44 protein-coding genes and 2 pseudogenes are annotated in these 43,733 nt (G+C 70.1%); 24 read left to right on the top strand and 22 right to left on the bottom strand.

Going from position 1 to position 43,733, the window contains the following annotated elements; genetic code table 11:
* Together Ato02nite_RS30750 and Ato02nite_RS30745 are read right to left on the bottom strand one after the other, a co-directional pair.
* Positions 1–429 (bottom strand): hypothetical protein (locus Ato02nite_RS30750; RefSeq protein WP_213010158.1); only part of this gene is annotated, 429 nt, incomplete at its 3' end.
* A gap of 440 nt (positions 430–869) precedes the next feature.
* Positions 870–1,358: a VOC family protein gene (locus Ato02nite_RS30745; RefSeq protein WP_213010157.1), complete on the bottom strand. Its 489-nt coding sequence runs from the start codon at positions 1,356–1,358 to the stop codon at positions 870–872.
* A gap of 131 nt (positions 1,359–1,489) precedes the next feature.
* On the opposite strand from Ato02nite_RS30745, the gene Ato02nite_RS30740 reads away from it, so the two are divergent.
* Positions 1,490–1,843 (top strand): YciI family protein, encoded by a 354-nt coding sequence (locus Ato02nite_RS30740; RefSeq protein WP_246607596.1) that lies wholly within the window; start codon positions 1,490–1,492, stop codon positions 1,841–1,843.
* A gap of 47 nt (positions 1,844–1,890) precedes the next feature.
* Positions 1,891–3,114, top strand: coding sequence for an RNA polymerase sigma factor (locus tag Ato02nite_RS30735; protein WP_213010155.1), 1,224 nt, complete (start codon positions 1,891–1,893; stop codon positions 3,112–3,114).
* Between the two features lie 57 nt (positions 3,115–3,171).
* On the opposite strand, the gene Ato02nite_RS30730 is transcribed toward Ato02nite_RS30735, so the two are convergent.
* From Ato02nite_RS30730 to Ato02nite_RS30715, 4 genes are read right to left on the bottom strand one after another with little or no spacing between them, the layout of a single operon-like run.
* Positions 3,172–4,365, bottom strand: a complete 1,194-nt coding sequence (locus Ato02nite_RS30730) for an ABC transporter ATP-binding protein (RefSeq protein WP_213010154.1) — start codon at positions 4,363–4,365, stop codon at positions 3,172–3,174.
* A gap of 6 nt (positions 4,366–4,371) precedes the next feature.
* Positions 4,372–5,208 (bottom strand): carbohydrate ABC transporter permease, encoded by an 837-nt coding sequence (locus Ato02nite_RS30725; RefSeq protein WP_281419834.1) that lies wholly within the window; start codon positions 5,206–5,208, stop codon positions 4,372–4,374.
* Positions 5,205–6,149 (bottom strand): carbohydrate ABC transporter permease, encoded by a 945-nt coding sequence (locus Ato02nite_RS30720; RefSeq protein WP_281419832.1) that lies wholly within the window; start codon positions 6,147–6,149, stop codon positions 5,205–5,207. The genes Ato02nite_RS30725 and Ato02nite_RS30720 overlap by 4 nt, the downstream gene beginning before the upstream one ends.
* On the bottom strand, positions 6,146–7,399 hold the full coding sequence (locus tag Ato02nite_RS30715) for an ABC transporter substrate-binding protein (protein WP_213010152.1): 1,254 nt from the start codon (positions 7,397–7,399) through the stop codon (positions 6,146–6,148). Before Ato02nite_RS30715 ends, Ato02nite_RS30720 begins: the two co-directional genes overlap by 4 nt.
* Before the next feature lie 211 nt (positions 7,400–7,610).
* On the opposite strand from Ato02nite_RS30715, the gene Ato02nite_RS30710 reads away from it, so the two are divergent.
* The 7 genes from Ato02nite_RS30710 to Ato02nite_RS30685 all read left to right on the top strand — a co-directional run bounded on the left by Ato02nite_RS30710 (position 7,611) and on the right by Ato02nite_RS30685 (position 13,386).
* Positions 7,611–7,907 (top strand): hypothetical protein, encoded by a 297-nt coding sequence (locus Ato02nite_RS30710; protein WP_213010151.1) that lies wholly within the window; start codon positions 7,611–7,613, stop codon positions 7,905–7,907.
* Between the two features lie 68 nt (positions 7,908–7,975).
* The gene (locus Ato02nite_RS51925) at positions 7,976–8,506 is read left to right on the top strand and encodes a serine hydrolase domain-containing protein (RefSeq protein WP_246607595.1); all 531 of its coding nucleotides are present in this window, start codon (positions 7,976–7,978) and stop codon (positions 8,504–8,506) included.
* Entirely contained in the window at positions 8,440–8,829 is a 390-nt protein-coding gene (locus Ato02nite_RS51920) for a serine hydrolase (RefSeq protein WP_246607601.1), read from the top strand. Before Ato02nite_RS51925 ends, Ato02nite_RS51920 begins: the two co-directional genes overlap by 67 nt.
* A 74-nt stretch (positions 8,830–8,903) precedes the next feature.
* Positions 8,904–9,557 carry a VanZ family protein gene (locus Ato02nite_RS30700; RefSeq protein WP_213010150.1) on the top strand — a complete coding sequence of 218 codons (654 nt, stop codon included), beginning with the start codon at positions 8,904–8,906 and terminating at the stop codon, positions 9,555–9,557.
* Entirely contained in the window at positions 9,545–10,213 is a 669-nt protein-coding gene (locus Ato02nite_RS30695; RefSeq protein ID WP_213010149.1) for a response regulator transcription factor, read from the top strand. Before Ato02nite_RS30700 ends, Ato02nite_RS30695 begins: the two co-directional genes overlap by 13 nt.
* 10 nt (positions 10,214–10,223) lie before the next feature.
* The gene (locus Ato02nite_RS30690) at positions 10,224–11,300 is read left to right on the top strand and encodes a sensor histidine kinase (protein WP_281419830.1); all 1,077 of its coding nucleotides are present in this window, start codon (positions 10,224–10,226) and stop codon (positions 11,298–11,300) included.
* A 307-nt stretch (positions 11,301–11,607) separates the two neighbouring features.
* On the top strand, positions 11,608–13,386 hold the full coding sequence (locus tag Ato02nite_RS30685) for a serine/threonine-protein kinase (RefSeq protein WP_213010147.1): 1,779 nt from the start codon (positions 11,608–11,610) through the stop codon (positions 13,384–13,386).
* Positions 13,387–14,198: 812 nt separating this feature from the next.
* On the opposite strand, the gene Ato02nite_RS30680 is transcribed toward Ato02nite_RS30685, so the two are convergent.
* Both Ato02nite_RS30680 and Ato02nite_RS30675 read right to left on the bottom strand, forming a co-directional pair.
* Positions 14,199–14,798: a hypothetical protein gene (locus Ato02nite_RS30680; protein WP_213010146.1), complete on the bottom strand. Its 600-nt coding sequence runs from the start codon at positions 14,796–14,798 to the stop codon at positions 14,199–14,201.
* An 86-nt stretch (positions 14,799–14,884) separates the two neighbouring features.
* Positions 14,885–15,631, bottom strand: coding sequence for a hypothetical protein (locus Ato02nite_RS30675; RefSeq protein ID WP_246607592.1), 747 nt, complete (start codon positions 15,629–15,631; stop codon positions 14,885–14,887).
* A gap of 83 nt (positions 15,632–15,714) precedes the next feature.
* Here Ato02nite_RS30675 and Ato02nite_RS30670 point away from each other — a divergent pair, with 83 nt between their 5' ends.
* The 5 genes from Ato02nite_RS30670 to Ato02nite_RS30650 all read left to right on the top strand — a co-directional run bounded on the left by Ato02nite_RS30670 (position 15,715) and on the right by Ato02nite_RS30650 (position 20,347).
* Positions 15,715–16,797, top strand: a complete 1,083-nt coding sequence (locus tag Ato02nite_RS30670; protein WP_213010145.1) for a sensor histidine kinase — start codon at positions 15,715–15,717, stop codon at positions 16,795–16,797.
* The gene (locus Ato02nite_RS30665; RefSeq protein ID WP_213010144.1) at positions 16,794–17,459 is read left to right on the top strand and encodes a response regulator; all 666 of its coding nucleotides are present in this window, start codon (positions 16,794–16,796) and stop codon (positions 17,457–17,459) included. The genes Ato02nite_RS30670 and Ato02nite_RS30665 overlap by 4 nt, the downstream gene beginning before the upstream one ends.
* Before the next feature lie 66 nt (positions 17,460–17,525).
* On the top strand, positions 17,526–18,989 hold the full coding sequence (locus Ato02nite_RS30660; protein WP_213010143.1) for an AF_0692 family protein: 1,464 nt from the start codon (positions 17,526–17,528) through the stop codon (positions 18,987–18,989).
* Positions 18,990–19,277: 288 nt separating this feature from the next.
* The gene (locus tag Ato02nite_RS30655; protein WP_213010142.1) at positions 19,278–19,499 is read left to right on the top strand and encodes a hypothetical protein; all 222 of its coding nucleotides are present in this window, start codon (positions 19,278–19,280) and stop codon (positions 19,497–19,499) included.
* Between the two features lie 236 nt (positions 19,500–19,735).
* Complete coding sequence (locus Ato02nite_RS30650) at positions 19,736–20,347, top strand: DUF1963 domain-containing protein (protein WP_246607598.1); 612 nt, start codon at positions 19,736–19,738, stop codon at positions 20,345–20,347.
* Positions 20,348–20,424: 77 nt separating this feature from the next.
* On the opposite strand, the gene Ato02nite_RS30645 is transcribed toward Ato02nite_RS30650, so the two are convergent.
* The 4 genes and pseudogenes from Ato02nite_RS30645 to Ato02nite_RS30630 all read right to left on the bottom strand — a co-directional run bounded on the left by Ato02nite_RS30645 (position 20,425) and on the right by Ato02nite_RS30630 (position 24,167).
* The gene (locus Ato02nite_RS30645; protein ID WP_213010160.1) at positions 20,425–20,886 is read right to left on the bottom strand and encodes an SRPBCC family protein; all 462 of its coding nucleotides are present in this window, start codon (positions 20,884–20,886) and stop codon (positions 20,425–20,427) included.
* 101 nt (positions 20,887–20,987) lie between these two features.
* Positions 20,988–21,413, bottom strand: coding sequence for a hypothetical protein (locus tag Ato02nite_RS30640; protein WP_213010140.1), 426 nt, complete (start codon positions 21,411–21,413; stop codon positions 20,988–20,990).
* Positions 21,414–22,283: 870 nt separating this feature from the next.
* Positions 22,284–22,785, bottom strand: a pseudogene (locus Ato02nite_RS30635) (AAA family ATPase); the annotation flags it as partial.
* Positions 22,786–22,952: 167 nt separating this feature from the next.
* Positions 22,953–24,167: pseudogene (locus tag Ato02nite_RS30630) on the bottom strand (IS3 family transposase).
* 322 nt (positions 24,168–24,489) lie between these two features.
* On the opposite strand from Ato02nite_RS30630, the gene Ato02nite_RS30625 reads away from it, so the two are divergent.
* Positions 24,490–24,951, top strand: a complete 462-nt coding sequence (locus Ato02nite_RS30625; protein ID WP_213010139.1) for a hypothetical protein — start codon at positions 24,490–24,492, stop codon at positions 24,949–24,951.
* Positions 24,952–25,129: 178 nt separating this feature from the next.
* Here Ato02nite_RS30625 and Ato02nite_RS30620 read toward each other — a convergent pair whose 3' ends face one another.
* The 4 genes from Ato02nite_RS30620 to Ato02nite_RS30605 all read right to left on the bottom strand — a co-directional run bounded on the left by Ato02nite_RS30620 (position 25,130) and on the right by Ato02nite_RS30605 (position 28,990).
* Positions 25,130–26,218 (bottom strand): tetratricopeptide repeat protein, encoded by a 1,089-nt coding sequence (locus tag Ato02nite_RS30620; RefSeq protein WP_213010138.1) that lies wholly within the window; start codon positions 26,216–26,218, stop codon positions 25,130–25,132.
* A gap of 484 nt (positions 26,219–26,702) precedes the next feature.
* Positions 26,703–26,864 carry a hypothetical protein gene (locus Ato02nite_RS30615; protein ID WP_213010137.1) on the bottom strand — a complete coding sequence of 54 codons (162 nt, stop codon included), beginning with the start codon at positions 26,862–26,864 and terminating at the stop codon, positions 26,703–26,705.
* Between the two features lie 134 nt (positions 26,865–26,998).
* Positions 26,999–27,901 carry an arginase family protein gene (locus Ato02nite_RS30610; RefSeq protein ID WP_213010136.1) on the bottom strand — a complete coding sequence of 301 codons (903 nt, stop codon included), beginning with the start codon at positions 27,899–27,901 and terminating at the stop codon, positions 26,999–27,001.
* Between the two features lie 48 nt (positions 27,902–27,949).
* Positions 27,950–28,990, bottom strand: a complete 1,041-nt coding sequence (locus Ato02nite_RS30605) for a hypothetical protein (RefSeq protein ID WP_246607587.1) — start codon at positions 28,988–28,990, stop codon at positions 27,950–27,952.
* A gap of 59 nt (positions 28,991–29,049) precedes the next feature.
* Between Ato02nite_RS30605 and Ato02nite_RS30600 the strand changes: the two genes are divergently transcribed.
* Both Ato02nite_RS30600 and Ato02nite_RS30595 read left to right on the top strand, forming a co-directional pair.
* A complete protein-coding gene (locus tag Ato02nite_RS30600; protein WP_213010134.1) occupies positions 29,050–29,463 on the top strand; it encodes a hypothetical protein in 414 nt (137 codons plus the stop codon).
* Entirely contained in the window at positions 29,444–29,743 is a 300-nt protein-coding gene (locus Ato02nite_RS30595) for an NIPSNAP family protein (RefSeq protein ID WP_246607586.1), read from the top strand. The genes Ato02nite_RS30600 and Ato02nite_RS30595 overlap by 20 nt, the downstream gene beginning before the upstream one ends.
* Here the strand turns inward: Ato02nite_RS30595 and Ato02nite_RS30590 are convergent.
* Both Ato02nite_RS30590 and Ato02nite_RS30585 read right to left on the bottom strand, forming a co-directional pair.
* Entirely contained in the window at positions 29,726–30,292 is a 567-nt protein-coding gene (locus tag Ato02nite_RS30590) for an RNA polymerase sigma factor (RefSeq protein WP_213010132.1), read from the bottom strand. The genes Ato02nite_RS30595 and Ato02nite_RS30590 overlap by 18 nt on opposite strands.
* Before the next feature lies 1 nt (position 30,293).
* On the bottom strand, positions 30,294–31,328 hold the full coding sequence (locus Ato02nite_RS30585; protein WP_213010131.1) for a maleylpyruvate isomerase family mycothiol-dependent enzyme: 1,035 nt from the start codon (positions 31,326–31,328) through the stop codon (positions 30,294–30,296).
* Positions 31,329–31,473: 145 nt separating this feature from the next.
* On the opposite strand from Ato02nite_RS30585, the gene Ato02nite_RS30580 reads away from it, so the two are divergent.
* Positions 31,474–31,842, top strand: coding sequence for a nuclear transport factor 2 family protein (locus Ato02nite_RS30580; RefSeq protein ID WP_213010130.1), 369 nt, complete (start codon positions 31,474–31,476; stop codon positions 31,840–31,842).
* Here Ato02nite_RS30580 and Ato02nite_RS30575 read toward each other — a convergent pair.
* Positions 31,802–32,416 (bottom strand): TetR/AcrR family transcriptional regulator C-terminal domain-containing protein, encoded by a 615-nt coding sequence (locus tag Ato02nite_RS30575; RefSeq protein WP_213010129.1) that lies wholly within the window; start codon positions 32,414–32,416, stop codon positions 31,802–31,804. The two genes, Ato02nite_RS30580 and Ato02nite_RS30575, sit on opposite strands and share 41 nt — an antisense overlap.
* A gap of 102 nt (positions 32,417–32,518) precedes the next feature.
* Positions 32,519–33,265, bottom strand: a complete 747-nt coding sequence (locus Ato02nite_RS30570; RefSeq protein ID WP_213010128.1) for a hypothetical protein — start codon at positions 33,263–33,265, stop codon at positions 32,519–32,521.
* Between the two features lie 49 nt (positions 33,266–33,314).
* On the opposite strand from Ato02nite_RS30570, the gene Ato02nite_RS30565 reads away from it, so the two are divergent.
* A complete protein-coding gene (locus Ato02nite_RS30565; RefSeq protein ID WP_213010127.1) occupies positions 33,315–33,686 on the top strand; it encodes a hypothetical protein in 372 nt (123 codons plus the stop codon).
* A gap of 18 nt (positions 33,687–33,704) precedes the next feature.
* A complete protein-coding gene (locus tag Ato02nite_RS30560) occupies positions 33,705–35,066 on the top strand; it encodes a serine/threonine-protein kinase (RefSeq protein WP_213010126.1) in 1,362 nt (453 codons plus the stop codon).
* Here Ato02nite_RS30560 and Ato02nite_RS52620 read toward each other — a convergent pair.
* Entirely contained in the window at positions 35,063–35,575 is a 513-nt protein-coding gene (locus Ato02nite_RS52620; protein ID WP_213010125.1) for a pyridoxamine 5'-phosphate oxidase family protein, read from the bottom strand. The genes Ato02nite_RS30560 and Ato02nite_RS52620 overlap by 4 nt on opposite strands.
* Before the next feature lie 30 nt (positions 35,576–35,605).
* Positions 35,606–37,267 (bottom strand): hypothetical protein, encoded by a 1,662-nt coding sequence (locus Ato02nite_RS30550; RefSeq protein ID WP_213010124.1) that lies wholly within the window; start codon positions 37,265–37,267, stop codon positions 35,606–35,608.
* A gap of 114 nt (positions 37,268–37,381) precedes the next feature.
* Between Ato02nite_RS30550 and Ato02nite_RS30545 the strand changes: the two genes are divergently transcribed.
* The 4 genes from Ato02nite_RS30545 to Ato02nite_RS30530 form a co-directional block, all read left to right on the top strand.
* The gene (locus Ato02nite_RS30545) at positions 37,382–38,212 is read left to right on the top strand and encodes an LLM class F420-dependent oxidoreductase (protein ID WP_213010123.1); all 831 of its coding nucleotides are present in this window, start codon (positions 37,382–37,384) and stop codon (positions 38,210–38,212) included.
* Positions 38,209–38,610 (top strand): TIGR03668 family PPOX class F420-dependent oxidoreductase, encoded by a 402-nt coding sequence (locus tag Ato02nite_RS30540; RefSeq protein ID WP_213010122.1) that lies wholly within the window; start codon positions 38,209–38,211, stop codon positions 38,608–38,610. The genes Ato02nite_RS30545 and Ato02nite_RS30540 overlap by 4 nt, the downstream gene beginning before the upstream one ends.
* A gap of 48 nt (positions 38,611–38,658) precedes the next feature.
* On the top strand, positions 38,659–41,199 hold the full coding sequence (locus Ato02nite_RS30535; protein ID WP_213010121.1) for an SCO7613 C-terminal domain-containing membrane protein: 2,541 nt from the start codon (positions 38,659–38,661) through the stop codon (positions 41,197–41,199).
* 130 nt (positions 41,200–41,329) lie between these two features.
* A partial coding sequence (locus tag Ato02nite_RS30530; protein WP_213010120.1) for a putative bifunctional diguanylate cyclase/phosphodiesterase occupies positions 41,330–43,733 on the top strand: 2,404 nt, incomplete at its 3' end.

Raw genomic sequence — 43,733 nt, 5'->3', positions numbered from 1 at the left:
CCGCGAGAGAATGTGTTCATGCGGCAGCTGGAGTTCTTTAGCAGGTCTGAGGTTGCCGCTATGCGTGACCCGACGAAAGCGCGTAATTATTCGCCGTCGAAAGCAGAATTTCGTCGTGACCATGAGCGGCGCCGGCGTTGGGGGCTCAAACGGCGGTACGGGTGGAAGGGGTGCCGGTCGCACGGCTGTTCCCGCGCCTGCGGGGAACTGGGCCTGCATGACGCCACCGACAGCGTTCCGCCGCTGATCTGGCCGGAGGGAGCCACGAGCGTGCGGCCCGAACCCGCAGCCCCACCAGCGCCCGAGGTCCTGGTCGAGATCTGCGCGCAGGCCGGCCCCGCAGATCACGCCGCCGACACCGCCGTCGCGGCCGACACCGCCGTCCAAGCCGACATCGGGCAGGCGGAATCGGGCGAACGACGAAGCCATCCACCGATCCAGCTCGGGCGCCCACCCGCAGTTGCCCGCGTCCGGCAACCGTCACCGACCACACCCGGCCCAATGTCCCCGCACTACCGGCGCGGTCCGGTAACCCGCCGACTGGGCGCGGCCGGCGTCGGTTCGCCGCATGTTCGATATACGCACCGTTTCACCAGGAATCACCTCGGATCGCCGACCGTGACGCACGTGGATTCGACCAGTAGAACCACCACGAGAATTCATGGGCCACCGACCTCGAACGGAGTTCGGGTCGCGCCTCGGGCGTCGCAACCGCGGCGAACTCGAAGCCGCGCCGGGCCTCGCCGGCCCAACATCCGCAGGGCTTCTCCGCCGCCTGCGTCACCGGGGCTCTCATCCACCAAATGGCAGGCAGGGGCGCGCCCGACCTCCTACCGGCCGGCGAAGTGATAGGTACCGTGAGCAGCTGATCAGCCGGTGAGGGGGTGATCGGTCAGTTCTCGGTCCAGGGTCTCCTGGGCGTCGCGCATCGCCTCGGCGTAGTGGGGCTCGGCCAGCCGGCGCATTCCCTCCTCGGGTGGCACGTCCTCGACGATCGCGCTGATCCACCAGATGTTGCCGAACGGGTCGCGCACGCGGCCGCCTCGCTGGCCGAAGGCGTGGGTGGCCGGGGTGGTCACCACGCGGGCGCCGGCGGCGACCGCGCGTTCGATGGTGGCGTCGGCGTCGCTCACGAAGATTCGCAGCAGCGACGGCATGGCCGGCCAATCTGGGCGGCGGTCGAAGGCGAGCAGGACGGTGTCGCCCACCTGGATCTCGGCGTGCCCGATCGTGCCGTCCTCGAGCGGCACCCGGCCTCGCTCCACGCCGTCGAACACGGTGGCGATGAAGTCCAGCAACTGACCGGTGTCGGGGGTGACGATCCACGGTGCGACCGTGGTGTAGCCGGTGTTCTCCATGCCTCGACGCTAGGACTCATTGCGGTCAGATTTGGTCCGGTGAAGAGAAGTTGTCGATTTCGTGGGGTGTCGCTGGTCGGGTAGGTGGGTGCGGCCGACCGGCGGCCGCCCGGCAGCGGAGGATGGACGACATGGCTGACGAGGCGCTGACCAAATACGCGGTGCTGATCTTCGAGCGGGACGGGAACGACATGCCGCCCGAGGTGATCGCGGAGCACGAGCGGCTGCCGCAGCGGGTGAAGGAGCAGGGTGGGCGGATCACCGCGGGGCTGGCGTTGCAGGGCAACGAGACGGCCACCGTGATCCGCGGGGACCTGGTCACCGACGGGCCGTTCCTGGAGACCAAGGAGGTGCTGGCCGGGATCTTCGTCCTGGAGGCGCGGGACCTCGACCACGCGCTCGCGCTGGCCCGGATGACCCCGATCATCAACGGTGGCGTCGAGGTGCGGCCGCTCATCGACTTCGCGGTCGTGGAGGAGGACTGAACGCGGACGAGGCGGTCGCCGGCGCGCACCGGGCCGAATGGGCTCAGGTGCTCGCCGCGACCGTACGCGTCACCCGCGATCTGGACCTGGCCGAGGAAGCCGTGCAGGACGCCTATGTGCAGGCACTGCGCACGTGGCGTGCGCGAGGCGTTCCGGCGCGGCCGGGTGCGTGGCTGACCACGGCGGCCCGGCGGAACGCGCTGACCGCCCGACAGCGGCAGCGCACCCTGGCCGCCAAGCTGCCACTGCTGATCATCCCGGCGGAAGCAGAACCCGCGGAAGCAGAACCGGCGCAAGCAGGACCGGCGGGAACAGCACCGGAAGAAGCGGACGACCGGCTGCGGCTGGTATTCACCTGCTGCCACCCGGCGCTGTCGATCGATGCGCAGGTGGCACTGACTCTGCGGCTGATCTGCGGGATGGCCACCCCGGAGGTGGCCCGGGCGCTGCTGGTGTCCGAGTCCACGATGGCGGCCCGGATAACCCGGGCCAAGAAGAAGATCTCAATAGCCCGGATTCCGTACGCCGTACCGCAGCGGGCCGAACTGCCGGGGCGGGTGGGTGCCGTGCTGATGGTGATCTACCTGCTCTACACGGCAGGACACACGGCGGCACACACCGCGGGCGCGGGTGATCGGTTGACGCGGGACGACCTCAGTGACCGGGCGCTCGACCTGGCCCGGATGCTGCGGTTGCTGCTGCCGGCCGAGACCGAGGTGGCCGGTCTGCTCGCCCTGCTGCTGGTGCACCATGCCCGGCGCGCGGGACGGACCGACGCGGACGGGCGGCTCCGGCTGCTCGAGGATCAGGATCGGGACGGCTGGGACCGTACGCTCATCGCCGAGGCCGACCGGCTGATCACCGCAAGTCTCACCGCCGCGCCCCCCGGCCGTTTCACCCTGCAGGCGGCGATAGCCGCGCTGCATGCGCAGGCACCCACCTACGCCGCGACCGACTGGCCGCAGATCCGGCTGCTCTACGACCGGCTGCTGGAGATCTGGCCGTCGCCGGTGGTGGCGCTCAACCGGGCCGTGGCGGTGTCCATGTCGGACGGGCCGGCCGCGGCGCTCGTGCTGGTGGAACGCCTGGAGCGGGACGGGCGGCTGGCGGCGTACCCGTATCTGCCGACCACCAAGGCCGACCTGCTCCGCCGCCTGGACCGCCCGGCGGCGAGCGCCGCGGCCTATGCCGCAGCGCTCGCCCTGACCGAGAACGCCGCCGAGCGGGAGTTCCTGGCGGCGCGAATAGCCGCCCTGCGCCCGGAGGTGTGATCCGGCCTGCGCCCGGAGGCGTGAGCCGGCCCGCGCCCGGACGCGTGAGCCGGTCTCTCAGACCTCGGCCTTCTCGTCGGTGAGGGTGATGTTGCGGCCGTCGCTGGGGTCGAACAGGTGGATCTTGTCGAGGTTCATCCAGACCTTCGCGTCGGCGCCGTCGCGTACGCGGGACTCGGCCGACAGGCGGGTGACCAGGCTGTCCTGCGGGGGCAGGTCGGCACCGCCGGCGTCGGCGGCCAGGTCCTCCAGGTCGGCGGAGGACGCGTGTTCGCCCTCGACGGTGAAGTAGACATACTTGTCGGAGCCCATCGATTCGACCAGGTCGACGGGCGCCGTGAACTCGTACCCTTTGGCTCGCTGGTGGTCCTCCACCAGCGAGGCGTCCTCGAAATGCTCCGGGCGGATGCCGAGGATGAGCTGACGCGGAGCGTCGGCGCCGGACAGCGCCGCCCGGGTGCGGCCGCCGATCGGCAGGTCGCCCAGCGCGGTCCGCAGTTTGTCCTCCTCGACGGTGGCGGCCAGGAAGTTCATCGCGGGTGAGCCGATGAACCCGGCCACGAACAGGTTGACCGGCCGGTCGTAGAGGGTCTGCGGGTCGCCGACCTGCTGGATGTAGCCGCCCCGCATGACCACCACCCGGTCGCCCAGGGTCATCGCCTCGGTCTGGTCGTGGGTGACGTAGACCGTGGTGGTGCCGAGCTGTTTCTGCAGGCGGGAGACCTGGGTGCGCATCTGGACGCGCAGTTTGGCGTCGAGGTTGGACAGCGGCTCGTCCATCAGGAAGGCCTTGGGGCTGCGGACGATCGCCCGGCCCATCGCGACCCGCTGGCGCTGGCCGCCGGAGAGGTTGGCCGGCTTGCGGTCGAGGTAGTCGGTGAGCTCGAGAACGCGGGCGGCTTCACCAACCTTCTCGTCGATAACCTTTTTGTCCAATTTGGCCAACCGCAGCGGGAAGGCCATGTTCTCCCGCACGGTCATGTTGGGATACAGGGCGTAGGACTGGAACACCATCGCGATGTCCCGGTCCTTGGGTGCCTTATCGTTGACCCGCTCCCCCGCGATCCGCAGCTCGCCGGAGCTGATGTCCTCCAGGCCGGCGATCATGTTGAGGGTGGTCGACTTCCCGCAGCCGGACGGGCCGACCAGGATGATGAACTCCCCGTCGGCGATCTCCAGGTCGATGTCGTGCACGGCCACGGTGCCGTCCGGGTATTTCTTGCTCACCTTGTCGAGAACGATGTCAGCCATCGATACCTAACCCTTCACGGCGCCGGACGTGAGGCCCGCGACGATGCGCCTCTGGAAGAACAGCACGAACAGGATGATCGGAATCGTGATCACCACGGCGGCCGCGGAGATCGCGCCGGTGGGGTCCTCGAACTGGGACGCACCGGTGAAGAACGACAGCGCGACCGGGACCGTGCGGGACCGCTCGGTCGAGGTCAGCGAGATGGCGAACAGGAAGTCGTTCCAGCAGAAGATGAAGACCAGGATCGCGGTGGTGAAGACCCCGGGCGCCGCGAGCGGCGCGATCACCTTGCGGAACGCCTCGCCCTGGCTGGCGCCGTCCATCTTGGCGGCCTTCTCCAGATCCCAGGGGATCTGCTTGAAGAACGCCGACAGCGTGTAGATCGCCAGAGGCAGGGCGAACGTGATGTACGGGAGGATCAGTCCCGGCCAGGTGTCGAACAGGCCGGTGTTGCGCTCGATGTTGAACAGCGGCGACACCAGCGACACCTGCGGGAACATCGCGATCAGCAGGGAAACCCCGACGAGGGCCTTCTTGCCGGGAAAATCAAGGCGACTGATCGCGTACGCGGCCATGGTGCCCAGCAACACCGCGATCAGCGTCGAGATGAGAGCGATGCCGATCGAGTTGATCAATGCCCGTACGAATTGGTCGGTCTGAAAGATCAGTTTGTAGTTGTCCCACGTCCAGTCGCGTGGGATGAAGTTTCCGTCGGTGAGGGTCGGCGTCGTCTTGAACGACAACGAGACGATCCAGAGCACCGGGACCAGGGCGAAGACGACGACGATGGCGTCGAGCAGGCCCCACTTGACCTTGTCGGATGTGGTGGTGGCGGCCATCAGCGCCTCTCTCCGTCGTCGCTACCGGGCGCTGCCGTGCCGAACAGCTTCACGAAGATGAACGCGATGATCGCCACGGTGAGGAAGATGAGCACCGACATGGTCGAGCCGATGCCGAGGTTCAGGCCCTTCATCAGGTTGTTATAGGCGATCATCGACACCGACGACGTCTCGTTGGCACCGGCCGAGAGCACGTAGATGTTGTCGAAGATCCGGAACGCGTCGAGCGTGCGGAACAGCAGGGCGACCAGGATGGCCGGCTTCATCACCGGCAGCATCACTTTGGTGAACCGCTGCCACCAGCTGGCGCCGTCCATCGAAGCGGCCTTGAGCAGGTCGTCCGGCACCAGGGCCAGGCCGGCCATCAGCAGCAGGGCCATGAACGGGGTGGTCTTCCAGATCTCGGCGAAGATGATGATCGCGAGAGCGCTGGCCCGTTCGGTGAGCGGAGCGCCGTCCGGGGACACCAGGTTGGCCAGGTAACCGGTGCCGGGGGTCCACGCGTACCGCCAGGAGAAGGCGGCGACGACCGTGACGATGCCGTACGGAATGAGCGCACTCGTTCGCACCAGGCCGCGGCCGACCAGGGTTTTGTGCATGATCAGGGCGAGGCCCATGCCCAGGATGAGCTCCACCGTCACCGAGATGACCGTGATCAGCGCGGTCACCCCGAACGCCGTCCACCAGTAGTTGTTCGACAACACGGTCACATAGTTGGTGAGACCGATGAACTCCCGGTCTTCCGGAAATTTCAGGTCATAGCGTTGGAGCGACAGCCATACCGAGTAGATGATCGGGTAGGCGGTCACCGCGACCATCACGATCGCGGCCGGTGCGCAGAGCAGCCAGCCCAGCTTGCGCTCCTGCTTCTTGCCCTCGCTGAGCGCGACCTTCTTCTTCGGAGTCCGCTGCGCGGGGATCCGCACCTTCTCCTGGACGCTCACGGGAGGACCCCCTTCGAGTCGATCGCGGCCTGGATGGATTCGCGCAGCGAGTCCGCGGTCTTCTGCGGCTCCACCGACGCGGGCGGCGACAGCTCGGCGGCCACCACGGTGGAGAGGTTCTGGTACGCCGGGGTGCGCGGCCGCGGCGCCGACGTCTTCAGCTCGTCCAGCAGGACGTCCTTCATCGGGTACGCCTTGTCCATCGACGGGTCGTTGTAGACCGACTCGATCGACGGCGCCTGCCCCGAGTTCACCGCGAGATACAGCTGACTTTCCGGCCCACGCAGACACTTGATCGCGTCAAAGGCCAGGTCCGGATGCTTGCTGTACGAGCTGACGGCCTGCTCGGAGCCGCCGATCGTGGTGCGGCTCGGTGTGCTCGCGTCGATCGCCGGGTACCGTGCCCAGCCGACCTTGGCCGCCATGTCCGGCGCGTCCTCGCTCATCGACGCCCATACGTACGGCCAGTTCAGCTCGAACGCACCGCCGCCGTCCTGGAACGCGCGCCGCACGTCGTCCTCGACCGCGTTGGAGAACGACGGGTCGGTCACGCCGGCCGTCGCGAAGTTCTTCAGCACCTCCAGGGCCTTGACCGTGCCGTCGTCCATCACGGCCTTCTCGCCGGCGTCGTCGACCACGTGCCCGCCGGCGCTGGCCACCAGGCTGTTGAAGAACACCACGAGGCCCTCGTACTGGGCGCCCATGGTCATCACCTGGTACGGCTTGCCCTGCGACTTGAGCTGCTGGGACATCTGGATCATCTCGTCCCAGGTCTTGGGTGGGGTGGGTACGAGGTCCTTGCGGTACCAGAGCAACTGGACGTTGGTGTTGTTCGGCGCCGCGTACAGCTTGTCCTCGTATTTCGCGGAATCCACCGCGGCGGCCAGGGTCTGGCCCTCCACCTCGCTCTTCAGGTCGCCGGTGATCTCCCGGATCCAGTTCGCGCTGGCGAACTCCTGGGTCCAGGTGACGTCCATGCCGAGGATGTCCATGCTGTCGTCCTTGGCGGCGAGCCGGCGGACCATCTGGACCCGCTGGTCGTCCGCCGTGCGCGGCAGCGTCTGGTACGAGATCTTGTACTTGCCGGCCGCCTGCTGATTGCAGCGGTCGACAACGGTCTGCAGGTTCTGGACGGGTGAGTTGTAGAAGGTGAGGACGGGCACGCCCTCGTCATCGGATCCGCAGGCCGCCAGCGGGGCGGCCAGAATGAGTGCGGCAGCGGCCGCAACGACCCTTCCAGGTGTCGTCATTGACCCTCCATCAGCCGGAGTGATCTCCATCACTTCGACGGCCAGTGGTCTTCCTGCCCCACCCGGTAAGGAAACAAACCAGAAATGCATCCTCTCTCCGGAGACCGGTCGTCACCCCGTCGCGGCCGGTACGTTCTTCGAAGTGAAGGGCGTTTAGCGACGCTTCCCGCATGGGTATCCGCGTCGCGCCGTCACATCCAGAGGGGGAAGAATGGCAGAGCCGCAGGTCACGCTCGATCCGAACACCTTGAACCCGGTCGAGGACAAGCTGCGCGGGCCACTCGAGGAACAACTCACGTCGGCCCTGCGGGCCGCCACCGAGAAGACCAAGCAGTCGTACGCCGGTGAAAGCGTCGAGACGGTCACCGAAAACCTGCTGGAGCGTACGAAGTCGGGCCTGCACCACGACATCGCCGACGGCTTCCACCCGGATCCCACCCAGCTGCGCCACGTCGCCGAGTCGATCGTCGCCGAGGCCGACACCCGGGATCTCCCCCGCCCCCACTGAGCGGTGTATCGCCGGCGTATCGGAAAACGCATACGCCGCCACAACCGTCATCCGTCTTCAGTGGACGGATGAACTCGAATACGGAATTGCGGATCGGGCGCCGGCGGCTGCTCAGCCTGGGTGGGCTGGCGGTCGCCGGCGCGCCGCTCGCCCGGGCCGGGCACGACACGCCGCCACCGGCCACCCGGCCCGGCGGAGACTACGACCGGTATGTGGCCGGGCTGGCCGCCGCCGGGAAGTTCTCGGGTGTGGTGCTGCTGTCGCATCGGGGGCGAACGGTGCTGTCCCGCAGCTACGGCCTGGCCGACGAGGAGCGGGGCATCCGGAACCACGAGGGAACCGCGTTCAGCCTCAGCTCGGCGGGCAAGCCGTTCCACGCGGTGGCCATCCTGCAGCTGGCTCAGCAGGGCCGGCTGCAACTGTCCGACCCGGTGGGCCGGCACCTGACCGGCTTCTCCGCCGACATCGCCGAGCGGGTGACCATTCACCACCTGCTCTCCGGCACCTCCGGGCTGAGACTCCGCCGGAGGAGGTGCACCGCGTCTTCCGGAGCCGGGACGAGGTGCACGCGTACTACCAGCGGCGCGGGCGGCAGGTGAAACTCGTGGGCGTGCCGGGCACGCCGACCACCACCCACGCGGAGGGCGAGGTCACCATCCCGGCGCTGATCGTGGAGGCCGTGACCGGGCAGACGTACTGGGACTACGTCGAGGAGAACATCTTCCGGCGGTGCGGCATGACCGGGGCGGGGTTCTTCACCCGGCCGCGGTGGCTCACCGATCCGCACCTCGCGCACCCGTACATGACGGTGGCCGGCGGCGGTCACGTGGACGCCGTCCGGCACCTCGACCAGGGCAGCCCGTACCCGTACATCCTCGGCAAGAACCCCGGCGCCGCGCCCGAGGACGGGGCCGGGGGCTGACCCGATCCGGTGTATCGCCGGCGTATCGAAAATCCCATACGCCGTCGCAACGGCGTTCCGGCTTCGATAGGGGCATGAAGCGACTGCGCGGGATCGTGCTCCTGAGTCTGGCGATCCTCGCCGTGGCGGCCGCCGGGTTCGCCGTGCGGCGGCCACTGGCGATGTCCGTTCCGGCGTGCCTGGCCGGGCGGTGGCACGGCTGCTACGACACCGAGAACGGCGTGGTGCTCATGACGCTGGCCGGCATTCCCCTCGCCGTACTCGTGGCCTGGGTCTTGATGCTCGTCCGGCGCGCCGCCGGCGTTCCGCGGGCCTGGCCGACGTCGCTGGCCGAGGTGGGCATGGTCTACGGGACCGTGCCGTGGCTGTGGCTGACCCTGATGCCCGGCCCGGGGGCCGGCGTCGTCCCCGGGCGGGTGAGCCTGATCCCGCTGCGCGACCTGATCGTCATGGGGCCGATCGGGATCGGCGGAAACCTGCTGGTCTTCGCGGCGCTGGGGTTCTTCGCCCCGATGCGGTTCGCGGCGCTGGCCTCCGTGCCGCGGATCCTGGCGCTCGGGGCCGGCTGTTCGATCCTGGTCGAGACCGCGCAGTACGTCTTCCAGCTGGACCGGGTCTCGTCGGTGGATGACGTGCTGGTCAACGCGGCCGGCGCGGTCCTGGCCGGGCTGGCGTCGCGCCGCTGGTGGCGCACCGCCGACCATAGAGTTCCGGTATGCGCGTACTGATCGTGGAGGACGAGCCCTACCTGGCCGAGGCCGTCCGGGACGGGCTGCGGCTGGAGGCGATCGCCGCCGACATCGCCGGCGACGGCGACACCGCCCTGGAGCTGCTCGGGGTCAACTCCTACGACCTCGCGGTCCTGGACCGGGACATCCCCGGCCCGTCCGGCGACGAGGTCGCCCGGCGCATCGTCGCCTCCGGCAGCGGCATCCCGATCCTCATGCTCACCGCGGCCGACCGGATCGACGACAAGGCCTCCGGTTTCGAGCTCGGCGCCGACGATTACCTCACCAAACCGTTCGAGCTGCGGGAACTCGTGCTGCGGCTGCGGGCGCTCGATCGCCGGCGCGGGCACGCCCGGCCCCCGGTGCGGGAGATAGCCGGGCTGCGGCTCGACCCGTTCCGCCGGGAGGTCTTCCGCGACGAACGCTACGTCGCGCTCACCCGCAAACAGTTCGCCGTGCTGGAGGTGCTGGTCGCCGCCGAGGGCGGCGTCGTCAGCGCCGAGGAGCTGCTGGAACGGGCCTGGGACGAGAACGCCGATCCGCTGACCAACGCCGTACGCATCACGGTCTCGGCCTTGCGGAAACGCCTCGGCGAGCCCTGGATCATCACCACGGTGCCCGGCGTCGGCTACCGGATCGAGGCCGACCGTGGATAGGGCACCCGGGATGAGCGTCCGCCTCAAACTCACCCTCAGCTACGCCGGGTTCCTCATGGTCGCCGGAACCCTCCTGCTCGCCGTGGTGTGGGTGTTCCTCCTGCGGTACGTGCCCGACCAAGCGATGCTCATCGTTCCCGGCCGCAACGAGCTCACCGGGGTCTTCCCGGTCCGCTCCCGACTCCTGGAGGTCTTCGTCCCGCGGGCCGCCGCGGCGCTGGCGTTCCTGCTGGCGTTCGGCCTGGTCGGGGGATGGATCCTGGCCGGCCGGATGCTCGCCCCGCTGTCCCGGATCACCGGCGCCGCCCGCGCGGCCGTGGCCGGATCGCTCGCCCACCGCATCCGGCTCTCCGGCCGGGCGGACGAGTTCCGCGAACTGGCCGACGACTTCGACGCCATGCTCGCGCGGCTCGAGGCCCACATCGCCGAACAGCAGCGGTTCGCCGCCAACGCCTCGCACGAGCTGCGCACTCCCCTGACGATCTCGCGGACCCTGCTCGACGTGGCCCGCAAGGACCCCACCCTGGACCGGGACGAGCTCATCGAACGCCTGCACGCCGTCAACACCCGGGCGATCGACCTCACCGAGACCCTGCTGCTGCTCAGCCGCGGCGACCGGGTCATCCGCCACCGCGTCGACCTCTCACTCATCGCCGAGGAGGCCGCCGAGACTCTGCTGCCGCTCGCCGAGCAGCGCCGGATCACCCTCGACGTCACCGGCGGGGCGGCCCCGGCCGGCGGCTCGGCCGAACTGCTGCTGCGGATGATGACCAACCTCGTGCAGAACGCGATCGTCCACAATCTCCCGGACGGCGGTACCGTCACCGTCCACACCGAGACCGACGGCGACACGAGCGTCCTGCGGGTCGAGAACACCGGCCGCCGGCTTCCGCTCGACCTGGTGCCGGCCCTCACCGAACCGTTCCGGCGCGGCACCGACCGGGTGCGCACCGACGAGCACGCCGGTGTCGGCCTCGGACTGACCATCGTGCAGAGCATCGTCCGCGCGCACGACGGCGCCCTCGCGCTCGTCCCGCGCCCGGCCGGCGGTCTTCTGGTCACGGTCCGGCTCCCCGCCCGGCCGTAGCATGGCGTGTATCACATAGCGCCGGTCCGCATACGCGAAAATCGCTCACTCTGCGTATTCGTCCACAAAGACCTGCGGGTACCGACGAGTAACCTTCAATTTTCCGGCGCCCCGTCTGTCAAGTGCGCAAGTGCGACATGACTCCGCCACGGCCACTCTCGGGCCGGTCGGAAAAATGTCACCTACGGTGACCTCCCCCGGTGACAATCGATGAGTATGATCCCTTCTTCGAGCGGCTCGCGGGCGTCCTGATCCGCAGGGCGATGACGGTACGGATCTGCAGAACCAGAAAACGGGAGCGCTCCACATGGCCAGTAGGCCTCTGAGGCCCGGGGACCCGCGGCGGCTCGGCGACTACCAACTGCTCGCCCGGCTCGGCGAAGGAGGCATGGGCACCGTCTTCCTCGGCCGCGATCAGGACGGCGGGCACGTGGCGGTGAAGGCCATCAAACCCGAGTACGCCGGGGACGAAGAATTCCGGGCCCGATTCCGCAGCGAGGTCAACCGCGCCCGCGAGGTGCCGTCGTTCTGCACCGCCGCGGTGCTGGCCGCCGACCCCGACAGCGAGACCCCCTACCTGGTGGTGGAGTACGTCGACGGCCCGAGCCTGCAGGAGATGGTCCACGAGCGCGGGCCGATGTCACCGGGCGACCTGCACAGCGTCGCGGTCGGCGTCGCGGCCGCCCTCACCGCCATCCACGGCGCCGGCGTCATCCACCGCGACCTCAAGCCGGCCAACGTGCTGCTCTCGCTGGGCCTGCCCAAGGTGATCGACTTCGGCATCGCCCGCGCACTCGAGGGCACCACCCAGCACACCCGGCCCGGCCGGTTCGTGGGCACCGTCGACTACATGGCCCCGGAACGGCTCGACTCCAGCCTCGGCCTGGTCACCCCCGCGGCCGACATCTTCGCCTGGGGCGCGGTGATCGCCTTCGCCGGCACCGGGCACATCCCGTTCCAGGGCGACACCCCGATGGCGACCGCCGCCCAGATCCTCACCAAGCCACCCGACCTGCACGGCCTGCCCGCGTCGCTGACCGAGCTGGTCGCGCACGCCCTGGAGAAGGACCCTCGCGACCGGCCCACCGCGAACGAGGTGCTGCAGCGGCTGCTCCTGGTGGAGACACCCAAGCTGCTCACGGTGGACACGCCGAGCCCGATCTCGGTGGATACGCCGGCGCCACCGGACCCGCGCGTGCGCCGGGACAACGGCCGCTTCGACGCCCGCGACCTGCTGGAACAGATCATCGCCGAGAACCCGGCGGCCTCGCCGTACGCAGTGGCGCCGATATCCCGCTCGGCGGAACGCCGGCTGGGCCGAGCCCGACGCCCGAGCACCACGCACACCCGCCGCCCGAACACGGCGGCGCGCGCCCGTACCCGCACCGGCACGACGCGGCGGCTCATCTACGCGGTAGTCGCCCTGTTGCTGGCGTCGGTGGCCGGGGCAACCCTGGCCTACGCCCGCAACATCGGCGACGAGCCGTCGACGGCGGCCACCACCGAACTCCAGCCGCAGTCCACTCCGGCCTCGGCATCGGTAAAACTGGCCGGCCCGTCATTCTCGGATCCACTGCGCCAACCGGGCCGCTTCCAGGAGAGCTCCAACGAGGCCGGCCGCTGCACGTTCCGCAACGCCCGCCTGCACGCCCAGGTAGCCCGGCGTTCGACCTACCAGTGCCAGGGCCCGGCCGACGAGTTCTCCGGCGACCAGTCGATCACCGTAAACCTGGCCCTGGTGGGCAACGGCGCCTGCGCCATGATCTGGTTCCGCCACCGCGACACCCGCGGCTACCAGCTGACAGCGTGCGCCGAGGTACTGGAACTGGAAGAACTGAACGGCGCGGTGCTGACCTCGATCGGCCGGACCTCCGCGGTGGCCCTGACCCCAGGCTCCCCCCACGACCTGTCCATCGTGATCACCGGCGGCCACGCCACCATCTCGGTAGACGACCGCCCAGCAGTCCAGGCCGCGGTAGCCGACCCAAACCTGGCCGCCGGCCGAATCCAGCTAGGCGTAACAAACACCGACAAAACCGAGACAGCCGAGGTCTCCTTCGCCAACCTCGACGTCCGAGCCGGCTGAAACGAGCCGTCTCGGTGCCAGAACCGGGTTCAGCGTTGTCTTTCTCCGCGTCGGTGGTCCTCGTGTTCTCGTAGCGATTCTTCTGGTTGATTCCACCTGCGTCACGGCGGCCGTTCCCGATTGAATCCTCATGAAACGGCGCGTATTCCTCCCCCGCAGCGACCCGAGAATGGCCACGCCCGGTCGGCGGTGACATGCCGGACGGCGCTGCCGATGCCGAGGCACCGGGCCAGGCCCTGCCGGCGGCGGTCGCCGGTGCCCGGCAGCTCGGGCCGGCCGGTGGCTTCGCTGCTCGCTCAGTTCTGCCGGCCCAGCGTCGGCCCGGGCGGCGGTGCCGGTTTCCTGGTCTTCGGGATCGGCCGGCACACAAGCCTCGACCAGGCACTCAGGCACCGGCGGGGCCTTGGGTTCAGTTCGACCGGCTGGCCGCACGCACGTGGCCCCTTCCGGCCAGATCAGCGGCGGAACACTCTCGACGTCCTCATGCAGACCAAGCTCCCCGCAGGTGGAGGGACAGCCCCTCGACCGACACATCTTCCACCCGTGGCGCCGCTTGAGACCCCCACGCCGACGCCGCTCATGATCGCGACGAAACTCCAGTTCCCCGGCCAATAATTCCGTGCTCTCGTCGGGTCACGCATAGCGGCAACCTCAGACCTGCTAAAGAACTCCAGTTGCCGCATAAACAGATTGTCTCGCGGTCGGCAGAGCACACGCCAACAGACGATCATTAGATTCTAGAGAGGCCGGTAACCAAATCTAATGGCACCGAGGCGGAGCGACAGATAGCCGCATACGGCTGAGACGGGGTTTTATCCGACCTCGGTGCACTGCTTGTCCTGGTCGCTCAGGGCGAGCAGGACCACCTGCACCCTGGCGTCCTTCGGGCCACCGCCACCGCCGACATGAAAGATGAAGACGTAGTCGGCCTTCGGGTTGCCCGGCACCGGGGCGGCCAGGTAGCCGGTCGCCTGTTCCTGCTGCTCCGGCGTGCCCTCGGCGTCCTTCAGCTTCGGGTAGGCCTTCGCCACGTCCGCGACGGTCGCGCCCGCGCCGATGCCCTCCGGCGTCTTCACCGCGGCGGCCGCCGTGATGACGGCCAGGCCGTGGTCGCGGGCGAAGTGGATGTCGGCGCCGCCGGCCGCGTACACGTGGCATTTCTCGGTCTTGTCGGCCGCCAGGTCGGCCGGGACCCGCACCTGGTCGGTGGCGTTGGCGTCGGCCACGCTCATCCCCAGCGTCAGCTTGCCGATGCCGTTCGGGCCGAGCACGACGTTGTCGCCGAGGCTCATCGCCATGGCGGCCTGGTGATATTTCTGCGCGTCCTGAGTGTCCCGAACCAGGTGGAAACCGGCGAACGCCAGCACAACGACAAGGCCGGCCTGCACCAGCCGAACAACTACGGTCCGCATCGACCCCCACCTAAGCCCCAAGGTGCGAGCAGCGTAACCAGCAGGAGATCCGTTGGATACCCACGAGTAGCTTGAAGTTTCGGGCGTCAGCTGACCGGGTGGATGCAGCAGTCTGCGCAGATCTTGGGACGGGGCAGGGTGAAGGCCAGGCAACAGGTCCGACGCCGTACGCTCAGCCTGCCGTTCGGTCCTGGCATCAGGTCGATCAGGTCGTCGATCTCCAGGGCGCGCAGGACCGGGCCGACCGACGAACCCTGCACGCGTAGCAACGGATAGACGATCCCGGAGGCCAGCGAGCCGAGCAGCACCCGCCGCCCGATCCGGACCGCGCCGTGCATCGCCGCCAGCAGCGGATAGAGGTGCTGGTCGAGCAGTGATCGGCGCAGCGCCGCGAGCAGTTCGTCCTCGCCGGCCACCACCACGACGCCCGGCCGTGCGCCCTCGGCCAGCGGATCGCCGGCCAGCACCGCCACCTCGATGTCCGGCCGCAGACCGATCGTCACCAGCGATTTCGGGTCGTCGAAGTGCACCAGCACGTCGTCCGCCGTGAGCAGCGGCACCCGGCGCGCCGCCGCAAAACCCAGAACAGCCGGAAGAGCCAACCAATATGTGTACGCCTTCCAGGCGAGCGAAGCGGCAGCGTGTGGCTGTGCCCGCCACCGTTGTGCCGCCCGCTCCAGCAGCACCGGAAGCAGGTCGTCCGCGAGCCGGGCGGCCGGCGTCCACCCGTGGAGGTCGGGCACGAGCAGGCCCGGCGCCACACCGGGCAGGTCGACGGTGCCGAACACCGAGCGGATGGCGGCGAGAACGGGAGCGAGGGGATGCTCGGTCAAAATGACGATCCCCCTTTCCGGTCTCAGCTGAACGATGCCCGCTGCGACCCGGGCCCAACCCCGGAGGCGTACCGTACGGCCATATGAGCGACGGCTACCGCGCGCGCGTCCCGCAGCGGCTGCGGGTCGTGTTCGTGATCGTGTCCGTCGGTGTGTCCGTGCCGGTTCTGGCCTTCGACTCCACGCCGCTGGAACGCTCGCTCGCGGTGGTGCTGATCGGCATCCAGGCGGCGGCCCTGTGGTGGCTCGACGCCCGGCCGTGGCTGGGCACGGTCTCGGTTCTGGCGGTCAGCGCCGGCCTGCAGTGGCTGTCCCCGGGGTTCGGGCCGGGCATCGCCTTCGTGGTGCTGTGCACCTACGCCTGGATGCGGCCGGCCCGGGAGAGCCTGTGGATGCTGGCGCCGGCCGCGATCGCGGTGTGCGGGCCGCCGGTCGCCCGCGGCCGCTGGGATCTGGCCGGGCTATGGCTGGCCGCGGTGCTGCTCGCCTGGAGCTGGGGCGCGCTGGCCCGGGCCCGGGGCGAACGCCGCCAGGCCGAACGCCGCCAGGCCGTCCTGGAGGAGCGCGCCCGGATCGCCCGGGAACTGCACGATGTCCTCTCCCACACGGTGTCGGTGATGGTGGTGCAGGCCGCCGCGGCGGACGACGTCTTCGACGCGAACCCGCAGCAGGCCCGCGAGGCGTTGCGGCGCACCGAGCAGGCGGGCCGGGAGGCCCTCGCCGAGCTGCGCTGGTTCCTGCGGTCGGTGCGCGACGAGGGCGACGATCCGGGGCCGCAGCCCACGCTGGCCGATGTGGACCGGCTGGCCGGCACGATGGGCGAGTCGGGCTTGCCGGTGACGGTCCGCCGGGAGGGCGACGGCGCGGTGCCGCTCGGGGTGCAGCTCGGCGCCTACCGCATCGTCCAGGAGGCGCTGACCAACACGTTGCGGCACGCGGGCGCCTCCCGCGCGGAGGTCCTGCTGCGCGTCGACGAGGCGGAGGTCTTCGTGCGGATTCGCGACAACGGCGGCGGCGCCGCCGCCAACGGCAAGGGCGGCGGCGGGCACGGACTGACCGGCATGCGGGAACGGGCCGAGCTGCTCGGTGGCACGCTGCTGGCCGAGCCGGGTACGGACGGCGGCTTTGAGGTCAGCGCCCACCTCCCGCTGCGGGCCGCCGGATGACGATCAAGGTGCTCATCGCGGACGACCAGGTGCTGGTCCGGTCCGGGTTCCGGATGATCCTGGAGGCGCGCGACGACCTCGAGGTGGTGGGCGAGGCGGGCGACGGCGACCAGGCGGTCCGGCTGGCCGAGCAGACCCGGCCCGACGTGGTGCTGATGGACGTGCGGATGCCCGGCACCGACGGCGTCACCGCCACCGCCCGGCTGACCGCGGCGGCCGACCCGCCGCGGGTGATCATCCTGACCACGTACGACCTGGAGGAACCGCTCTACGCCGCCCTGCGCGCCGGAGCCAGCGGTTTCCTGCTCAAGGATGTGCGGCCGGCCGACCTGGTCGAGGCGATCCGGGTGGTCGCCCGCGGCGACGCCCTGCTCGCCCCCACCGCGACCCGCCGCCTGCTGGACCGTTTCGTCGCCACCGACGTGACCCCCGCCGCCCCCACGGGCAGTCTCGGCCAGCTCACCGACCGGGAACGGGAGGTGCTGACCCTGCTGGCCCGCGGCGCCTCCAACGCGGAGATCGCGGCCCGGCTGGTGGTGACCGAGGCGACCGTGAAGACGCACGTCTCGGCGATCCTGCGCAAACTCGAGGTGCGAGACCGGGTGCAGGCGGTCGTACTCGCCTACGACCTGGGTCTGGTCCGGCCCCGACCCTCGTCCTGAAGTCGTAGACCAAAGACCCGCCCCCGGCCGGAGGCGCCCCGGGCCACAAATTCCTACGGTCAACCCATGACCACTCCGCCACAGCGGCGAGCCATCCGGCTGGTCGTGATCCTGCTCGTCGCGAGCCTCACCGCAAGCGTCACCTTCGCCCTGCTGACCTGGCTGTTCCGGCACGACGTGCTCGCCTACCAGCAGGCCCGCGACCCGGCCGCCGACCCCGATGCGCTGGCCGCGACCCTGTGGACCCGGCCGATCCCGATCCTGGCGGTCGCGGTCCTCTACTTCTGGGTGGCCCGCCGGCTGCTGGCCGGTGCGGCGAGCGCCTACCGTCGCGTACGCATCGTCTCGGTCCTGGGTTTGATCGCCGTGGCCTGGTTGTTGTTCTCGGCCGCTTACCCGCCGTGGTTGCGCGGCGTGCAGGCGGTCCAACTGGTGCTGCTGGCCGCCCTGGTCGCCGCGGTGAACCGCCCCTTGGTCCGGTCAGCGTTCCCCGCCGTCCCCGACCTGCGTCCCCGCAACCGGCGGGCCGCGCTCCTGCTGGCCGTGCTGGCCCCGTTCGTGGCCGAGGTCAGCCTAGGCACCGTCCCGCTGCGGATGGCATGGGTGATGCCGATCTACATCCCGATCTACGGCGCCGGCGCCCTGTTCATCCGCGAGATCGTCCGCCGCACCGGCGGCGGCGTGGCCAACCTGCTCCTGCTGGGCGTCGCCTACGGCCTGGTCGAGGAGGGCCTGGCGCTGCAGAGCCTGACCAGCCCGCACCTGTACGGCGCGGCCGAGTGGGCGCCGCGCCTGTTCGGCTTCAACACGGCCTACACCGAGCTGAACCTCGCCTACCACGCCGTCTTCAGCGTGACGATCCCCATCCTCCTGGTCGAGTTGCTCTTCCCCCGCCACGGCACCACCCCCTACCTGCGCCGCGGCGGCCTGATCGCCACCGGAGTGCTGGCCCTGCTGGGCGCCGCGCTGCTCCGCGTAACGGTCCCGCCCGCCGAGGACCCCGGCTACACCATGCCCACCACCGCGATCCTGCTGGTGGCCGCGGCGGCTGCGGCCGTCACGGTCATCGGGCTGCGCATTCGCGTACGCCGGGAAAGCCGCCCCGTGGCACCGCCGCACGCACCGCTCCTGGCCGTCACGACCGGCGTGGCCGTGTTCGGTTTCCTGGCCTTCGTCTACCCGTTGGGCGACGCCCGGCAGCCACTGTGGACCCACGGCGCGTGGGTGTTCCTGCCGATGTCCGGCGCCGCCGCGATAGCCGTGGCCGCGTGGTGGGCGTTGCGGCACTGGAGCGCCTCGCCCGCCTGGACGCCCCGGCACGTGCTGGCGGCCTGCGCGGGCGCCCTGACCGCCCACACCCTCTTCGGCCTGACCGCCAACGCCGACAGCACCCCCGACCGCCTGTTCCTGCTGGCCATCGCCCTGCTGACAGCGGCCGGCGCCACCCTGCTGATCCGCCGACAAGACCCGATCCCGCCACCGCCCATCGAAGCCGACCGACCACCCTTGCCGTCCGCCTCACCGCGCTAGCCACACAGCCCGCATGGTCAGCGCCAGCTAAGCGGTTCATCTCTCACATTCACCGCTGGCTGGCCCGAGGACCAGACGCAGACCCATACCGCCGCCACCTGCCTTCGACCATGTCATCGGAACAGATCTGGAACTACCCCTCCGGAAAGGCGGCAGTGACCGGCCCTACCGAGCTGCCAACCGAGGTCGAACCCGTGCGCAGGCCCCCGGGCCGATACCGGTGCAGGACCCTCACCGTGGGCGCATTGACGTTGCCATGATCCGAAATCTGAGAGGGCGGGTCTGGTCGTGACCACCGGAACATCAGGCCGCGACGACATCGTGGCGCGCGCGAAGTCGGATTTCGCCTTCCTCGAACAGGCGGCCGCCCGGCCCGCTGAGGTCGAGGATGACGCCTGGCGCACGGTGCTGGCCTACACGCTCGGAACGATCACTATCGAGGTTGAGCTCGACTGGCGGGAACGGATCAGCAAGCTCGAGAACCGTTTCGACGAACTGTTCCCCGACTGATCATCGTGGCATGAGCGCCGTCACACGCTGGAGTGCAGACCTCGGGTGATCGCCAGACGCGTAGCCAACCACTCGGACGTCACCACACATCCCCACATGATCGATCGGAAGTCCGACGACCCGCTATGTCAGGAGCGAAAGAACGCGCCCGGCAGCCGCGCGCGGACAGCGGCAGATCAGTGCACCCGATCTTGTTCGTGGGTATTGCCGGATACCCTGCTCGCGTGGTGAAGCTGATGACCTACTCCGGTCCTGCGGCTGCTGATGCCCCTGGGACCCGTACGGGCGGAATGCCGTACGCGCCGAGCGACTTCGAATGGCCTCGGTGTCGGGAGTGCGAAGGCCCCATGCAGTTCCTGGCGCAGGTAAGCATGGCTGACGTCGAACTGGGCGGCGTTGGCTTGTTCTCGGCCTTCATGTGCCAGAACGATCCTGGTCTGTGCGACGAGTGGGATCCGCGGGCTGGCGGCAATCGAGCATTCATCTTCCTTGCTGACGTCACCGGCACCCTTCCTCCGCCCGGCGATGGCGTCACGCTGCTCGACGAGACCTGCGCCGTCGATTTTGAGCAGGTCGATGTCGAGGATTATCTCGACGCCCCGGAGCAATGGTGCGAACGAAGCGGCCGGTCAGCACGGGAAGTGCTCGGCCAGATCGGCGGCCGTCCCGCGTGGCTGCAGAACGATGAGACCCCTAGCTGCGACATCTGTGCGCATCGGATGACGTTCGTCGTACAGCTCGAGGAAGGACACGACCACCGCACCTCGATGAACTTCGGGGGCGGCGGATGCGGCTACGGTTTCCGCTGCCACACATGCGCGACAGCCGCTTTCCTTTGGCAGCGCTGACGGGTTGTCAGACCGAGGACGCCACGACTGGCGCACCGCCGCGCACTTCGCGGCAGATCAATGCACCAGCCTGACGCTCATCGCCTGCGGTCGACGTTCTCGGCCAGGCGCTTGATGTGGATGGCGCGCTGCCTCAGCAGCCGACTCAGGTAAGGAGCGAGCAGTAGCCTGGTCACCATCGCGCCCAATGGTCCGAGGGGCGCGTGGATGCTCATGCGATCGGTCATCCGCGTACCTCCGTCCCCCAGATCCTCGAAGTGGTGTTCATGGCGCAACGCCCGGAAGGGGCCGCGGACCTGTTCGTCGACAAAGTGGTACGGAGGTTCATAGGCGCTGATTCGACTGGTCATCTGCCAGTTCAAGCCCAGATGACGAGCATGAAAGGTGACCTCGTCGCCGAGGGCGAGCTGGCGGCGGCCGGTGCTTGTCGTTGCCGTCTCCTGGCTACCAGGCAAAGAACCGGCGTGAACGTCCATGTCGAGTTCCAGGTCGAACACCCTGGGCGGAGCCGCATCGATGAGAGATACGACTTCGATCATCGTTGCCACATGGACAGCTTAAAGCCGTCGGTCTCTCGGGGTCGTGGCCGCGGTGGCGCGCCGTCGCGCGTCAACAGCGGCGGATCCGGACGTCTTCAGTGTCAGTGCGTGGGTCCGGTCCCGGCGATGGCCGCGAGGGCGGTGAGGTAACGATCGGAAATGTAGACCTTGGTGATTCGGCGAAGCTGGTAGCCGCGTGGCCGCTTGCGCCATGTGGCGTTCGGACGAACTTCGTGCAGCCACAGCCACCGTTTGGTGAGCTCGTCGACGACACCTATCCACACCATCTGCGAGTGGAACCGTCTTTCCTGCTCGATGGCGAGCAGTGGCGAGATCGCGCTCATGGCCCTAAGCAGACCCGCGGTCGTGTCCAGGTCGAGGTCCGCTGGGGTTGTCGGCGGCCACTCGGGCTGAGTCCGGGCGAAGCGCTCCTGGAACGAGGAGTCCTTCTCGACCTTCACCACATCCTTGACGCGGACGGCGACCAAGCCCTCGAAGAAGCCTCCATCACCGGTGTGCGCGATCAACGCCCACTTGGAGCCAACAGCGACGACGACGCCGTCGACTCGGTCAGCGTTGCGCGGAGACCGTTGATTCGCACGAGAGCTTGGGACTCGGCTGCACGACGGAGCCGGTCAGCCTTGCTCACCCGCGATGACGCCATGCCGCGGATCCTCGCACGGCGACGCCCATCTCCACCTCGAAATACGTGAGCCCTTGCCTGCACACGTCGCGGCATGAGCGGATGTTCAGGCGAGGTGCTCAATGAGGTCGTCACTGCTGACCACGGGGCAACCGGACAGATCGCCCAAGGACCGTTCGCTGGTGTTCGGTCAATGGGGTGACGAAACGGCTACAGCTACCCCGGCTGAGCGGCATGCCTCGGCAACTTCGCGGACTTGCCTAGGCTGAGCGAGTCCGTCGAGAGAACGGCGAGGCCATTTCTTCGCGCCGCGCGAGACGCCACGCCTCTGGATCTGTCGACCAATCACCCGCCCGACGCGCGTTTGCGTCGAGGCCGCCAGAAGGTCGACCTTCGCGTCGACCTCCTTATCCTTGGCGGAGTCCAGCGTCACCGGCGGGCAAGATCCACGAGTGGCGTCGGTTTCACGAGTATTTCGGCGCGCATCGTCGGCAACGTTGCGTGCCGAGTTTGCCATCCGCCTACGGTACTTTCTCGGCTTCGTTCACAAGCTGCACCGGGATCAAGGTTTCGCCGGCCCGCACGGCTGCGTCGAGGCGGAGCCCGCCGCATACGGCGAAGAAGTGCGGGTTTTGGTGGAGGACCACAATCTCGCCGTCGCTCTCGGTGGACGACGTCTGCCGTACCCGATGGGGGTCGAGAAAACAGGCCGGTGCCGCTGCACATTCGATGATGCGAGTAACGATGTCAGCAGGGCTGGCACTGGTCGTGTCGCAGATCAGGTCGTAGTTCTGCAACCGGGTCTTGTCGGCCCCATAACGGGTGAGGAACCGCTGCCGCTCACTCTCGCTGCGCGCCGCCAACTGCGTGCACGCATCCTCGATGCTGGTGTACTGCTCAACTGGACCGCCTGGGCGGCCCAGGACCCGCCGGGCCGCCACCAGAGGGTCGGTGACCAGGTGGACCTTGTACGCGCCGCGGAAGAAGTGCCAGGCCAGGCGGCTGTCGACGACCAGCGGTTCGCCCGAGGCGGCGATGTCGTGCTGGAGCTGGTCGATGTGGTGGTCGATTTTGTCGTCGAGTTCAGCGTGCAGGTTGAATTGGAGCGCGGTCATGCCGTGCTCGGCCGCCATCTGCCGGTAGAGGTCGCCGATACTGACCCGGCGCACTCCCAGCCGTTCGGCCAGCGCGACCGACACTGTTGTCTTGCCACTGCCGAGGTCGCCGTTGAGGACGACCGTCCGTGGACCGGTCATCGATCGACTGTACGTGCTCAGCACCGCCGCCAAACCCTCGGCCGATCGCGCCGACAGATCCCTTCAGAACAACGTGCGCCAGGAAACCAACATCGCATATCGACGTGGTTAGTGCGACCATCGGCCTATGCCGGACGGGGCTTGCCCCCGGATCTTGGACACGGGGTCTATGCGGCCTGGGCCAGCGTAGCTGGCGTAGTGCGGATGCTGTTCTCGTAGGCGTTCGGTGATCGTTGTCCGAGCCGGGAATGGCGCCGGATCGAGTTGTAGCGGTGCAGCCAGCGGAAGCTGCTCAGGCGGGCTTCGCGTTCGTCGCTGAACGCCCGGCGGCCTTGCAGGGTCTCGCGTTGAAGGTCGCGTTGAACGACTCCGCCAGGGCGTTGTCGGCGGAACTGCCGACCTTGCTCATCGATTGCCGGACCCCAGCCGCTGCGCAGACGGCCGCGAACGCCTTCGAGGTGTATTGGGCTCCGTGATCGCTGTGGAAGATGGCCCCGTCGAGGCTGCCCCGGGTCCGTTCGGCGGCGGCGAGGGCGTCCACGACGAGTTCGGTGCGCATGTGATCGGCGATCGCCCACCCGGCCAACCGTCGTGAGTGCAGGTCGATAACCGTTGCAGGTAAAGGATCCGCGTTCCCCGACCGGCAGATACGTGATGTCACCGACGTAACGCTGATTCACCTGAGGGGCGGTGAAGTCCCGGCCGATCAGGTCCGGTGCCTTGGCCGCCGCCGGGTCCGCGATCGTGGTCTGCACCCGCCGGCGTAGCCGCAATCCTTGGATGCGGTAGCGGCGCATCACCCGGGCCACTTTCTTGCGGTTGACCCGCATGCCGGTGTCGTGCAGTTCGGCAGTGATCCGCGGGGCCCCGTAGGTGCCGTCATGAGCGGTGCGGACCGCCTCGATCCGGGCGGCCAGCGCCGCGTCCGCCGTGTCACGGGCGGCCCGCGACGTCGCGGTGGCTTTCCAGTAGTAGAAGCTGGACCGGGCGATGTTGAGGATCTGGCACAACTGCTTCACGCCGTAGCGTGTCTGGTGGTCGGCGACGAACCGGGGAGCGGTTCACCAGCGCGTCTCCCCGGCGAAATACCGGGCCGCCTTCCGCAGGATGTCGCGTTCTTCCTGCAGCTCACGGACCCGCCGGCGCAACTCGGTGTTCTCCTGCTCGACCGTGCCGGCCGCCGGCTCACCCCGCGACCGGGACCGCCCGCGCCGACCGGGGACGCCGCCACGACGCTCGTCATCCAGGCGGACCCAGCTGCGTAGTGTCTCCCGGTTGATGCCCAGGTCACCAGCGATCGACGCGATCGTCGCACCCGGCCGAGACCGGTACAACGCGACCGCGTCGGCCTTGAACTGCGCGGGATAGTGCTTGTTCGCCATCTTGCTTCAGGACTCCTGATCTACCCGGAACCTCACGATCCCAGGTTCAAGTGTCCAAGATCAGGGGGCAAGACCCGACCGTTAGAACGCGTGGCCGTGCGTCGCTGTGGCTCGTTGAGGTGTTGGTTCGTACGCGGCCCGGATCAAGAGAGGATGGTGGTGGCGGCCGTTCGGAGCCGCTCGTCGGATTCGAAGATGTGCCAACCGCCGAAGTAGGACAGGCGGCGTGGGTTGTCCAGGACGGCGCGGGCGATCGGGTACGCGGGTTCGGCCGCGCGGACGGACAGCGGCAGAAGAGGACGTCGAGTGAGATGATCGACTTGTGCTAATCCGCGAAACAGAGGTGGTTCTGGCGTCGGTGCTTGACGATGCCGCGATGGACTCGAATGCGGTTGCTGCCACCGATGTCCGGCATGTCGTTGAGGCTTTCCGGCGATTTGCCGAGCTTCCGGTCGAGGATGCAAGACCACCTGACGAAGACGGTGACGGAGTCCTCGCCCAGTTCGGGACATATGAGTTCCGTGGTCAGCGAGAATTCTCGGCTAGCCTCACGCGGCAGCTCGTCGAGCGCGGCGGCGAGGACGCGCCGATGTGGCAACTGAGCTGCACGCTCTATTGGCCTACCAACACTGCGACCGAGAACCTGGCGTCCGGACACCTATGGTCCTTCGGCAAGGACATCGACAGGTTCTTCGACGAAGCTGTTGCCCTTCCCGGATGGGCATGGGCACTGGGCGGCACGCACGCACCCGGGGATGTCGTGATCATGCTCGACCAGATCTGAGCTCCAGATTGATCGAGTCGTAGCACGTCGCGCAATCATCGAGGTCGAACTTCGCCCGACGGTCAGGTCGGCCACGTGCGCGATCGGCGGCATGACAGTGAGCCGCTAACCGAGCATGGTGAATGCAGCCTCGGCCGACGTAGCTGTCATGTCGCGCAGTGATGCCACCCGCCGGGTTTTACTTCTCCTCGTCGTCGGCGGGCGCAGGGTATTGCCTTTTTATCTCGAAGGCAGCGTCAAGATTTCCTTCAATGAGGCGCTGCGACATCAAGTAATAGCGGAGCATCAGGAAGTCGTGGTGATCCGGACCGAGCACATCGCGGAAGCGATGGAGAAGGCGTTCGGCGAATGTGATGGTCTCCGGAGTGGCGGAGCCGTACAGCCCTTTCCATGTATGTATCAGCTCCAGCTGCGTGTGAAGGGTCCGAGGATGGTCCGGACCGAGTAGCCGGACGTGTTCCGCGACGAGTTCCTCGAAGAGCCGCTCGGCGGCGCCTCGGGATACCCAGTCATTGACATATGTGAGGTGTTGCTCCCGGGCGATTACGGTGTCCGGATGTACTGGCCCCAGGTCGCGGATGCGGGCGGCGGCAACTCGCTCCCATCCGGCGATCAGCCGCTCCGCCAGCCGTTGTGCTTCATCACCGCGGTCGTCTCGGTACGCCGCCACCAGACGCCTCATCGTTTCCAAGGTTTGCGGGTCATCAGACCCGAGGCGCTGCTCCTGCTCGGCCAGCACGTCCTCCAAGCCCTGCACGACCTGCGCTTTCAGGGCCGAACGCTCCGGTTCCGGGCTGAAAAAGGACAGCTGCGACCGGGCTTTCAGCGTCATCGGGTGAGCGTGCCCTAACGTTCGGGCCGACACGTCGGCGATGGACCGGAACTCGGTCACCAACTCGTCCTGTCCGGGTAACCCCTCCTGGACCGCCTGGCGGAGGCGCAGCGCGGTGAGGTCGTACCGGATGGTGAGCGTGTCGAGATGATCCGGCCCGAGCGTGCGGATGCGGCTGTCGACTGCCTTGGCCAACTCGGCCGTCGCCAGTGCTTCCAACTCACGGTCGTCGGAGTCCTCCGAGTTTTCGTAAGCCTCGAAGGACCTTCCCAGATTTTCGTAAGCTTCGGCGAGATGGAGCCGGCTGTCGACCGTCCTTGGATCGTCGGCGCCGAATTGCTGCTGCCGCGCGGCGACGGTGTCTTCCCACTCACGTACGGCGGCCAACGACTCCGGATGTTCCGGCATGCGAAATCGTCCGTCGAAGTCGAGCATGCCCGGATGGTACTCAAACCGATCAAACCTTGGTGGCATCGTCTGAGGCGTCCAACGACGCGCCGACGTCGGCGACCACAGAGCGGTCCGTAGAAGACCATGGGCTGCAGCCCAGGCGTAACAATTCGGCGCGACCTAATGCATGCTCATTGGCAAATGAGTTAATCGATCATGCTTTCCCGTCAGTTCCGGCATCACGCACCGTGGTCGTACTCGCATCGGTCGATCCGAGCACTGGACCTGGTTAAGAGGCCGAACGGAGCGTGTGTACGGCTCACGGTCGGCAGTCTTGATCGTCGTGTTCGGCGACGCCGAACGAATGTTCATATGGTGCCCTGCGCACCACCGCCCCTGTGCACCACCGCCCTGCGGCATCGGATCCCGGGCGGCCGTCTCGGCGGCCCCGGCCCGGCTTCTCCTGGATTGCGCGGCCGCGGTGGCCTGGTCTCAAGACGCCGATGCCGCCGACGGCGGGACCGGAGCGTCACACCATCCCGCGCACGAATGGTTGCACCGTCCAGTGCGCGGCGGCGGCCGCCGGCACCGGGCCGAGGGCAAGCAGCCATTCATCGCCGAGCGTGCCGATGACGAGGTCGCCGAACCCGCCACACCAGCGGAACTGCTCGTCCGGCTCATCCCGACGCACGGTGGGCCGCAGCCAAGGAGCGCGGCGGGGCCCAGCCACGGAGCCCGGTGGGGCCCAGCCACGGAGCGCGTGGCGGCGCGCGTCGCGGCGCGCGTCGCGGCGCGGCGGTCACGGAACGCGGCACACCACGGCCATCACGGAACGCGGCGCGGCCCGGCGGGACCGGTCGGCTCCGTGGGCAGGCTGGCGGTGACCGCCGCGAGGTAGTGGGGCAGCACGTCGAGGTCGGGGGCGTGGTCCGGGTTGATCTCGGTGAGGACCAGCGCCGCGAAGAGGGGGCTCGCGGTGAAGACGCGCAAGGTGGCGGCCAGCTCGGCGAGGTGCAGTTCGCCGCAGTCGGGGACGTCGGCCAGTGGGGTGTCGGCGAACGCGAGGACATCGGCGTCGAGGTGTAGCACGAACGGCTTGGTGATGTGTGTGAGCGCCCGGTGGGCCGCCGCCTCCGGCCCGGCGCGAATCTCGTCGACGTGCAGGTGGGCGATGCCCAGATCGTCCAGCAGGCGCAGCTCGATGTCGTCGGCGGGCAAGGTGTGGCCGAAGTTGACGATGTCGGCCGGTGTCAGCAGCGGGGCGTCGCCGGCCACCTCGGGGACGTGACCCGGGATCGCCAGCAGATGTGCCATGCCCATCGCGTCGAAGTTGCCGATCGGTCTGGTCGCCGGGGTGTAGAGGTCGGGGCCGCTGTCCACGTAGAGCAGCGCCGGATCGACTCCGGCCCGGCGGAACCCGGCGACCACCCCGATCGTGATCGAGCAGTCGCCCCCGATGACCAGCGGTTTCTGACCGGCCGCGAGGATCCGCACGACGCCGTCGGCGGTGTCGGCGGCGACCCGCGCCACGGCGGCGGCGTTCTTCGCGTCGGGCCGTTCCCGGTCGAGCCGCCATCGGAACGCGGGCACGTCGCCGTGGTCCTGCACCCCGCCCGCCAGCAGGCCGACCAGGCCGGCAGCACGGATCGCCGCCGGCCCTTTCTCCAGGCCGGGCGTGTGTGCCCCCGCGCTGGACGGCACCCCGATCAATCCCCAGTGGACATCCATGCCGGTCATGCTGGCACGCCCCTCTGACAAGAATTCGGCTGCGCGGTGTTACTCCCGGCGGCGCAGCAGGAGGCCGCCCAGGATCGCGGCGGCCAGGACCAGGACGCCGCCGGTCACCAGCAGGCCGGTCGGGAGGCTGTCGTCCTCGGCGGCTTTCTGCGCGGCGGCCGGCACGGCTGAGGTCGTCCTGGTGGTGGGGCTCGGCGCGGCTGAGGTCGCCGGGGTGGTGACCGGGGCTCGGTCGGCCAGGGGGTAGCGCTGGATCACCGCCTCCTCGCCGTCCACCTCCTCCGAGACGGTCAGCAGCGCGGTTCCGTCCACGGTGTAGCTGATCGACTCGCCCTGCGGCTCGTCGGGCAGGGCGATCTGCGTCGGCGTGCTCTTCGTGATGGCGCCGACCACGTCGTCGCCATCAACTCCAAATTCGAAGGCATCGGCGTACGTCCGGAGAACCGCATGCCGGCCGTCGGGGCTCACCGCTCCCCCGGTGATCACCAGGCGGCCGGGCAGCCCGAAGGGATTGCTCGTGCCGGTCACCGGCACGGTGACCGAGCCGGCCGAGCGCAGTGTCGTGGTCTTGTCCGGCTTCAGCTCGCCGTCGGGGACATACACGCCGGCCGAGGCGATCGACTTGGTCACCACGATCGGGGTGCCGGCCCGGGTGAGCAGCAGCGCTTCCGCGTCGTGGGCCCCGTCGGGGTAGGTCAGGCGGTAGAGCACCGGCTCGTCGGCGCCGGGGGCCAGCCGCCACAGTGCGATGGTCGCCCGGTTGCCGTTGTTGTCGCCGATGTCGGCGACCCACAGCGTGCCGTCGGCGGCGATGCCGAGGTCCTCGGTGTCGCGCGGCCGGGACGGGTAGGACACCGTCCGGTCGACCTTGCACTTACGGTTCAGGTAGAAGATCTTCCGGTGCGAGGACTGGTCGGAGCTGTCGTCGACCACCACATAGCCGCTACCGGTGGCGGCCAGCCCGGAGAGCTCGGTGAGCCGCTTGTCACCGACCTTGCAGACCCGCTCCGGCCCGGCTGCCGCCGCGACCGCCACCCCGGGCACGGCAACCCCGATCGCCACCGAGGCCAGTACCGCCATCACACGAAGAATCATCGCCTCCCATTCGAGCACGCCACCCCGAGCAACCCGACCCCGACGTGACCGATCAGGCACGTTCCGGGGAGGGCACCTGGCACAGCGCGCTGACCGGCATCGCCCGCAATTTGTCACCGAACGGCAAGGTCGAGCTGGGCCTGGAGATAGCGAACGATCGTCGGCCGGCTGAGTCCGAGGGCGACTCGAGCGCGTTGGGGGCAACGATCGTCTTCGCGGAAGGTGGCCTCCGGAAGGCCGCCGCGAACGATTCGGGCTGCGTAGTCGGCGATCGCCGCCGCCCTGTCCTGCGCCCGGTCGAGGTCTCGCTGGGACTTTCGATCTGCGCGCCTCAGGCTTTCGATCTGCGACGGCCAGACTTTCGATTTGCGGGAATGATCATGGTGGTGACCAGCGCAGATCTGGATAGGTCGATACCGTGGGAGGATGATTACCTGCGTGGTGCACTACACCATTGACCCGGGGGAGATTGCGGCGTTCGAGCGCTTCGCGCGGGAGTGGATGCGGCTGGTGGCGGCGCACGGTGGGGTGCACCACGGGTATTTTCTGCCGGCCGAAGGGGCCAGCGACAAGGCCGAGGCGCTCTTCAGCTTCGAGAGCCTCGCGGCCTATGAGCGTTACCGGGCACGGTTCGGCAGCGACCCCGAATTCATCGCGGCGGACCGGATTCGGGACGACTCGGGGTGTGTGGTGCGGTACGAACGGACGTTCATGCGGCCGCTACTGCCCGGTCAGTGAGTAACCCTGCGCCTCCATGCGCTCGGCCAGCAGGCGCAGACCGCCGCGCAGTCGGGACTTCGCGGTTCCCTCGGGGACGCCCAGCTCGACCGCCACCTGGCGGTAGGACAGGCCGTAGTAGTAGGCCAGGGCGATCGCGTCCCGGTAGAGCTGGGGCAGATCGCGTACGCATTCCCGGACCGCCTTCGCCTGGGCGGCGCCCAGCACGTCGTCCTCCACGGTCGGCTCGGTGGGGGCCTGGCCGGCCAGCCGGGTCAGGTGGGTGCGCTGGGCGGACTGGCGGCGCACCAGATCGATGGCCCGGCGGCGGGCCAGCATGCACAACCAGGTGCGCAGCGAGCCCGCCCCGGGATCGAAACGCTCGGGATGCCGCCACAACTCGACGAACGCCTCCTGCACGGCGTCCTCGGCGCAGCACGGGTCGCCGGTGATCCGGGCGGCGAGGGCGTAGGCGGAGGGGGCGTGCCGGTCGTACGCCTCGGTCAGCGCGGCCTCGTCGGCGGCGACCAGCATGGCGCGCAGGCGCACGTCGTCGGCGTGGGAACGCACCTCACTCACACCCCAGCGTGGCGGCGACGGCGAGCAGGTCGAGGGCGGCGGAGCGATCCCCGCTGATCTCGGCGGCCGACGCCGGCACCGGGATCCGGCCGGCGAGCAGCCGCCCGAACCGCTCGGCGGGAAGCCGGATCTCCGCGACCGGCGAGCCTCCGGAGGCAGGACCGGCGGACATCGGGACGACGAACGAGTCCCCGCCCGGGCCGGTCAGCCGCACGAAAACGGTGGTGCCGGGCCGGCCCCGGCCGGCGCTGTCCATCGCCCCGGGCAGCAGCGCCAGCCCGAGCGCCACGATCCGGGCCAGATGCAGCGGCGGCGGGGAGACCGGCGGCAGCGCGATGGCCTCCCGCACGTCGGAGTCGTGGATCCAGGTCTCGAAGGCCCGCTGGGTGAGCGCGTCGCGCAGCGGCCGCCGCACCGGGATCCGCCCGGCCAGCCGCACCGGATGCCCGAGCAGGTCGGCCCGGCTGCCGACGGTCCGCAACAGACGATCCGACCGGTCCCGCCATTCCAGACGCGCGACCGGCGACGACGAGAGACCCGCGACCGGCGACGACGAAAGACCGGCGACCGGTAAAAGGCCGCCGGGCGGCGGAGAAAGACGTGCGGACGGAGAAAGGCGTACGGACGGCGGCGCGCTCAAGCCGAGGTCGTCGGCCACCCGGGCGTCGTTGGCGGCCAGGTGGGACACCAGCTCGGCGACGGTGCGTCCGCCGGTCACCGGTGCCTGCCAGTCCCGCGCCGACAAACCGTCGAGCAGCACCCCGAAAGAGGCGACCTGAGCGGCGTACGCATCAAGCGCGGAAGAAATCGACGGCGCCCGCGCCGACCGGGCGGCCGTGAGCATCCGGGAGCGCAGGGCGATCGGCGGGGCCTCGAAGTGCGAAGCACTGAGCCACGCCGCGGTCCGCGCGGCGGTCGAGACCAGCGCCGAGCACGCCCCGCACGAGCCCACGTGGGCGGCGACGGACGGGTCGGCGCAGTCGCCGAACGCGTACGCCTCGAGCAGATCGTCGGGGTGCCCACTCATAGGCCGACGACGATACGCAGCGTTCCCGGAAATGGGTGGCGCATTCCGGACAGTCATCCGGATCGGGCCGGCGTGCGAATACCGCGCAGAAACTAGGGGGGAACCAACTATGGGGGCGGAGAGGACGCCACTGCGGTGGGCGTTCGTGAACAAGGATCCGACGCTTGATCCGGATCTGTTGCACATCTACATCGATGGGTGGTGCCGGCACGACATCGATGTGGTGCTGGCGGCGCTGGCCGATGATTGCGAGGTCATCGAGTCGCACGGCCCGGTCCATCGGGGGAGGGATCAGGTCGGCCGCTGGATGCGAAGCTGGCTGGCGACCGGCGGGCAGGTCCGGGAATGGCGGATCACGGACAGCGGCGCGGCCGGTGATCTGCTGGTGGCGGAATGGGAGATCACCCGCCGCTGGCGGGGCGAGGAATCGTCGTTCCAGGGCGCGACGATCTGCCGCACGCTGGGTGGGCGGATCAGTTATCTGCGGGAGTACGCGGGCCGACTCGCACCCTGATTCCGTCGATCAGGAGGCCGAGTCCGAACTCGAATCGCCGGCCGGGGTCGGCGCCGATCGCCGTGGCCAGTTCGCGCAGATCGGCGTCGCCCTCGGCCCGGGCGGCGAGTTTCGCGTCCCGGTCGGGGCCGGTCGCCTGTTCCTCGATGGTGTGGCCGAGCACGTAGTGCCCGACCGCGAACATCGTCCAGGCGGCCTGCTCGGCGGGCAGTCCGGCGTCCATCAGGATGCGCATGCCGATCCGGCCGGCCAGGGCGGTGTTGGGCTCGGTCACGAACGTCTCGGCGACCAGCCGGGCCCCGTCGCGCACGCCGAGCAGGGCCTGCCGCAGCTTGTGCGCGAGGGTGACGAGGCGCTGGTCCCACGGGCCGGCCGGGGGCGGTTCGGCGACCGCGGCGAGCAGGTCGTCGGCGATCGCCTCGAGCAGCACCTGCTTGCCGGCGAAATGCCAGTAGAGTGCGCCGGCCTGCACGTTGAGCGCGGCACCGAGCTTGCGCATGGTGAGACCGTCGAGCCCTTCGGCGTCGAGAAGATCCCGGGCACCCCGCAGGACATCGGCGCGTCGTAGCTGCACGGATCCGAGTCTCGCACACCGTCGATCAGGCGAGAGTGGAGCGCCCATACCGCCAATAGCCGACGAATCCGATGTCGGCCTTGGCTGTTCAAGTCAGGCTTCTCAGTTCCGAGCGCCGCTCCGAAGCCCCGTCCCGGCTCCGAGCACTGCCCGCAGTTCCGCCTCGGTTCCGATGGCCGCCCGGCGCTCCGGCTCGGCGACGTAGCCGGCGATCACTCCGGCCAGCAGGTCGGCGTCGGCGCCCGCGGTCAGGAAGTGCGAGCTGCCCGGCCGGTAGCCGCGCTTGACCACCAGCTCCGGCCGGTCGAAGTAGAGCGCGATCTGGTTGCGGCCGATCGACACGGCCGGCTCCTCGGCGGCCAGGGCCGCCCACGGCACGAACAACGACCCGAACGGCTGCAGGTCGGTGAGACCCTCGGGGGTGAGGCGTACGCCGTGCCAGCGCCACCCCAGATACCAGATCCCGGCCGTCACGACCGCGAGCACACCGACCGCGATCACCCCGAACTGCCACAGCTCGCCGGCCGGATCCGGGTCACCGGCCCGCTGGGTGAGCAGCCCCGCACCGAGGAACGTGAAGGCCCCGGCGTGCAGCGCCCGGTTCGGGTTGAGCGGTGTCTCGAAGGCGTGCCACTCGGGCCGCAGCAGCAGGTCACGCGGGTGGTAGAGCAGGATCGCCACCACCGACAGCCCGTAGAGCACCACGGTGAGCACCACCATCGCCCCGAAGGCGACGAACCAGGAGGTCTCCCGCGGTTCGGCCACCACCGACAGCGCGACGGCCAGCCCGAGCGCCGCCACCAGAAAAACCTGGCGCCCCCGGGCGACCAGCCGAAACCCTGTGATCATCGCTGTCCTGCTCATCGCCCGCGAGCATAGGAGATGAGAGCATCCACCCATGCTGACCGGTTGCATCCTGGCGGAAAGCCTCAGGGTCGGAGCGGAGCTGCACTTCCCGGCATTGCGGATAACCCGCATTGCCCGCGCCGACGTCTCGGCCTCCGCCTCCCCCACCCAGCCCACGGTCTTCACCGAAATCAATTTCGAGGCCCCCGACGAGTACGCCGATGAGCTGGCCGCCACGCTGGCCGGCGCACTGGCCGAGGGCCCGAACTGGTACGCCGATTTCCGGGCGGGCGACGACCACGTGGTGGTCTTCCCGGGCCGCGTCTTCCGCTACCGGGTGGGCGACCCGGCCGGCCGCGAGGAGGCCGTTCGCTACGGCCGCGACCAAGGCATCCCCGAGCCGCAACTCGACTGGGGCGACTAGCGCTCTAGGCTGGCGCGCGTGCTGGGACCTGGGGTGCGGCTTGGTGAGCGGTATCGGCTCGAGGAGCGGGTCGGGGCCGGCGGCATGGGTGAGGTGTGGCGGGCCGTCGACGAGGTGCTGGGGCGGATCGTCGCGGTGAAGGTGATGCTGGCCGCGGTGGCCGACGAACCGGACTTCGCGCGGCGGTTCCGGGCCGAGGCCACGGCCATGGCGCGGGTCAATCATCCGGCGGTGGCGTCCGTGCACGACTTCGGCCGCAGTCACGATCTCACCTACCTGGTGATGGAGTTCGTCGACGGGGAGTCGCTCGCGCAGCGGATCGCCCGGGGTGGGCGGATCGCGCCGGAGGAGACGCTGCGGCTGGTCGCGCAGGCCGCGGACGGGCTGCAGGCGGTGCACGACCAGGGGATCGTGCACCGGGACATCAAGCCGGCGAACCTGCTGCTGCGCCGGGACGGCTCGGTGGTGATCACCGACTTCGGCATCGCGCGGCGGGACGACGCGAGCCTGCTGACCTCGTCCGGGGCGATCATGGGGACGCCCAGCTACCTGTCGCCGGAGCAGGTGCTCGGGCAACCGGCGACGGTGCGCAGCGACATCTACTCGCTCGGCCTGACCGCCTACGAGTGCCTGGCCGGGCAGAAGCCGTTCGTCGGGGACAACCCGTATGCCGTCGCACTTCAGCGGCTGCAGACCGCCCCGCGGACGATGGGGATCACGCTGCCGGCCGCGGTCCTCGCCGTACTCGAGAAAGCCCTGGCCACCGACCCGGCGCAGCGCTGGCCGTCGGCGTCGGCCCTGGCCGGCGCGGCCCGCGCGGGGGCCGCCGGAACCGGGATCCCGGCGCCGGTCGGCCCGGCCCCGGCAAATACAGAGGGTAGGGCGCGGCGAATGCTGTGGGCCGCGCTGGTGCTCGCCGTCGTCCTCGCCGGCGGCGTCGCCGTCTGGGGTTTCACCCGCGACGGCGGCGGCGATTCCGCCGTGCCGGCCGCGAAAGCCGGCGTGCCGGCCGGCTTCGCCTCCTGCGGTACGGGATATTGCCCGGTCGAGCCGATGTGCTGGGGTGGCCTCACCGCGATCAGCGGACGGGCCCAGCCACCCGGGCGGATCAACTGCGACGAGCCGCACCGCTACCAGACCTACGCGGCCATCCCACTGCCCGAAGGCGCGCTGGAGATCCGCACCGACTCCCTGATGGCGCAGCCCGCGGTGACGAAGGCCTGCACGCCCGCACTGCTCAGGTCGCGCGGCAGCACCCCGGGGAAGGCGGACGCGTTCACCCCGGACGCATGGCCGATCCAACTGCCGGACGGGAGTTGGCTGCTGCACTGCCTGGCCCGATCGCCGGGCGGCGAGACGACCGGCTCGGTGATCGGTTAGCGGTCGAAGGTCCACTTCGTCGCGCCGTGGGGTTCGGCCGTCGCGACGCCGACGACGGTGTGGAACGTGAAGCGGTAGACCTCCCACGGCGGCGGGCCGGCGCTCGGCGCGCTGAACGGTGCGGTCAGCGCGTCCCCGGCCACCTCGGCCGGCCAGCCCCCCGCGCGATATCCCGCCGCCACCTCCGCCAGCACGGCCGGGTCGGTGACCCGGGCCGCGGTGCCCTCCAGCACCACGTCCAGGCCGGGCAGCGCGGCGGAGATCGTGCAGCGCGGATTGACGGCCAGGTCGCGGGCCTTGCGGGTGGCCGGGTTACTGGTGAAGTAGTAGAAGCCGTCCCGCCACAGGGCACCGATGCCGGCCGCGTGCGGAGTGCCGTCGGGGCGGCAGGTGCCGAGGAAGTGGGTCTGCGTCGGGCTCGAGCCGGGGCTCAGGGCGGCGAGGGCGCGCGACCATTCCAGGGGCGCGCTGCCGTACCGGCAGAGGTTGGTGATTTTCGACGGAGTCATACCGTTACTGACCGCCGGGGACGCGCGAACTCATCGGGCCGGGCAGACGATCAGGTTGGCCGGGGCCTCGACGCGGGCCTCGTCGGAGCAGTCGAACCGGCCGTCGATCAGGCCCTGCACCTCCGCCGGCGCCTTCGCCAGGTTGAACCAGGTCGGCTGCACGATCAGGTAGCGGGCCGTCCGGTCCTCGGTCAGGCAGCGCAGGTTGTCGTCGTAGCTGCGGTACTCCCGCACCCGGGCGAACAGGGTGCCGCGCTGCAGCCACTGCGGCGACGGATAGCGGCAGGCCGTCGGGTTGCCGATGCCGTAGTTGACCGAGCCGAACGCCAGGTAGAGCACGGGGGTGTCGTGGCCGATCCGGTCGCTCAGCGCCTCGTACGGGGCGTTGGCCGGTCGCGCCACCGGCGACTGGTAGTTGTACATGCTGAACGACAGCGGCGCGCCCAGCAGCACCGGCGGCAGCAGCACGACGGACAGGACGACGGCGCCCGCCGGCCACGGCACCGAGCGGGCGGTCACCGTCCACACGGCCACCGCGGCGATCGCGGCGGCCAGCAGATAGGAGCCGGCGACCAGGCCGACGTGGTCGTGCCGCCACTCGGCGTCCTGGCGCAGCAGCAGGAAACTCGCGGCGGCCGGCACCAGGGTGGCGGCCAGCAGCGGCACCCGGGCGGCCGGGCTCAGCGCGAAGGCGCCGGCCCACACCGCCGCGGCCAGCACCGGGACGACCGCGTAGTGGTACATGAAGAACTCGCCCTGGCCGTACGCCGAGGCCAGCGACAGACCGGTCGCGACCACCGCGATCCCGGCCCCGAGCCAGCGCAGCCGGGCGCCCGCCTGCCGCTGGATCAGGGCGGCGAACGCGGCCGGCGCGGTCGCCACGATCGGGCTGAGGATGGTGGTGTCGCCGAGCCCGTAGCGCAGCCAGTGGAAGTCGACCCGGCGCAGGCCGTGGTGGATCGGCGAGTCGTCGACCAGGTCGGCCTGGTCCCGCAGCCACAGCCACTCCCAGGGCAGGAAGTGCTTGGTCGTGGCGTACCAGAGAACGGCCAGCACGGCGGCGGCGCCGGCCACCCACAGCGCCCGGCGCAGGCTGAACAGCGCGATCGCGATCAGGGCCAGCAGCGCGATCGGGGCGGTGGCCAGCTTGACCGCGACCACCAGCACCGTGCCCAGGCCACCGAGCAGCACGCCGAGCCACAGCCGGCGGGGCGCCAGGGCGGCACCGACGGCGGCCACGGCGGCCAGCGCGGCCACCCAGTCCGGCTCCAGGAAATGCCACGGCGGCGAGACGATCAGGGCGAACCCGACGGTGAACGCGATGCCGGCCGCGGCCCGCCTGTCGAGGTGCCGGCGCAGCCCGAGGAACAGCAGCGCGGCCACCGCCACGATCAGCACGTCGGCCTCGGCCCGGACGACCCGGTCGGCGATCCACGAGGGGGCGTCGCCGGTGTGGCCCAGCGCGCCGATCAGCAGCCGGTAGGCGACCGGGCGCGCGATGAACACATCCCAGATGCTGACCCCGCCGGCCCCGGCCGTCTCGATGCCGCCCAGCGCGTACGTCACATCGCCGTTGAGCGCCGCCAGACCCGTCACCAGGACGGTAGCCAGCACCACCACCCCGGCCGCGATGAGGCCGTAAGGCCGGGTTTTCCGGGGTGTTTCGACGCGATCCATCTCGATTGTGCTCATCGAACCGCGATGCTAACGACGGCATCGGCCGCCCGGGAGGGATCCGCTCGTCTGTGCACCCTGCGGTGTCACATCGTTCACCGGCAGTTCAGGCGGGCTCCTAGGATCGGGTTCATGGAATTCGGTGTCGGCTATTTCCCCACCCACGACGGCGTGCGACCCGGCGAGATCGCCCGGCGGGTCGAGGAGCGCGGGCAGACCGCGCTGTTCTTCGCCGAGCACACGCACATCCCGGCCGCTCGCGAGACGCCGTGGGGTGGCGGGCGGCAGCTGCCGCAGAAGTACTGGCACACCTACGACCTGTTCGTGGCGCTGACCGCGGCCGCCGAGGCGACCAGCCGGCTGCGCATCGGCTCGGGGGTCTGCCTGGTCATCGAGCGCGACCCGATCACCACGGCGAAAGAGGTGGCCAGCGTCGACCACCTCAGCGGCGGGCGGTTCGAGTTCGGCATCGGGTCGGGCTGGAACCGCGAGGAGATGGCCAACCACGGCACCGACCCGCGCACCCGGCTGGCCCTGCTGGGCGAGCGGGTGAAAGCGATGCGGGCGATCTGGACCGAGGACGAGGCCACCTTTCACGGGAAGTTCGTGAACTTCGACCGGATCTGGTCGTGGCCGAAACCGGCGCAGAAGCCGTGGCCGCCGATCCTGGTCGGCGGGGGCGGGCCGACCGCCCTGGACCGGGTGCTCGACTACGGCGACGGCTGGTTCCCGCAGTGGCAGGACACCGACCTGTTCGACCGGATCCGCGAGCTGCGCGGCCGCGCCGATCGCTACCTGCAGGTGCAGGTGCTCAGCGTGCCGCCCGACCCGAAGGCCCTCGAGCAGCTGGAGCGGGCCGGGGTGCAGCGGGCGTCGGGGTGGCTGCCGTCCGGGCCGTGGAGCGTGGTCGAGCCGGCCCTGGAGAAGTGGGAGCGCGCGATCGCCGACCTGGTCGGGCGGTGACGCCGGCGGAGCGGTTCGGCACGGCCCGGGTGGCCCGGCTGGCGACGAGCGGCCCGGGCGGCGATCCGCATCTCGTGCCGTTCGTGTTCGCGGTGGTCGGCGACGTCATCCACTCCGCCGTCGACGCCAAGCCCAAGCGGTCGCGCCACCTCCGCCGGCTGGCCAACATCGCCGCGAACCCGCAGGTCTGCGCGCTGGCCGACCACTACGACGACGACTGGTCGCAGCTGTGGTGGGTGCGGGCCGACGGCACGGCACGGATCCTGGACTCCGCGCCCGAGAGTCTCGACGCTCTCGTCGCGAAATATCCGCAATATCGGGCAGCCGCGCCGGACGGCCCGTTCCTCCAGATCACCGTGTCGCGCTGGTCGGTCTGGGTATCCGGGCAGCCTCTTTAGGTATGCGTGCTCAGGAAGCGTGACCCCGCCCCGACAAGGATCGAGCACGTGACCTACCCCTGCCCGCATTGCCGCGCCACGGCCTCGAGCGAGACCGGCTGCCCCTCCTGCGGGCGCGGACCCGACACCGACGCCATCCAGGTGATCGAGACCGACAACGAGATCGCCACGCTGCTCACGCAGCTCGCCACCGCCCGGCGGGCGGTGAGCGACCTGGAGACGCGAATCTCGCACGCTTACCAGCGGCGCAATCAGGCGGCCGAGAGGGTACGGGCATCGCTGCGGCCCGGCACCTCGTCGCCGTCGCCGTCGTCCGCGCCGGAAACGTCGTCCCGGGCCGTGCAGAACGTCCTGTTCCTGCTCGGCGGGCTGCTGCTGGCCGTCGCCGCGATCGTCTTCACCGCGGTGGCCTGGTCGCAGTTCGGGGTCGGCGGCCGCGCCGCGATCCTCGGCGTGGTCACCGTCGCCGCCCTCGCGGTGCCGCCGCTCGCGCTGCGCCGAGGCCTGCGCGCCGCCGCCGAGACGGTCGCCGCGGTCGGCGTTCTGCTGATCCTGCTGGACGGGTACGCCGCCTGGTACGTCAACCTGTTCGGCCTGGCCGGCGGCGACCCGGCCCGCTACGCCGGCGCGGTCTTCGGGCTCACCGCCGCGATCGCCGCCGGCTACGGCTATCTCACCGGCCTCACCGCCCCCCGCTACGCCGCCCTGCTCGCCGGCCAGCCGGCCCTGCCGCTGCTGGTCGCCCCGGCGCACCCCGGCCCGGCCGGCTGGACCCTGACGTTCGGCATCCTGGCCGCCTTGGACGTGGCGGTCCGCCGCACCCGGGTCGCCCCGCTCGCCTACGCCCTCGGCGGCATCGCCGCCCTGGCCGCGGTCACGCCGGCCCTGGTCGCCGCGGGCCGCACCGTCGACGCCGCCCGCCCGGTCTTCCACGCGACCTGGTCCGCGACCGTCTCCTCCGCGGGCTGGCGCCTCCCGGCCGCCCTGGCCCTGGTCACGATCGCGTTGGTGGTCGCGCTGCCGTCCCGGGCACGCCCGGCCGCCACGATCGCCGGCGCCGCCGCGATCGCCCTGGCCCTGCCGTCCGGCCTGCACCTACCGTGGTGGAACGGCCCGCTGATCGACCTGGTCGTGCTCGCCGCCGCCCTGACCCTGGCCGCCCGCCACGCCGCACCGGCACTCGCCGACGCCGCCCGCCAGGCCGCACCCGCCCTCGCCGTCCCGGCCACCCGCGTCGCCACCCGGGTCGCCGCCCACCCCGCCGCGGCATCCCCGACGGCCGCCTCGTCGGTCGCTTCCGTCCTCGGCGGCCAGGGCGGCCTCAGCACGGCAGCCGGCGCCACCGGCCTCAGCGGCGCAGGCGGTCTCAGCGGCGCAGGCGGGCTCAGCGCCGCACTCGGCCTCGGCGGTGCAGGCGGCTTCGCCGGGCAGCTGATCGTCGCCGGGCTGCTCGGCCTGCACGCGGTTGTAGCCGGCTTCGGCCGGCCCGGCATGGCCGCCGCCGTCCTGGCCGTGCTCGCCCTGCTCGGGATCGCCAGTGCCGCCTTCGCCCGGCACCCCGGCCTGCGCGCCGCCGGAATGCTCACCGCCCTCCTCGCGGTGCCGGCGGTCGCCTGGACCGCCGCGAACGCCCTCGGCCTCGCCGGCCCGGGCCAGGTGCGATCCGTCGCGGTCGCCACCGCCATCCTGGTGTGCGCGATGCGGCTCCGACCGGCTCATCCGCCGACAGCGGCAACATCAGCCACTCCCCTCCCGCAGCGGCCGGCCGTTATGGCGGCGGCGCTCGTCTCGGGTGCGCTGCGGCTGCCGTTGATGTTGGTGGCCGTGCTGGGTCTGACCGCTCTGCTGCCGGTGTGGGCGTTGGTGGCCGGTGAGCCGGTTGTGGTCTACCTGGTGCTCGGCCTGCTGCTGGCGGGCAGTGCCTCGGCGCTGACCCGGGATCGGGTGACGGAGGTCGCGGTGCTCGCGCCGGCCGGGTTTGTGCTGGTGGTGGTCCTGCTGGGAGATCTGCTGAGCACCCGGGCAGCCACGCTGGCCGGCCTCGGGGCGCTGCTCGCCGCGGCCGCGGTGACCGGCACCGCGGGGCGGACGGCCCGGATTCGCCGGCTCGGTGTGGCCATCGCGATCATGGCGGGGTGGGGGGTTGCTCTGGCCGCGGCGCCGGGGACCGTGCTGGAGGCGTACACCCTGCCGGCAAGCGGCCTGGCACTGGCCGCCGCCCTTCTCGCCCGGCGCGGCCCCACGCCGAGCTGGGTTTCCTACGGCCCGGCGCTGAGCACGGCGCTGACGCCCAGCCTGGTTTCGATCTTCGTGGACGAAGGGCAGTACCTGCGGCCGCTGCTGCTCGGGGTGGGGGCGCTGGCGATTCTGCTGGTCGGGGTGCGGACCCGGCTGCGGGCGCCGGTGATCGCCGGCAGCCTGGCGCTGGCGCTGGTGGCGCTGCACGAGCTGACCCGGGTGTGGGATCTGGTGCCGCGGTGGATCCCGCCGGCCGCCGGTGGGGTGCTGCTCGTGGTGCTCGCCGCGACGCTGGAACGGCGGCGCCGTGACCTGGCCCGGTTCCGGGGCGCGCTGGGCCGGATGAGCTGAACGGATGAGTTGCTGCCTCCCCGTTTAGGTCGCATTCGGGGAGCAGACACCTAGGGAATTTGCAGGTAGCGGCGTTCCGTGCCGATCCGGGGGTCCTAGACGAAGGACTGCCCAGGAGATCGGAGCACGGATGTCGGCCACACGTATGCAGTCGTGCTTCGGGGCGTGGATCATCGCCCTGACGGCACTGTTCTACGTGTTCCCGGCGTACAGCATGTACTCCTGGGCCGCGATCGGTCTCTCGGCCGCGGCCGCGGTGCTGGTCGGGGTGCGGGTGCACCGGCCGTCCAAGCCGCTGCCGTGGTACCTGCTGTCGGCGGTGCTGGTCAGCTTCACGGCCGGCGACACGATCTACAACATCCAGATCGACTTCCTCGGCCAGGTCAACCCGTTCCCGTCCGTGGCCGATGGGCCCTACCTGCTGGTCTACCCGATGCTGGCGGCCGCGCTGCTGGTCTTCATCCGGGCCCGGGCCGGCGGGGACAACCGGGCCGCGCTGCTCGACGCGCTGGTGCCGACGGCCGGTCTGGGGCTGCTGTCCTGGGTCTTCCTGATCTCGCCGTACATCCGGAACACCGATCTGAGCCTCATCGAGAAGCTGACCTCGACCGGGTACCCGCTCGGCGACGTCCTCGCGCTGGCCATGCTGCTGCGCCTGATCACCGCGGGCGGCCGCAAGCCGGTCGCGCTCAGCACCCTGGCCGCGGGCGGTTTCAGCCTGCTGGTCACCGACGTGATCTACGGGCTGCGACAGCTCGACGGCACCTGGCAGGTCGGCGGCCCGGTCGACTCCGGCTGGATCCTCTTCTACACCGCCACCGCGCTCGCCGCCCTGCACCCGTCGATGCGCGAGATGACCGCGCTGCGCAGCCCGTCCACGGTCGTGATGGCCGGTGGCCGGCGGATCGCGATCATGTCGGTAGCCGCGCTGATCGCCCCGGCCGTGCTGCTGGTCGAGGACCTGACCGGCGGCGTCGACGACGCGCTGATGATCGCGACCGCGTCCGGCACGATGTTCCTGCTGGTCGTGGCCCGGGTCTCCGGCCTGCTGCAGGCGCAGCGGGAGAACGCGGCCCGGGAGCGGACGCTGCGCATGTCGGCGGCCGACCTGGTGGCCGCGAGCGACGAGTCGGAGGCCGCGCGGGCCGTCGGCAAGGCGATCGCCGAGATCGTGCCGGGCGGCGAGCCCTTCAAGGTCTTCCAATACCGGACCGACGCGGGCACCGCCGACACGACCGGCTTCCTGATGACCGGCCGGGTGCACACCGGCGACCTGCCCCGGCACGTCTCTGCCGAGCTGGGCGACTTCGAGTGGGCGCTGTACGGCGAGGTGGTCACCTCGGTCCCCGGCGACGGTGCCAAGGTACGCAGCCTCGTCTACCTGGCGGCCGACGAGGAGCTGCTGGTCGAGCTCCAGCCGTCGTTCGAGGCGCTGATGGCGCAGGGCACCATGGCGATCGAGCGGATCTCGCTGAACGCCGAGGTCAACCGGCGGGCCAGCGAGGACTACTTCCGGGCGCTGATCCAGAGCGCGTCCGACGTGATCCTGATCATCGGCGACGACGAGACGATCCGCTACGCCAGCCCGTCGGCGCTGCCGGTCTTCGGCCGCACCGACCTGGTCGGCACCTCGCTGTTCCGGCTCTTCGCCGGCACCGACCACGCCGAGCTGCGCGACCTGCTGTCCCTGGTGCTGTCCGGTCGCGGCCCGCGCGACGGCATCGACCTGACCGCGATCTCCGGCGACGACCTGCTGCTGCAGGTCGAGTGCACCTGCCGGGACCTGCGCGACGACAAGGCGGTCAACGGCCTGGTCGTCACCATCCGGGACGTCACCGAGCGCCGCCGGCTGGAGAACGACCTGGCCCACCAGGCCTTCCACGACACCCTCACCGGGCTGGCCAACCGGGCGCTCTTCCAGAACCGGCTCGAGCAGGCCGCCGCGGTGGCCGGCAAGGCCCGTGGCTCGGTCGCTGTCCTCTTCGTCGACCTCGACGACTTCAAGGAGGTCAACGACACGCTCGGGCACGCCGCCGGCGACCAGCTGCTGATCGCGGTGGGCAAGCGGATCACCGAGGTGGCCGGCCCGATGAACACGGCCGCGCGGACCGGCGGCGACGAGTTCGCGGTGCTGATGGAGCACCTCGCCGCGCCCGACGACGCCGAGGCGATCGCCGCCCGGATCGTGGCCGCGCTCAGCGAGCCGATCGAGGTCAGCGACGGGCACGGCGGCCTGCACCTGGTCAGCGGGGCCAGCAGCGTCGGCGTGGCGACCAGCGCGGACGCGGCCGGCATCAGCGAGCTCCTGCGCCGGGCGGACGTGGCCATGTACGTGGCCAAGACCGACGGCAAGAGCACCTGGCGCCGCTACCAGGACGTGATGCACGAGGCCATGCTGAGCCGGCTCGAGATGCGCTCGGCGCTGGTCGAGGCGGTGCCGGGCGACCAGATGCGGCTGCGTTTCCAGCCCATCGTCGACCTGCCCACCGGCAGCGTGATCGGTCTCGAGGCGCTGGTGCGCTGGCAGCACCCGG

The organism is Paractinoplanes toevensis (genome assembly GCF_018332695.1).
GTDB lineage: Bacteria > Actinomycetota > Actinomycetes > Mycobacteriales > Micromonosporaceae > Actinoplanes > Actinoplanes toevensis.
Note: the sequence above shows the minus strand (reverse complement) of the source record. Positions and strands in the feature narration are given on the sequence as shown.

Excerpts from the sequence above, each read along its gene's own strand:
- Ato02nite_RS30745 (WP_213010157.1), bottom strand. The coding sequence starts at position 1,358 with ATGGAGAACACCGGCTACACCACGGTCGCACCGTGGATCGTCACCCCC.
- Ato02nite_RS30740 (WP_246607596.1), top strand. The coding sequence starts at position 1,490 with ATGGCTGACGAGGCGCTGACCAAATACGCGGTGCTGATCTTCGAGCGG.
- Ato02nite_RS30730 (WP_213010154.1), bottom strand. The coding sequence starts at position 4,365 with ATGGCTGACATCGTTCTCGACAAGGTGAGCAAGAAATACCCGGACGGC.
- Ato02nite_RS30715 (WP_213010152.1), bottom strand. The coding sequence starts at position 7,399 with ATGACGACACCTGGAAGGGTCGTTGCGGCCGCTGCCGCACTCATTCTG.
- Ato02nite_RS30710 (WP_213010151.1), top strand. The coding sequence starts at position 7,611 with ATGGCAGAGCCGCAGGTCACGCTCGATCCGAACACCTTGAACCCGGTC.
- Ato02nite_RS51925 (WP_246607595.1), top strand. The coding sequence starts at position 7,976 with ATGAACTCGAATACGGAATTGCGGATCGGGCGCCGGCGGCTGCTCAGC.
- Ato02nite_RS30700 (WP_213010150.1), top strand. The coding sequence starts at position 8,904 with ATGAAGCGACTGCGCGGGATCGTGCTCCTGAGTCTGGCGATCCTCGCC.
- Ato02nite_RS30695 (WP_213010149.1), top strand. The coding sequence starts at position 9,545 with ATGCGCGTACTGATCGTGGAGGACGAGCCCTACCTGGCCGAGGCCGTC.
- Ato02nite_RS30690 (WP_281419830.1), top strand. The coding sequence starts at position 10,224 with ATGAGCGTCCGCCTCAAACTCACCCTCAGCTACGCCGGGTTCCTCATG.
- Ato02nite_RS30685 (WP_213010147.1), top strand. The coding sequence starts at position 11,608 with ATGGCCAGTAGGCCTCTGAGGCCCGGGGACCCGCGGCGGCTCGGCGAC.
- Ato02nite_RS30680 (WP_213010146.1), bottom strand. The coding sequence starts at position 14,798 with ATGCGGACCGTAGTTGTTCGGCTGGTGCAGGCCGGCCTTGTCGTTGTG.
- Ato02nite_RS30670 (WP_213010145.1), top strand. The coding sequence starts at position 15,715 with ATGAGCGACGGCTACCGCGCGCGCGTCCCGCAGCGGCTGCGGGTCGTG.
- Ato02nite_RS30665 (WP_213010144.1), top strand. The coding sequence starts at position 16,794 with ATGACGATCAAGGTGCTCATCGCGGACGACCAGGTGCTGGTCCGGTCC.
- Ato02nite_RS30660 (WP_213010143.1), top strand. The coding sequence starts at position 17,526 with ATGACCACTCCGCCACAGCGGCGAGCCATCCGGCTGGTCGTGATCCTG.
- Ato02nite_RS30650 (WP_246607598.1), top strand. The coding sequence starts at position 19,736 with ATGACCTACTCCGGTCCTGCGGCTGCTGATGCCCCTGGGACCCGTACG.
- Ato02nite_RS30645 (WP_213010160.1), bottom strand. The coding sequence starts at position 20,886 with ATGATCGAAGTCGTATCTCTCATCGATGCGGCTCCGCCCAGGGTGTTC.
- Ato02nite_RS30620 (WP_213010138.1), bottom strand. The coding sequence starts at position 26,218 with ATGCTCGACTTCGACGGACGATTTCGCATGCCGGAACATCCGGAGTCG.
- Ato02nite_RS30610 (WP_213010136.1), bottom strand. The coding sequence starts at position 27,901 with ATGGATGTCCACTGGGGATTGATCGGGGTGCCGTCCAGCGCGGGGGCA.
- Ato02nite_RS30605 (WP_246607587.1), bottom strand. The coding sequence starts at position 28,990 with ATGGCGGTACTGGCCTCGGTGGCGATCGGGGTTGCCGTGCCCGGGGTG.
- Ato02nite_RS30585 (WP_213010131.1), bottom strand. The coding sequence starts at position 31,328 with ATGAGTGGGCACCCCGACGATCTGCTCGAGGCGTACGCGTTCGGCGAC.
- Ato02nite_RS30570 (WP_213010128.1), bottom strand. The coding sequence starts at position 33,265 with ATGATCACAGGGTTTCGGCTGGTCGCCCGGGGGCGCCAGGTTTTTCTG.
- Ato02nite_RS30565 (WP_213010127.1), top strand. The coding sequence starts at position 33,315 with ATGCTGACCGGTTGCATCCTGGCGGAAAGCCTCAGGGTCGGAGCGGAG.
- Ato02nite_RS52620 (WP_213010125.1), bottom strand. The coding sequence starts at position 35,575 with ATGACTCCGTCGAAAATCACCAACCTCTGCCGGTACGGCAGCGCGCCC.
- Ato02nite_RS30550 (WP_213010124.1), bottom strand. The coding sequence starts at position 37,267 with ATGAGCACAATCGAGATGGATCGCGTCGAAACACCCCGGAAAACCCGG.
- Ato02nite_RS30545 (WP_213010123.1), top strand. The coding sequence starts at position 37,382 with ATGGAATTCGGTGTCGGCTATTTCCCCACCCACGACGGCGTGCGACCC.